The organism is Pseudomonas sp. B21-010 (genome assembly GCF_024749325.1).
Taxonomy (GTDB): Bacteria; Pseudomonadota; Gammaproteobacteria; order Pseudomonadales; family Pseudomonadaceae; genus Aquipseudomonas; species Aquipseudomonas kilonensis.
In genome coordinates, this window is the sequence record NZ_CP087198.1 from 4,354,317 (window position 1) to 4,411,987 (window position 57,671).

23 protein-coding genes and 1 rRNA gene (1 of these 24 only partly in view) are annotated in these 57,671 nt (G+C 63.0%); 14 read left to right on the top strand and 10 right to left on the bottom strand.

The window, feature by feature from the left end; translation table 11 throughout:
- Positions 1-211 precede the first annotated feature (211 nt).
- The 5 genes from pvdM (at position 212) to LOY50_RS19215 (ending at position 9,879) form a co-directional block, all read left to right on the top strand.
- Positions 212-1,582, top strand: a complete 1,371-nt coding sequence (pvdM, locus tag LOY50_RS19195) for a pyoverdine-tailoring dipeptidase-like protein PvdM (protein WP_258688881.1) — start codon at positions 212-214, stop codon at positions 1,580-1,582.
- Positions 1,579-2,859 (top strand): aminotransferase class V-fold PLP-dependent enzyme, encoded by a 1,281-nt coding sequence (locus LOY50_RS19200; protein ID WP_258688882.1) that lies wholly within the window; start codon positions 1,579-1,581, stop codon positions 2,857-2,859. Before pvdM ends, LOY50_RS19200 begins: the two co-directional genes overlap by 4 nt.
- Before the next feature lie 23 nt (positions 2,860-2,882).
- The gene (locus LOY50_RS19205; RefSeq protein ID WP_253476642.1) at positions 2,883-3,758 is read left to right on the top strand and encodes a formylglycine-generating enzyme family protein; all 876 of its coding nucleotides are present in this window, start codon (positions 2,883-2,885) and stop codon (positions 3,756-3,758) included.
- 281 nt (positions 3,759-4,039) lie between these two features.
- Complete coding sequence (locus tag LOY50_RS19210; RefSeq protein ID WP_258688883.1) at positions 4,040-5,698, top strand: cyclic peptide export ABC transporter; 1,659 nt, start codon at positions 4,040-4,042, stop codon at positions 5,696-5,698.
- Positions 5,699-5,733: 35 nt separating this feature from the next.
- A complete protein-coding gene (locus LOY50_RS19215) occupies positions 5,734-9,879 on the top strand; it encodes an amino acid adenylation domain-containing protein (RefSeq protein ID WP_258688884.1) in 4,146 nt (1,381 codons plus the stop codon).
- 1,681 nt (positions 9,880-11,560) lie between these two features.
- Here LOY50_RS19215 and LOY50_RS19220 read toward each other — a convergent pair.
- From LOY50_RS19220 to LOY50_RS19240, 5 genes are all read right to left on the bottom strand, one after another.
- Positions 11,561-14,026, bottom strand: a complete 2,466-nt coding sequence (locus LOY50_RS19220; protein ID WP_258688885.1) for a TonB-dependent receptor — start codon at positions 14,024-14,026, stop codon at positions 11,561-11,563.
- Between the two features lie 332 nt (positions 14,027-14,358).
- Complete coding sequence (locus LOY50_RS19225; protein WP_258688886.1) at positions 14,359-17,583, bottom strand: amino acid adenylation domain-containing protein; 3,225 nt, start codon at positions 17,581-17,583, stop codon at positions 14,359-14,361.
- On the bottom strand, positions 17,580-31,232 hold the full coding sequence (locus LOY50_RS19230) for a non-ribosomal peptide synthase/polyketide synthase (RefSeq protein WP_258688887.1): 13,653 nt from the start codon (positions 31,230-31,232) through the stop codon (positions 17,580-17,582). The genes LOY50_RS19225 and LOY50_RS19230 overlap by 4 nt, the downstream gene beginning before the upstream one ends.
- Positions 31,232-43,825: a non-ribosomal peptide synthetase gene (locus tag LOY50_RS19235; protein ID WP_258688888.1), complete on the bottom strand. Its 12,594-nt coding sequence runs from the start codon at positions 43,823-43,825 to the stop codon at positions 31,232-31,234. The genes LOY50_RS19230 and LOY50_RS19235 overlap by 1 nt, the downstream gene beginning before the upstream one ends.
- Before the next feature lie 279 nt (positions 43,826-44,104).
- Positions 44,105-44,839, bottom strand: a complete 735-nt coding sequence (locus LOY50_RS19240) for a thioesterase II family protein (RefSeq protein ID WP_253476655.1) — start codon at positions 44,837-44,839, stop codon at positions 44,105-44,107.
- Between the two features lie 200 nt (positions 44,840-45,039).
- Here LOY50_RS19240 and tam point away from each other — a divergent pair, with 200 nt between their 5' ends.
- The 4 genes from tam (at position 45,040) to LOY50_RS19260 (ending at position 49,895) form a co-directional block, all read left to right on the top strand.
- On the top strand, positions 45,040-45,810 hold the full coding sequence (tam, locus tag LOY50_RS19245; RefSeq protein WP_258688889.1) for a trans-aconitate 2-methyltransferase: 771 nt from the start codon (positions 45,040-45,042) through the stop codon (positions 45,808-45,810).
- A 91-nt stretch (positions 45,811-45,901) separates the two neighbouring features.
- Positions 45,902-47,035, top strand: a complete 1,134-nt coding sequence (locus LOY50_RS19250; RefSeq protein ID WP_258688890.1) for a cupin-like domain-containing protein — start codon at positions 45,902-45,904, stop codon at positions 47,033-47,035.
- A 243-nt stretch (positions 47,036-47,278) separates the two neighbouring features.
- Positions 47,279-48,079 (top strand): SDR family oxidoreductase, encoded by an 801-nt coding sequence (locus LOY50_RS19255; protein ID WP_258688891.1) that lies wholly within the window; start codon positions 47,279-47,281, stop codon positions 48,077-48,079.
- Entirely contained in the window at positions 48,072-49,895 is a 1,824-nt protein-coding gene (locus LOY50_RS19260) for a glycoside hydrolase family 15 protein (RefSeq protein ID WP_258688892.1), read from the top strand. Before LOY50_RS19255 ends, LOY50_RS19260 begins: the two co-directional genes overlap by 8 nt.
- 170 nt (positions 49,896-50,065) lie before the next feature.
- Here the strand turns inward: LOY50_RS19260 and LOY50_RS19265 are convergent, their stop codons facing one another.
- A complete protein-coding gene (locus tag LOY50_RS19265; RefSeq protein WP_258688893.1) occupies positions 50,066-50,425 on the bottom strand; it encodes a DUF6124 family protein in 360 nt (119 codons plus the stop codon).
- Positions 50,426-50,869: 444 nt separating this feature from the next.
- On the opposite strand from LOY50_RS19265, the gene LOY50_RS19270 reads away from it, so the two are divergent.
- Together LOY50_RS19270 and LOY50_RS19275 are read left to right on the top strand one after the other, a co-directional pair.
- Entirely contained in the window at positions 50,870-51,247 is a 378-nt protein-coding gene (locus LOY50_RS19270; RefSeq protein WP_253476667.1) for a hypothetical protein, read from the top strand.
- A 28-nt stretch (positions 51,248-51,275) separates the two neighbouring features.
- A complete protein-coding gene (locus LOY50_RS19275) occupies positions 51,276-52,178 on the top strand; it encodes an alpha/beta fold hydrolase (protein WP_258688894.1) in 903 nt (300 codons plus the stop codon).
- On the opposite strand, the gene LOY50_RS19280 is transcribed toward LOY50_RS19275, so the two are convergent.
- The gene (locus tag LOY50_RS19280; protein WP_230153680.1) at positions 52,147-53,139 is read right to left on the bottom strand and encodes a GlxA family transcriptional regulator; all 993 of its coding nucleotides are present in this window, start codon (positions 53,137-53,139) and stop codon (positions 52,147-52,149) included. The genes LOY50_RS19275 and LOY50_RS19280 overlap by 32 nt on opposite strands.
- 99 nt (positions 53,140-53,238) lie before the next feature.
- Here LOY50_RS19280 and inhA point away from each other — a divergent pair, with 99 nt between their 5' ends.
- A complete protein-coding gene (inhA, locus tag LOY50_RS19285; RefSeq protein ID WP_024616043.1) occupies positions 53,239-53,925 on the top strand; it encodes an isonitrile hydratase in 687 nt (228 codons plus the stop codon).
- A gap of 214 nt (positions 53,926-54,139) precedes the next feature.
- On the opposite strand, the gene LOY50_RS19290 is transcribed toward inhA, so the two are convergent.
- Entirely contained in the window at positions 54,140-54,877 is a 738-nt protein-coding gene (locus LOY50_RS19290; protein WP_258688896.1) for an SDR family oxidoreductase, read from the bottom strand.
- A 201-nt stretch (positions 54,878-55,078) separates the two neighbouring features.
- Between LOY50_RS19290 and LOY50_RS19295 the strand changes: the two genes are divergently transcribed.
- Positions 55,079-56,026, top strand: coding sequence for an AraC family transcriptional regulator (locus tag LOY50_RS19295; RefSeq protein ID WP_258688897.1), 948 nt, complete (start codon positions 55,079-55,081; stop codon positions 56,024-56,026).
- A gap of 515 nt (positions 56,027-56,541) precedes the next feature.
- Here the strand turns inward: LOY50_RS19295 and LOY50_RS19300 are convergent.
- The gene (locus tag LOY50_RS19300) at positions 56,542-57,000 is read right to left on the bottom strand and encodes an SRPBCC family protein (RefSeq protein ID WP_003204010.1); all 459 of its coding nucleotides are present in this window, start codon (positions 56,998-57,000) and stop codon (positions 56,542-56,544) included.
- 142 nt (positions 57,001-57,142) lie between these two features.
- Here LOY50_RS19300 and LOY50_RS19305 point away from each other — a divergent pair, with 142 nt between their 5' ends.
- On the top strand, positions 57,143-57,544 hold the full coding sequence (locus LOY50_RS19305) for a lysozyme inhibitor LprI family protein (RefSeq protein WP_258688899.1): 402 nt from the start codon (positions 57,143-57,145) through the stop codon (positions 57,542-57,544).
- 119 nt (positions 57,545-57,663) lie between these two features.
- Here the strand turns inward: LOY50_RS19305 and rrf are convergent.
- Positions 57,664-57,671: ribosomal RNA gene (rrf, locus tag LOY50_RS19310) — 5S ribosomal RNA — on the bottom strand; it runs 108 nt beyond the window's last position.

The following is a 57,671-nucleotide window of genomic DNA, read 5'->3' on the forward strand; positions in this document are numbered from 1 at the left end:
GTATATTCAGCAGAAACAGGTCAACTGCAAGGTCGCCTCGCGAGCAAGCTTTGCTCCCACAGTGGAATTGGATGCGGTCCCCTGTGGGAGCGAGCTTGCTCGCGATGGCGGCCCCGAGAACACCTAAATTTCCCCGCCGATCACTCGTTCTCCCCAGATAGCAAAGGCCCCCGCGCCTGTCCTTCCAAGGCGAACCTGACTGAGATCGGCAATGACAACACCACGTTCGAAAAAGGCTCTTTTCATCGGCCTGCCCCTGGCCCTGGCGTTGACCGTGGGTGCGGGCGTCGCGGCTTGGGACCACTGGTGGCGGGATAACCCCGGCTACCCAGTCAAGGTGATGAAAGAGGCCAGGGAACTGCACGAGCGCCTGCTGTCCTTCGACAGCCACATCACCGTGCCACTGGACTTCGGCACCGCCGGCAACGAAGCCGACAAGGACGGCAGCGGCCAGTTCGACCTGGTGAAAGCCAACCGCGGGCAATTGTCCGGCGCGGCCCTGACGATCTTCGGCTGGCCGGAGTTGTGGAACGGACCCAACGCCCCGCACAAGCCCACCGCCGGCTTCGTCGAGGAAGCGCGCAACCAGCAGGAGGTGCGCTACAAAATCATCACCGGCCTGGTCCGGGACTTTCCCAACCAGGTCGCCATCGCCTACACCCCGGATGATTTCCGCCGCCTGCACGGCGAAGGCAAGTTCGCGATCTTCATCAGTATGCTCAACGCCTATCCCCTCGGCCATGACCTGAGCCTGCTGGACCTGTGGACCGCGCGAGGCATGCGCATGTTCGGCTTCAGCTACATCGGCAACAACGACTGGGCCGACTCCTCCCGTCCGCTGCCGTTCTTCAACGATTCGCCCGACGCCCTCGGCGGCCTGTCGGACATCGGCAAGCAAGCGGTGACGCGCCTGAACGACCTGGGCGTGATCATCGACGTGTCGCAAATGTCGACCCCGGCCCTGGAGCAAGTCGCGCAACTGAGCCGCACGCCGCTGGTGGCCTCCCATTCGGCGCCACGGGCGATGGTCGACATTCCACGCAACCTCAGCGACAAGGAAATGCAACTGATCAAGGCCAGCGGCGGCGTAGTGCAGGTCGTCGGTTTCTCCCAATACCTGCGGCCGCTGACGCAAAAGACCCAGGACAAGCTCAACGCCCTGCGCGAACGCTTCGACCTGTCGCCGCTGCCCAACCTGGCGATGGCGCTGATGCCCGGCGACCCGATCATCGCCGCCTGGCCGGAACAGAAATTCGGCGAATACGCCGGCCAGCTCTACGGCATCCTCGAAGAGGAACCCAAGGCCAGCCTCAAGGACCTGGGCGATGCCATCGACTACACCGTGCGCAAGATCGGCATCGACCACGTCGGCATCAGCTCGGACTTCAACGAAGGCGGCGGTGTGAAGGGCTGGGAGAACGTCGGCGACATCCGCAACGTCACCGCCGAACTGCTGACCCGCGGCTACTCCGAAGCCGACATCGCCAAACTGTGGGGCGGCAATTTCCTGCGGGTCTGGGACCAGGTCCAGAAAGCCGCCCGCCCCGCCCTCGCCTCGACCCAGAAGACCGTCCAGCCATGAATGAACGTCGCACTTTCCTGAAGCAGGCCGGGATCCTCGCCGCCGGCCTGCCGCTCGCTGCCAGCCTGCCCGCCACGGCCAGTGCCGCTCCACTGCCACCGCTGCCGAAGGACAAATGGGCGCAACTGCGCTCGTTGTTCAACCAGGACCCGGACTATCTGCACTTCTCCAATTTCCTGGTCACCACCCACCCGCGCCCGGTGCGCGAGGCCATCGACCGGCACCGCGCCGCCCTGGATAAAAACCCGGGGCTGTTGATGGACTGGGACCTGGGCGTAACCGAAGAACGCGAGGAAAACGTCCGCAGCTGGGCCGGCCGCTACCTGCAAGCGAGCCCGAAACAGATCGCCCTCACCGGTAGCACCACCGAAGGCCTGTCGATCATCTACGGCGGCGTCCACGTGGCGGCCGACCAGGAAATCCTCACCACCGTCCACGAACACTACGCCACCCACACCATTCTCGACCTGCGCACCCAACGGACTGGCACACGGGTGCGCAAGATCAAGCTGTTCGAGAAGGCCCACGACGCCAGCCATGAACAGATCCTCACGGCCATCGACCGCAACATCCGCCCCGAAACCCGGGTGCTGGGCATGACCTGGGTGCATTCGGGCAGCGGCGTGAAGCTGCCGATCGACAAGATCGGCGCCCTGGTGGACAAGCACAACCAGGGCCGCAGCGAAGAGCAGCGGATCATTTACGTGGTGGACGGCGTGCACGGTTTCGGCGTCGAAGACCTCAGCTTCCCCGCCATGAATTGCGACTTTTTCATCGCCGGCACCCACAAGTGGATGTTCGGCCCGCGCGGCACCGGCCTGGTGTGCAGCCGCAGCGAAGAGCTCAAGTACGTCACACCGATCATTCCAACGTTCTCTGAGGCCACGGCGTTTTCCACCACCATGACGCCGGGTGGCTACCACGCCTTCGAGCATCGCTGGGCGGCGGACGAGGCGTTCAAGTTGCACCTGCAACTGGGCAAGGCCGAGGTGCAGGCGCGCATCCATGCCCTCAACAGCTATTTGAAAAAACAGCTGGTGGCACAGCCGCAGATCGAACTGGTCACCCCGCTGAGCCCCGACCTGTCCGCCGGTTTCACCTTCTTCCGAGTCAAGGGCCGCGACAGCGACGAGGTCGCCGCCTACCTGATGAAGAACCGCGTAATCGCCGACGCCGTGCACCGCGATGCGGGGCCGGTGGTCCGCACCGCGCCGGGGCTGCTCAACACCGAAGCCGAGATCGATCGCTTCATGGGCTTGCTGGGCAAGACACTCTGAACCTGACTTATCGAGAGAGATGGATGAACAGTTTTTCGCTGAAGCTACTCCCGACACTGGCCGTCGCCGTCCTGCTGCCCTCCGGCGCCCAGGCCTCGCAAGCGGGCCAGGTCTTTCGTGACTGCAAGGACTGCCCGGAAATGGTCGTGCTGCCCACCGGCACCTTCCAGATGGGCACCCCGGAAAACGAAGTAGGCCGCGAGCCCGACGAAGGCCCGATGCACCCGGTGACGTTCGCCAAGCCGCTGGCGATCAGTCGCTTCCAGGTGCTCAAGGGTGAATGGTTCGCCTACCTGCGCGACACCGGCTACACGATGCCCGACGGCGATGAGCGCCCCGGCCGCGCCTGCAAGGCCGGCATTCCGGACTACCAGGGCAGCGACCCACGCAAGCAATACACCGACCGGCACCCGGCGGTGTGCATGGATTTCGCCGAGGCCAATGCCTACGTCGCGTGGCTGTCGAAAAAAACCGGCAAACACTACCGGCTGGTCAGCGAGTCCCTGCGCGAGTACGCGGCACGCGGCGGCAGCACCGGCCCGTTCCCCTTCCCGTTCGATGAAGGCAAGGAGTACAGCATCGCCCAGCACGCCAACACCTACGGCGCGGCCGACGGCTACAACTTCACCGCCCCGGCCGGCAGCTTCGCGCCCAACGCCTTCGGCGTGTATGACATGCACGGCAACATCTACGAATGGACCGCCGATTGCTACAACGAAAACTATGTGGGCGCCCCGAGCGACGGCAGCGCGTGGCTGACCGGCAAGTGCGAATTCAAACGCATCCGTGGCAATGATTGGGGCGAGGCGCCGGTGTTCTCCCGCTCCGGCAACCGCAACGCGCTGGTGCCCGGCGATCGCGGCGACTGGATCGGTTTTCGGGTGGCGCGGGATATGTGAAGACGCCTCGCCGATGCACTTGAAGGCCGGCTTTTGTGGCGAGGGAGCTTGCTCCCGCTCGGTTGCGCAGCGACCGCAAAATCCAGGGGCCGCTGCGCAGCCCAGCGGGAGCAAGCTCCCTCGCCACAATAATGTGTGTCAGGCGGCTCCTCGCTAAATCCCCTTCCCCTCCAATCGTTCTACAGGTGGGCGCGCCCCAACCGGCGTGCCGCCGTCCTCCAGCCCATGCGGTGAACGCCCGCGATGGCCTTCGCCCTTTTTCATCTAGCAGGGAAACCTCCATGAGCCAACCAAAACGCGGGGTGATCACTGAATTGTTCACCCTGCTCAAACCCTTCCGGCTGATTGTCGTGGGCTCCATCCTCTTGGGCATGTTGGGCGGCCTGAGCATCACTGCCCTGCTGGCAACCATCAACGACGCCCTGAACGCCGCCACAACGCCCACGTTCCAGATGCTGGCGACGTTCGCGGGGCTTTGCGCGGCAGCGCTGCTGACCTCGATTCTTTCAGACATCGGCACCAACCATGTCGGCCAGAACATCATCGCCGAGCTGCGTAAATCCCTGGGCAAGAAAGTCTTGCTGGCCCCCATCGAACAGATCGAACGCTATCGCAGCCATCGGCTCATCCCGGTATTGACCCACGACGTCAACACCGTCAGCGACTTCGCGTTTTCCTTCGCGCCACTGGCCATCGCCTTCACGGTCACCCTCGGTTGCCTGGGCTACCTGGCCTACCTGTCAGTGCCGATGTTTTTGCTGTTGCTGGTGGCACTGGTCATCGGCACGGTCGTGCAATACCTGGCTCGCGCCCGTGGCATCAGGGGTTTCGAAGACGCCCGTGAGGCCGAAGACGCGCTGCAGAAACACTACGGCGCTATCGCCGCCGGGGCCAAGGAATTGCGCATTCATCGCCCACGCCGCCAGCGCATGTTCAGCCAGCGCATCGAAGCGACCGCCGATTACATCTGCGACACCAACATCCGCTCGGTCAATACATTCGTGGTGGCCAAGACGTTCGGCTCGATGCTGTTTTTTGTGGTCATCGGCCTGGTCCTGGCCCTGCAATCGCTGTGGCTGGGCACGGACCGGGTGGTGCTCAGCGGTTTCGTGCTGGTGCTGTTGTACATGAAGGGCCCGCTGGAATACCTGGTGATGACGTTGCCGGTGATCAGCCGGGCGAACGTTGCGTTCAAGCGCATTGCCGAACTGGCCGAGCAGTTTTCCTCACCGGAACCGCATCTGCTGCTCAACGACAAGCACCTATGCAAACCAACGATCCAGCACCTTGAGTTGCGCGATGTGCACTACGCCTTCCCGGTGGTCGAAGGCAGCCAACCCTTCGCCCTGGGACCGGTCAACCTGTCCATCGCCCAGGGTGACATCGTGTTCATCGTCGGTGAAAACGGTGGCGGCAAGACCACGCTGATCAAGCTGCTGCTGGGCCTCTACTTCCCCCAGGGCGGCGCAATCCTCCTCGACGGCGCGCCGGTAGGGGCCGCTCAACGGGACGATTATCGCCAGTTGTTCACGACGATTTTTGCCGACTACTACCTGTTCGACGAGCTGGTCCAGGGCGACCAGCAGGTGCCCAAAGACGCCAACCGCTACCTGGAACGCCTGGAAATCGCTCATAAGGTCAGTATTCAGGACGGCGCCTTCAGCACTACCGACCTCTCCACCGGCCAACGCAAACGCCTGGCTTTGCTCAACGCCTGGCTTGAGGAGCGTCCAGTGCTGGTGTTCGACGAATGGGCCGCCGACCAGGATCCGGTGTTCCGGCGCGTGTTCTATACCGAACTGCTGCCGGAACTGAAGGCGCTGGGCAAAACCATCATTGTCATCTCCCATGACGACCGCTATTTCGACATCGCCGATCAACTGGTCCGCATGCAGGCCGGTCAGGTGGTCAGTGAAAAATCTGCGGCGGCTTTTGCCTGAACCCGTCCGACGCAATGCTGTTTATCGAGAACACCATGAACGAACTGCTAGATGATGATCTGCTGATGCTGCTGCTCGACGATGTCGCCGGCGACATGCACGCCAGCGCCAGCCGCCGGCTGGACCGCGCGCCGTTGTCTTTCGCCCAGCAACGCTTGTGGCTGGAGCATCAGCGAGACCCGGCCCGTTCGGCCTACAACTTGCCGCGGGCGCTGCGCCTGACCGGCAGACTCGATGCCGACGCCCTGGAACAGGCGCTGAATCGGGTCATCGACCGACACGACATCCTGCGCACCGCGTTCAATGACCTCGACGGTGCGGCAGTCCAGGTCGTCGAGCGCAACGTCTGCCTCATCCTGCACCGGGAGGACCTCGGCGCGCTCGCCCCCCAGGCACGAGCCATGGCACTCTCACAGCGCATCGAGTTGCACGCCCGGCAACCGTTCGATCTCAGCCACGCGCCGCTGATGCGGGCGACGCTTCTGCGGCTGGGCAGCGACGAACATGTACTGCTGCTCAACATGCATCACATTGTCTCCGATGCCTGGTCCAACACGATCCTCATGCAGGACATGACCCAGGCCTACGCTCAGGCCTTGCTCGGTGATCCGTCACCGCTGCCACCGTTGTCCCTGCAATACGCCGACTACGCCACCCATCAGCGAGGCGAGTATTTGCACGGCACGGCCTGCCAGCGCAGCGGTGAATACTGGCGCCACTACCTGGGTCGCGACCTGCCCACGCTGGAACTGCCCCTGGATTTCCCCCGCACCGCCGGCCAGCAGCATAGGGCCGGACGTGTGCACGTAACACTTGCCCCCGCAGTGACCCGGGCCCTGGACGCGTTCTGCCAACACCAGGGCCTTTCGCCTTTCGTGGTGGCACTGGCTGCCTGGCAGCTGTTGCTGGGCCGGTACAGCAACCAGGACGATTTCACCGTCGGCGTGCCCAACGCCAACCGCAACAGCCATGAATGCCAGGACCTGGTGGGGTTCTTTGTCAGCAGCCAGGTGTATCGGACGCGGATCGACTCGACCCACAGCGTGTCGGATTTCCTGCGCAGTTTGCGCGCCCAGTCCCTCGCCGCGCTGGAACATGCCGACTACCCGCTGGAGCTGATCCTTGATCAACTGCAACGTCCCGGCGCACAGGGCTTGTTCCAGGTCTTGTTCAACTGGCGCACCGGCTCACCGCCCCTGACGATCTCGCCCAACGGCGAACTGGCCCTGGAGTTTCTCGATACAGGCGACAGCCAGGCCAAGTTCGACTTGTCGCTGGATGTCGATTATTCACAGCAGCAGATTCTGGCGACGTTCGAATACAGCCGTGATCTCTACCGCACTGAAACCATCGAGCGCATGGCCGGCCACTGGCAAAACCTGTTGCAGGACCTGATCGAAACCCCTGAACGCGCCCTCGGCGAATTGCAATTGCTGAGCGCTGAGGAACGGCAACACACCCTGCACGACTGGAACCGCCAGCCCACCCGACTGCCTTGCGAACAGTGCCTGCACCAGTTAATCGAGGCCCATGCCGCCGCCACGGGTGACGCCACGGCACTGACCTTTGAAGGGCAGCACATGAGCTATGCCGAGCTCAATCGACAGGCCAATCAACTGGCCCATCGGCTGATCGAGCAAGGCGTCGGGCCCGACGTGCTGGTCGGCATCGCCGCCGAGCGTACGCCGCAAATGATCATTGGCCTGTTGGCGATTCTCAAGGCCGGTGGCGCGTACGTGCCGCTGGACCCGGCCTACCCGGCCGATCGCCTGGCCTACATGATCCAGGACAGTGGCGTGACGCAGATCCTGACCCAGGCTCATCTGCGTGAATCGTTGGCGTTGCCAGCCGACATGAACTGTTTGTCGCTCGACCCCGTCGAGATCGAGGGCGACTATCCCGAACACAATCCGGATGTGCCGATGCACCCGGATAACCTGGCGTATGTGATTTACACCTCCGGCTCGACCGGCCAGCCCAAAGGCGCATTGCTGACGCACCACAACGTCAGCCGATTGTTCCGGGCCACTGACCGCTGGTTCAGCTTCGATCACCAGGACGTCTGGTGCCTGTTCCATTCCTATGCCTTCGACTTTTCCGTGTGGGAAATTTTCGGTGCGTTGCTGCACGGCGGCCGACTGGTCATCGTGCCCCACGCGGTGAGTCGTTCGCCGCAGGAGTTCTACGCCCTGGTTTGCCAAGAACACGTCACCGTGCTCAACCAGACGCCCTCGGCGTTCAGGTCGTTGCTAAAAGTCGCCTGCGAGCCTCATCAGCCGCTTGGTCACCGGCTGCGCCAGGTCATTTTTGGCGGCGAAGCCATCGATGTGCAGAGTTTGCGCCCCTGGTTCGAACGTTTCGGCGACCAGTCGCCTCGATTGATCAACATGTATGGCATCACGGAAACGACCGTCCATGTCACCTGGCGACCGCTGTCGATCGACGACTTGAACAGCGAGACCGCGAGCCCTATCGGCCAGCCCATCGTCGACCTGTCCTGGTATGTGCTCGACGCGCACCTGAACCCGGTCCCCAAGGGCTGCATCGGTGAGCTGCATGTCGGTCGGGCCGGCCTGGCCCGTGGTTACCACCAACGCGCCGACCTGACCGCCAGCCGCTTTATCCCCGACCCGTTCGATCCGCTGCCGGGTGGTCGCCTGTATCGCACCGGCGACCTGGCACGTTATGGCAGCGACGGCAGCATCGAATACATCGGGCGCCTGGATCACCAGGTCAAGATCCGCGGATTCCGCATTGAATTGGGCGAAATCCAGGCACGTTTGCAAGCGCTGCCGGCGGTCCGGGATTGTGTCGTATTGACCCATGAAGGCCCGGCCGGCCTGCAACTGGTCGCTTATGTGATTGCCACGCAAGCGTTCATGAGTGGGTTACGCGAAGGTCTGTTGGCCGCCCTCAAAGCGCAGTTGCCGGACTACATGGTGCCCAGTCACCTGGTGTTCATCGATCACTTGCCGCTCAATGCCAATGGCAAGCTCGACCGCAAGGCCTTGCCGGAACCGGACGCGCGTCTTCGGCAGACCGATTACGTGGCGCCGCGTACTCAATTGGAACAGGCGCTGGCGCAGCTCTGGCAAGAATCCCTCAGGGTTGAGCGCGTGGGGATCAACGACAGCTTCTTTGAACTGGGTGGGCATTCGATCCTGGCGATTGAGCTGATCGCCAACCTCAAGGCACGCCTGAACATCACCGTGCGTCTGCAGGCGCTGCTGGCCAACCCGAGCATCGCGGAGCTGGCACTGTTCATTTCCCAGGAGCATCGGCAGCAGACTCAGTGTCTTGTTCCCTTGAACACCGCTCCCACCAATGCGCCGCAGTTGTTTTGCCTGCATCCCAGCGGTGGCATCGTGTTCTGCTACCAACCCTTGGCGCGCAAACTCAAACACCGGGCAAGCGTCAGCGGCGTCATGCACCGCGGCTTCAGCGAACCCCATGCGAGTCCTGAGGACTGGCGCGAGATGATTGCCGATTACAGCCGGGAAATCGTCAGCGCCCAACCCCAAGGCCCGTATTACCTGATGGGCTGGTCCCTGGGCGGAACCATCGCGCTGGACATCGCCGCGTCGCTGGAAAACCAGGGCCACACCGTCAGCTTCCTCGGCCTGGTGGACGCCACGATTCCTGAACATCTGTACCCGGCAACCTTGTCGCGTCATCGGCATTTGCCAGGCGCGGAGCAAGCCGACCCGGCCTCCCAGGATCTGCTCGAGGCCATCGAATACTTCGACCTGCTGTTTCCAACCCTCACCGAACGCACGGCGGCATACCGGCAAGAACACCCCGCCAGCACGGTCCAGGCCTTCCATGAGTGGGCCGCCAGCCAGATCGAGCCGGGCCGGGGCGACTTGCTGTCGATCGTGCAGAGCGTCAAGGATGAAGTCATGAACGCCCAGGCGTTCTCGGTGCATGACCGGTTGCTCAAAGCCTTTGACGGGTTCACCTTCAAACCAGTCCAGGTACGTCCCAGTTGCTGGTGGACACAGGCGGAAAAAACCCCTGGGGAACTGGCATTCTGCGAAGCCTTGATCAAGGGCTATAGCCTGACGGGTGAGCTGCAATGCTCGATGCATTCCCCGTTGCGTCATCGCAGCATGATTTTTGATGATGTGTTGCTGGATTCACTGGTCGAGGTTTTTCTGGCCAGTACGGTGGAAGGGAAATAGCGCCAATAGACGATACGGTGGCAAGGTCGCTTTTGTGGCGAGGGAGCTTGCTCCCGCTGGGCTGCGCAGCAGACCCAAAGGCGCGAACTCAATTTGCCTGACACACTGGGTTGCCGGATTTCAGGGGTGGTGTGTATATCCGTTTCTTCGGTAACGGCGGCTTAGGGTTCCGCCCTGACGGCGGGTCACTTTTGAGAAGCCCGGGAGCCGGCCCAGTCAAAAGTAACCAAAACGCTCATGCCCCACCACTTGGTGCCTCGCTTAGGCTCGGCATGCCCTCACTCCGGCATTGCTCCGTGGGCCCGCCGCGAAGGGCCATCCATGGCCCAGCGCGGCTAACCCGGCATCCATGCCGGGTTACCCACTCCACAATGCCTGCGTTCGGCCAGCGTGGTTAACGGGGCGCCGAGATCAACGTCCACCGCGAGGCGGCCTAGTAGCCGACCTGGTTCTAGGTGACCGCGTTTCCCCTGTGGGAGCGAGCTTGCTCGCGATGAGGCCAGTACATCCACCATCTTCATCGACTGTAGCCCCGCCTTCGCGAGCAAGCTCGCTCCCACATTGGATCTTCTGCAGACACAATATCCGTGTGCACCCGGGGTCCTTCTGTGGGAGCGAGCCTGCTCGCGATGAGGCCAGCACATCCAACCTCTTCATCGACTGTGACACCGCCTTCGCGAGCAAGCTCGCTCCCACATTGGATCTTCAGCAGCCACAATATCCGTATGCATACAGAGTCCTTCTGTGGGAGCGAGCTTGCTCGCGATGAGGCCAGCCCATTCAACATCTTCATCGACTGTGACACCGCCTTCGCGAGCAAGCTCGCTCCCACATTGGATCTTCAGCAGCCACAACATCCATATGCATACAGAGTCCTTCTGTGGGAGCGAGCTTGCTCGCGATGAGGCCAGCACATCCAACATCTTCATCGACTGTAACGCCGCCTTCGCGAGCAAGCTCGCTCCCACATTGGACTTCAGCAGCCACAATATCCGTATGCACCCGGGGTCCTTCTGTGGGAGCGGGCTTGCTCGCGAAGAGGCCAGTACATCCAACATCTTCATCGACTGGAACGCCGCCTTCGCGAGCAGGCTCGCTCCCACATTGGAGCTTCTGCAGACACAATATCCGTATGCACCCGGGGTCCTTCTGTGGGAGCGAGCTTGCTCGCGATAACGCCGGCACATCCAACATCACCGTAAACTGACCCTCCGCTATCGCGAGCAAGCTCGCTCCCACAGGGGGAATGCGGTCCCACCCAGAACCAGGTCGGCTATCAGGCCGCCTCGTTTCGGACGTTGATCTCGGGCGCCCCGTTAACCACGATGGCCGAACGCAGGCATTGTGGAGTGGGCATCCCGGCATGGATGCCGGGATAGCCGCGCTGGGCCATGGATGGCCCTTCGCGGCGGGCCCACGGAGCAATGCCGGAGTGAGGGCATGCCGAGCCTAGGCGAGGCACCGAGTGGTGGGGCAGAAGCGTTTTGCTTACTTTTGCGCTTTTCAAAAGTGAGCCGCTGTAAGAGCGGAACCATAAGTGGCCGTTACCGCAGCAACGGATATACACACCACCCCATCCAAAAAAAGCCAAAAAAAACGGCGTTTCACATTTCTGAAGAAGCGCCGTTTTTTTAGTGACCAACACTACGCACAAGGCGGGTCTATTTCATTCCCGCGAGAATCAGAACTCCGGGGTGTACTTCACCGAGAACATCAAGTTGCGCGGATCACCGAAGTTGTTGTTGCCATCGAGCTGGTTGTAAGCGGACGTTATGTACGTCTTGTCAAACAGGTTGTTGGCATTGAGCGCCAAAGCGATTTCCGGCGTCAGCTGGTAGCCGATACGGGCATTCCACACGGTATAACCCGGTACGTCGGTCTTTTCTTGGTAAACCAGTGTGTGGCTTTGGGTGGTGAAGCCCAGGCCAGTGCTGACGCGGCTCCAGTCGCCGGTCAGTTGGTAATTGCCCCACACGCGCAGCATGTGTTTCGGCGTCCAGCTACTGTAGACACGCCCTTCATTTTCCGGGTCCTCCAGGTACTTGGTGGTGTTGTAGGTGTAGCCCGCGAACAACTGCAGATTGTCTATCACTTCACCACTGATTTCGGCATCGAAACCCTGGCTGCGCACTTTCCCCGAGGCAGTGGAGCAGTTCACGTCATTACAACCAGGGATGTCGGTGGCACGGTTCTCGTGATCGTAACGGAAGATGGCCAGGGAGGTATTGACCCGACCGTCCATCAGCTCACCCTTGAGGCCAACTTCGTAGTTGGTGCCTACGATAGGCTTGAGCACCGAACCGCTGGGGCTGACCTCGGTCTGGGGCTGGAACACATCGGTGTAGCTGGCGTAGACCGCCCACTCACGGCTCAGGTCATAGATGATGCCGCCGTAGGGCGTGACCACCCCGGTTTCAGTTGCGGTGCTTGGGTCGTTGCGTGTGATACCGGCCGAGTCTTGGGTTTTCGACTTGTAGCTGGACTCATACCAACTGACCCGAGACCCCAACACCAGCGTCAGATCATCGATCGGCTTGACGCGCCAGGTGCCATACACACCCTTCTGGCGGATATCGTATTTACTGAGGGTGCCTCGCCCGCCCGGGCTGTTGATCAGACTCTCATAGCTGATGTCCGGACGGTCATTGTTCAGGTCGAAGATGGAGTCGCTGGTATTGTTGAATGTACGGGCGAATTTATCATCCGTCTCCAACTGCGAGAAGTTGCCACCCAGCATGACTTCCTGTTCCATCGACAAGGCTTCGAACTTGCCGGTCAGGTTCATGTCCAGACCAGACTTCGTGGACTGGAAATCCGTCACGAAGTCGGCATATTGCACGCCACTGCCATCAGCCAAGAGACCACCCCCCCTTTGGACTCGCTGGTTCTTCGCCTGGTTATCTTCAGTCATGTACACAGCACCCACCTTGAACGCCCAGTCCTCGTTGAAGTGATGCTCCAGGTCGGTGTAGTAGGTGGTGACATCGATTTCAGAACGGTTCCAACGCGCACCCGTGTAGGTCGAACGCGACACGTCCGGCATCGAACCGTCGGCATAACGAGGCAGGCCACGGATGTTGCCGCGCGATTCGCCGTTGGATTGGCTGACGGCGAAGCCCAGGGTGGTGTCTTCGCTCAAGTCGACGTCCAACGCACCGTACAGCGAGTGAGTCTTTGTCCACGCATGGTCGACGAACGAATTGCTCTGGTCTTCGTCGACGACGACGCGGCCGCGAATGTTGCCGGCCTGGTTCAGCGGGCCGCCGGCGTCCAATTGCAGACCGTAGTGATCCCAGGAGCCGGCCCTGCCGGTCAGGGTCACGGTCGGTGCGCTCTGGCCACGCTTGCGCACCAGGTTGACGGCACCACCGGGGCTGCCAGTGCCTTGCAGCAGGCCGGCCGCGCCGCGCATGATTTCCAGGCGGTCGAAGAAGATCAGGTCTTGGGTCGCCCAGTTGCCCAGCGAATAGTTGTTACGTAGGATCGGCACACCATCGTATTGCCAATCGTCGATCTGGAAACCGCGGGACGACAGGATCATGCCTTGGCCAACGCCCTGCAGACCGACGATGCCGGTGGTCTGGTTGACGGCGTCCTTGAGGCTGACCAGGTTCTGGTCATCCATCTGCTTGCGCGTCATCACGGTGATCGACTGGGGAATTTCCTTGAGGGTGTGGGTGCCCTTGCCAATGGTCACGGCGTGACTGGTGTAGGTGTTACTGCCTTCGGTTGTCGCGTCCAACGCTTGTGCACTGATGGTGGTCGCACCCAGCTCAAGGCCTCCCGTGGCAGAACCGCGCACCAGCATCAGGGTATTGCCCTCAACGCTGTAACGCACCCCCGTGCCCTTGAGCAACTCGGCAATGGCCGCCTGCGGGCTCATCTTGCCGCTGACGCGGGTGCTCTTCAGGTCGGCCATATCTGCAGCGTTGTAGATCACTTGCTGGTTGGTCTGCTGACCGAACGCTTGCAGTGCCTGCGGCAGCGGTTGCGCAGGAATGTTGATGCTGACGTCTTCTGCCATCACCTGAGCGCTGAGGGGCAGTACGCAGACCAACCCCAGACCGGCCAACACCCGCCGCGAACGCAGGCCGCGGGACATGACGAGTGCCTTGAACAGAGGTTTCAACTCATGAATGGATGACATCGTGCTCTCTATTATTGGTAGAAGTAAAAGTCCATGGGGCCGAAGGGCCCGCCGCTCGCCAGCACACGTGAACCCGCACGGTCGATTGCCCCAAGGCAATGTCAGTGCGTGGCCGACCGGCCCCTCCCCGGGCACGGTCATCTGGCTGGAAGACGGCGAAATTTTTTCTGAACAAGCCCGGTGCCTGGACGTCCTGCCCGACCCGATTTGCCCACATACCTAAGTAAGACGCAGCACCTGCCAAAAACCGGAATGAGTTTATTTATCATTCGCGAAAAAGATTAAAAAAAAGGCCGGCGCTGTTGGGCGACGGCCTTTTGTTTCGTGTGATGTCAGTTGCTTTGCGCAGCCCTGGCGGCTTGCAGCTGCCGAGCCTGTTCGGTCAGGCGGAGCTTTTCCTCGGGGCTCATCGCTTCCATGCGCAAGCGGACCTGGGCCATTTTTTCCAGTTGCCCCGGACTGCTCTCTAGCGCCCGCAAGGCCAGTGCCAGCGACGCCACGGTCGGATGATCGAAGACCAGGCCCGGGTGAATTTCGCACTGCAACAACTTGCGAATACCGGCCACCAACTTGATCACCAGCAGCGAATGACCTCCGGCGGCGAAGAAGTCACGATCGATGCCCAATCGCTCCAGCCCCAGCAATTGCGCCATGCGTGTGGCGAGCAATTGCTCCAGCGCATCGCGCGGCGCGGCGTCTTTGTCATCCGTTGCCGCACCCGCCAACTGCTGCAATGCCTTGCGATCGATCTTGCCGTTGACCAGTCGCGGGAACGCTTCGATCAGCTGCATGTGCTGGGGCACCATCACGCTGGGCAGGCGGGCGCTCAACCCGGCACGGGCGGCGTCCAACACGCCCGTGGCGCTACCCGGCTGCGCCACGATAAAGGCCAACAGTCCCTGCTCGACCGATGCCGCCGGCAGCACCAGGGCTTCGGCCACCTGCGGCATGCGCAGAAGCACCGCCTCGATCTCCGCCAGTTCAATACGGAACCCGCGCACCTTGACCTGCTGATCACGCCGACCGTACAGCTGGATCGCCCCATCCGTGCGATAACGCGCCAGGTCGCCGGTGCGATACAAACGCTGCGCCGGATCAAACGGACTCTGGATGAACGTCTGCTCATCGGCCTCGGCATTCAGATAGCCCCGGCACAACTGCGCGCCGCCCAGGTACACCTCACCCAGCACGCCCACCGGCGCCAAGCGCAGATCGGCGTCCAGCACGTAAACCTGGTTGTTGCCCAGCACCTGAGTCAGCGCCGAACAATCGCCGACCGCGCCGTGCAGCGACAACGGATGAATCATTACTCCCACCGTGGCTTCGGTCGGCCCATAGTGGTTGAACACGCGGCAATCGCTGCGCAACCGGGCGATGCGCTCGATCAACGTCGCGGGGATCGGCTCGCCGCCCAGAATCAGCGTAAGCGGCAGTGTCGCCTGCTCACTGTCGAGCAGCGCCGCAAGGTGCGACGGCACGATTTTCAGGCAGTCGATCCGTTGCTGCTGCAGGTACCCGGCAAACAACGCGCCGTCCTGCATCTGCTCATCGCTGGCCACATGCAGGGTGGCGCCATTGAACAACGCGCCAAACAACGCCGTGTTGCCCAGGTCCGCCGCCACGGTGGAGCTGAAACCGACGTTTTTGCACTGTGCCAGCCCCAGGGCCTGGCTGGCCTGGGCGGTGTAGTTGAGCAATTGCCGATGCTCGATCACCACGCCTTTGGGCACCCCGGTGGAGCCGGATGTAAACAACACGTAGGCGATGTCGTTGCCCTGGGTGGCGAGCACCGGTAATGGCGCTGCCGACTGACTGAGTTCAGCCAATGTCAGCGCCTTGTACGGCTGCCCGTGCCAGGCCGGCAGATGCGTCGCATCGGTGAGCAACACGGCCGCGTCGGCCTGTTCCAGCATCAACGCCTGGCGCGCCTGGGGCCACTGCACATCCAAGGGCAGGTACGCCGCCCCTATGCGCCAGCTCGCCAGCATCGCAATCACCAGCTCCGCCGAGCGCGGCAACGCCAGCGCGACAATCGAACCCTGGCCCAGACCTTGGTCCTTGAGGCCCTGCGCTGCACGGTCGACACGGGTTTGCAACTGGCCATAGCTCAAGTGCTGATGGGCGTCGGTCAGGGCGATGGCGTCCGGCGTACGAATCGCCAGCTCAGCGATGCGCTGCGGTAGATAACGGCCATCCGCCAATGCCTGCATCGGCGGATTGATCGCCCGCAAGCGCTGCTCCTCGCTGCGACTGAGCACATTGAGCTGCGCCAGTGCGGTTTGCGGGGCGGCAAGGATCGACGCCAACAGCACGCCGTACTGTTCCAGCACGACGCCGGCCGATGCGGGCGAATAACGCGAACCGGCGTAAGACAGATTGACCGCGGCAAGCCGCTGGGCATCGTCCAATTGAACCTGTAGCAGCAACTCGAACGCATCGGCCTGCACAAGCGTTGGCTCCGGCGCCCAGTTCAGGTCGCCACTGCTCCAGGCACCGCTCGCCTGCCCCAGGGTAAAGCCATAGACCGGGCGTGCGTCAGGCGCCAGGTCCGGGGTCCAGTATTCCTGCCAGGTACGATGGGCTTCGAGGCCCGCCGCCAGTTCGCTCAACCACTCACTGAACGCCACGCTGGCGGGCAACGAAACGCAAAGCGGCAGGGTTTTCTCGAACACGCCCACGGCATTGGCGAAGTATTCATAGTCACCACGGCTGTCATGGCGCACGCCGACCAGCGCCTGCTCAAGCCCGCTCAAACGTCCCAGCAACACCCACCACGCGCCTTGCAGCAGCGTGGCAAGCGGCTGGCCGAGCTGCTCGGCCAGACGTTGCAAAGCGTCACGCTGGGCAGATTCCAGCGTCAACGACACGCACCTGTCGCCTGCACCGGTCTCACTGCCGGCGCTGCGTGCGGCCAACCACGGCGTGGCGATGTCCGTCTGCACACCGTGCAGGTGTTGCTGCCAGTAGCTGCGTCCGGTGGCGGCATCTTCATCCAGCACCACCTCGCTGCGCCATTCCAGATATTGGGTGAACTCGCCCGGCGCGTCGTCTTCCGTTCCCTGGATCCCGGCGTAGGCTTGCTGCACCTGCTCAAGCAGCAGATTCAGGGATTGCCCATCGGCACAGCAGCGGGCGATGCCCAGCACCAGTTGCCATTGCCGTGGCGCCAGACGATAAAGCCCGGCCTGGAGGCTTTCCGATTCGCCGAGCACAAAAGCGCGACCCATCGAATCCTTGATCTGCGCCTGGATGTCCTCGGCCTGTTGCTCGCTGGCCTGTACTGTCAGCGGGAAGCGAGCGGCGCTGGCGGCGGCCTGGCGCCAACCGTGGAAACCGGCGACTTTGACCAGCCGCGCCAACAGCATCGGCTGTTGCGCCAGCAGCGTATCGAACGCGACCTGCAAGCGCTGCGGATCGAAATCGCCGTCGATCACCACGTTCAGCCAGCGCAACGCCTCGCCACAGGTCGCCGTGGGCGACAGTTGTTCGAGCAGCGTTTGTTGCTCGGGCGTCAGGGGGAAACTTGGGGCCTGTTGATCCATCCTTGCTTCGCTCATGCTCCGGTTTCCTCCAGATTGCGCCGGCCCTGAATCGCGTGCCCGGCACTGGCCGGGTTGTCCAGCGCGCTACGGTCGTACATATCGCCCATGGCTACCACGATCTTGCGCGGGCCCTCGAACGGGTCACGGGCGTGGGCCACCAGCATGTTGTCCAGCAGGATCACATCACCTTTTTGCCAGTCGAAACGCACCGCGCAGGCTTCATACAGCTCACCGATACGCGCCATCACCTCGTCTTCAATCGGTGTGCCGTCGCCGTAATACACATGCCGAGGCATGCGCTCCAGGCCGAACATCGACAACAGGTCCTCCCGCACGTCCGGGTCCAACCAATAGATGTGATGCAATTGCACCTGGTTGAAGAACGACTTCTCTCCAGTGATCGGGTGCGTGATGATCGCGGGCCCCGGTGTGCGGGTCTGCAACTCGTCGTTATCGAGCCAGCGCCATTGGATGCCGCCCGCCCGACAGCGGGCCTCCACTTCAAGGCGGTCTTCGGTCTTGAAGAAGTGCTGCCACGACACGTCGAGTTTGTCGGTGAAGGTGCGTACGTACAGCAACCCTTTGTCTTCGAACTTCTCGCGAAGGTCCGCCGGCAGTCGTTCATACATCAACCGGCAATCCACCACCGGGGTCGCGCCGCCTACGGGCGCGGCTTGCTCGCAATAGAACATCTGCTTGCGCGGCCAGCGGTCTTGATGGGAGCTTTCGTTGTGGAACAGGATCATCTTGCGCTCGGGGTACGGCGTGGAACGGTAGGTGTTCTTGCCGCCTTCTTTCTTCGGCAGGTCGCCGTACTGACCATAAAGCCCTTGCTGTACCGCTTCGGCGAACGCTTCGAAACCCTGGATACCGTCCAGCTCGAAACCGCGGAACAGAATGCCCGCATGTTCCGCCAGCTTTTGCTCGAGCAGCGGCCGGTTCTGGTGGATCCACTCGATGACATCCAGATGGGGCTCGCCCGGCTCCAGCATCAAGGGAAAGCGCTGCGGTGCAGCCACCAGTGATTCACGCACCCGCGCCGCACGAGGCTTGGCGAGCGGTGTCACGGAACGCTTGAGAAACTTGCCCAATTTGTCGGCCTTGGGCCCCGGGACGGTGGCAGGCGTGACGGCCGCCGCCATGTTGTCGACTGGCATGCTGATAGCTCCCAACTGAATGTCCTGATCAGCGACGATCTGTTCCAACAGGGCTGTCCAGGCCTGAATCAGGTGCTGAATGCGCTCATGTCCGAACAAGGTTGTGGCGAATTGCCAATTACCGCGCAATTGCCCTTCTTCTTCGTCAACGAACAACGCCATATCGAATTTAGAATGGGTCTCGAGCGCCGGCAGCAATTCCACGCTCAACCCCGTCATGGAGCGGGTGCGCACCGGCACGTTGTTCATCACGAACAACACCTGGAGCAACGGGTTCATGCCCTTGTGTCGTGGTACGCCCGCGGCTTCGACAATCTGGTCGAACGGCAAATCCTGATGCTCCAGGGCGCCGAGCAGATTGTCCTGGGTCTGCCCCAGGAAGCGCGAGAACGTGGCCCCGGCGTCGAAACGCGAACGCAGGGGCAGTACGTTGACGAAGAAACCGATCAGCCGCTCCAGCTCAGGCTGTTCACGACCCGCCACGTCGGCCCCGACCACCAGGTCTTGCGCGTCGCAGAGCCGATGCAACAACACCTGGAAGGACGCCAGCAGCGTGCTGTACAGCGTGACACCGGCGTCGCTGGCTAACCGGCGCAAGGCCCCGCTCAGCGCGGTGGAAAGCTGGAACTGCAACGCATCACCGTCGTAGGACGCCGTCTGGCCCCGGGGGCTGCTCAGCGGCAAGTCCAGGCGCCCTTCGTAGCCGCCGAGCCGGTGTTTCCAGTACTCGGCCTGTCGCGCCAGTACGCCCTGCTCCTCCAGCGCCTGTTGCCACAGCGCGAAGTCATGGTACTGAACCTCCAGGGGCGGCAGCGGCATCGGTTCCCCCTTGAGGGATGCCTCGTAGACCTGCACCAGTTCGTTGATCAACAGCCCCATCGACCAGCCATCGGAGATGATGTGGTGCATGGCATACAACAACACGTGCTCGGTCGGCCCCAGGCGCAGGATCCGCCCGCGCAACAGCGGTGCCTGTTCCAGGTCGATGGGGATGCGCGCGTTTTCCAGCGTCGCCCGGGCCACTTGTTCCTGCTGGGCACTGGGCGACAGGCCAGAGAGGTCGATCACCGGGAAGTCCAGTTGCACCTCATCGGCAATCAGCGCCAGCGGATCGCCTTCTTCGTCCTGGACATACGCGGTGCGCAGTACGTCATGACGGCGAGCCACATCGGCAAAGCTGCTCATCAGGTGCGCCAGCGACAACTCGCCGCACAGGCGCAGCGCCATGGGCATGCCATAGGCCGACGTGCCGCCGGACAATTGTTCGGCGATCCACAAACGTCGCTGCACCAACGACAGCGGTGCCGAACGTCGCGGCCCATGGGCCTTGAGCCGGACCTCATGGGAATCGCCCGCCCGGACCGGCCCATCGGCAGTGCCGGCCATCAGGACCGCCAGCGCCTTGAGCTGCGGATGATTGAACAAGTCACGCAGGCTCAGCGGATAACCCGTCAGCTTGCGCAAACGCGAGACCGCCTGGGTTGCCAGCAAGGAGTGGCCACCGCGCTCGAAGAAATGGTCATTGCGACCGACCTGTTCCACTTCCAGCACCTCTTGCCAGATACCGGCGATCTGTTGCTCCAGTTCGCTGACGGGCGCCTCGTAACCGCTTTGCGACAACCCGGTCTCCACGGCCGGCAGGGCCTTGCGGTCGAGCTTGCCGTTGGGCGTCAGCGGCAATTGTTCGAGGAACAACAGGTGCGCCGGGATCATGTAGTCCGGCAGGTATTCCTTGAGGCCTGCCTTGAGCTGGGCGCGCAGCTTGCTTTCGTCCATTTGCAACGCCGGAGCAACCACGTAGGCCACCAGTTGCTGACCGCCCGGGGCGTCCTGGGCCAGGACCGCCACGTCACGCACCTCAGGCTGTTGCAACAGCCGCGCTTCGATTTCCCCCAGCTCGATACGGAAGCCACGGATCTTCACTTGATGGTCGATGCGGCCCTGGTATTCGAGCACGCCATCAACGCGGTAACGGCTCAGGTCGCCCGTGCGGTACAGGCGTTCGCCGGTGGTGGAGAACGGGTTGGGCACGTATTTTTCGGCGGTCATCGCCGCGTGGCCAAGGTAGCCACGGGTGATGCCCGCGCCACTCAGGTACAGCTCTGCGGAGACGCCTTGGGGGACTGGTTGCAGGTCGGCGTCGAGCAGGTAGCTGGCGGTGTGTTTGAGGCGCCGGCCGATGTTCGCGGTGCCGCCGGGGGTGCGGCGGGTCCAGGTTGAGTAAGTCGTGTCTTCCGAAGGGCCATAAAGGTCGTACACATGCTCAACCCCTTGTGGGAGTGAGCCTGTGGGAGCAAAGCTTGCTCGCGATGGCGGTGGATCAGTCACACATGGGCCAGCCGATAGGATGCTATCGCGAGCAAGCTTTGCTCCCACAGGCTTTGCTCCCACAGATTCTGATTCTAGAGGCTTAGCTTGCACCGGCCCAATCCCACAGAGGGGGTGCTGATAAAGCGCGTCCACCAGGCTTTGTTTCAGTGGCTCACCGGCCAGGTTGATGATGCGCACACTGGCCGGGATCTCGTCGCTGCGCTGCAACGCGGCAATCGCCGAGGGCACGGTGTTGATCAGGCGTACCTGATCGCGGGCCGGCAGTTGCGGCAATTCCAGGGCATTGCGGGCGATGATCAGCGAGCCGCCGTTGGCCAGGGTCACGAACAGCTCCCACACCGACAGATCGAAACACACCGACGTGGAGGCCAATACCCCCTGGATGTCGTCGCGGCTGTAGACCGATTTGGACCAGTCGATCAGCGCCAGCACGTTGCGATGGGCAATCGCCACGCCCTTGGGCTTACCGGTGGAACCGGAGGTGTAGATCACGTAGGCGAGGTTGTCTGGCGTGACGTTGCTGTGCGGTGCACTCAGTGGGTATTGCGTCAAATCGAGCTGATCGAGCATCAGTACTTCGGTTTCAGCCGGCACGCTCAGCGTCGCCGCCACCGCGTCTTCGGTCAGCAACACCCGGGCACGGCTGTCGTCGAGCATGTAGGCCACCCGCTCGGCCGGGTAATCCGGGTCCAGCGGCACGTAGGCGCCACCGGCCTTGAGCACTGCCAGCAAGGCGATCAACAGGTGCTCGGAGCGTGGCATTGCCACGCCCACTCGCACTTCCGGGCCCACCCCCAACTCGATGAGTTTATGGGCCAGGCGATTGGCGCGACCGTCGAGTTCGCTGTAGCTCAGGCGCGTGTTGGCGAAGGTCACCGCCAGAGCATCCGGCGAGGCTTGGGCCTGACGAGCAATCATCTGGTGAATGCACAACGCTTGCTCGAACGGGGCGTCCACCGGGTTCCAGTCATGGGTCAGGCGCTGATGCTCATCGAACTCCAGCATCGACAGTTCACCCAGGCAGCGCTCGCTGCCATCGGTCATCTGTCCCAGCAACTGAGCCAGATGGGCCGCCAGCCGTTGCACCGTGGCCGCCGAAAAACTCGCTTGCTGGTAGCTCATGTGCACCGACAGTTGCCGATCCAATCCCACCAACAGCGTCAACGGGTAGCTGGTCTGTTCCTGGGTGAGCGGCGGACCAAAGCGCAAACCGTCCGGCGCGCCCTGCTCCAGGGCCTGGGCAATCGGGTAGTTCTCGAACACCAACAGGCTGTCGAACAGCGCTTCACCGCCCTGCCCGGCCCAGCGCTGGATGTCCAGCAACGCGGTGTGCTCGAACTCGCGCAGCGCCAGGTTTTGCGCCTGCACCGCTTGCAGCCAGCTGTCCAACGATTGCTCGGCCCGTGGGCTGGCGATCACCGGCAAGGTGTTGATGAACAGACCGATCTGCTGCTCGATGCCCGGCAGGTCCGCCGGACGACCGGCCACGGTTGCGCCGAAAGCCACCGTGTCTTTGCCGGTGTAACGCTGCAACAGCAGCAGCCACGCGGCCTGCACCAAGGTGTTGACGGTGACTTTCGAGGTGCGGGCGAAGGCTTCCAGGCGCCGGGTCAGCGCTTCGTCCAGGACCTGCATATGGTCGCCATAACCGGCGCTGGCCTGCGCCGGCTTCGCCATGACGTCGGCCAGTCGGGTCGGGGCCTCCAAGCGTTGCAGCGCAGGCGTCCAGAACGCTTCGCTGGCCGCCGCATCCTGGCGTTGCAACCAGGCGATGTAGTCCCGGTAGCGGCTGCCCGATGCGGCGACGGGTTGGCCGCTGTAGCGTTGCAGCACTTCGCCGAGCAATTGCGAGTTGCTCCAGCCGTCCATCAGGATGTGATGGCAGGTGTAGATCAAGTGGTAGCGGTCCTCTGCCACGCGTGTCACCACCAGGCGCAGCAAGGGCGCCGCCTCCAGCTCGAAACCCTGTTGGCGCTGCGCCAGGGCAAGAGTGTCGAGGTCCTGGGACAGCTGCGCACTGGCGCGCCAGTCATGGCACAGGAAGGCAACGTCCAGCTGTTTGTGCACGACCTGCAGTGCACGCTTGAATTCACCTTCCCAGACGAAACTGCTGCGCAGCACTTCATGGGCGTCCAGGGCCGCCTGCCAGGCCTGGCGGAAGCGCTCGACGTCCAACCCTCCGACATCCACCCGCAACTGATTGATGTAGCTGCCGGCCTGTTGCTCATACAACGTATGGAACAGCATGCCTTGCTGCATGGGCGACAACGGATAAATGTCTTCGACTTGCCGGGGCGCCAGTGGCAACGCGTCCAGCTCAGCCTGGGTCAACCCGGCCAGCGGGAAGTCCGACGGCGTGAAGCCTTGGTGCGGTGCCTGGCAGCAGTGTTCGATCAGGGCCTGCAACTCTCGGCCGTAGTCCAGGGCCAGCGCCTGGATCGTCGATTCGTTGAACATCTGCGTGCTGAACGTCCAGTCGATGCTCAGTTCGCCGGCGTAGACACTGCCATTGAGGGTCAACCAGTTATCCAGCGGCGCCAGCGGGCTCTGTGGTGCGCCCGCCGATTCAATGGCCGGGATAAACAAGCCGTCGGCATCATCGGCGAATCCGCTGTCGAACTGGCCCAGGTAGTTGAAGGTGATGCGTGGCAGCGGCAACGCCTGGAGGGTACGCCGGGTCAGCTCATCCCCCAGGTAGCGCAGCACACCGAATCCGAGCCCTTTGTCGGGTATCGCCCGCAATTGCTCCTTGATGGCCTTGAGCGAATCCCCGGCGGTCGCGGCCGGCGTCAAGCGCACCGGGAACAGGCTGGTGAACCAGCCGACGCTACGACTCAGGTCCAGGTCATCGAACAGCGCCTCACGGCCGTGACCCTCCAGCTGAATCAAGGTCGAGGCGTCGCCGGTCCAGCGGCCAATCACCCGGGCCAGGGCCGTCAACAACAGATCGTTGACCTGGGTGCGGTAGGCCGCCGGCGCCTGCTGCAAGAGTTGTCGGGTCTGGTTTTTATCCAGCCGCGTCTGAACCTGCGCCCCATGGCACCTGCGCAGTTCGCCCTCGGGCCGATCGCAAGGCAAATCGGCGCGAGCGCCCTGCAGTTGCCCTTGCCAATAGGCCATTTGGGCCTGTAAAGCCGCACTGCCGGCATGCCCCTGCAACCGTTGCGCCCAAGCCTGGGTGGCACTGGTCTTGGCGGGCAGTTTCAGGGCCTGGCCGGCCTGCAGTTGTTGATAAGCCTGTTGCAGGTCTTCCAGCAGAATGCGCCAGGACACCCCGTCCACCACCAGGTGATGGATCACCAGCAACAGCCGCTGGCTGCCATCGGCCAGGCTCGCCAAGACCCCGCGCAACAGCGCACCGCTCTGCAGTTCGAGACTGCGCTGGGCCTGTTCGGCCAACCGTTCAAGCGCCGCAGCATCTGCCACCTCGGCGGTCCACAACAGCGGTGAGCGTTGCCAAAGCGCCTGCTGCTCGGCGAGGCTTTGATGGCGAGCGGTCCAGGCGTCGTTCTCACGGGTGAAGGCCAGGCGCAAGGCATCGTGGTGGGCAACCAACGCCTGCAACGCCTGCTCCAGATGAGCGGCGTCCACTGGCCGCAGCCCCTTGAGCAGCACCGATTGGTTCCAGTGATGCGGCTCGGCCATGTCCTGTTCGAAAAACAGTTGCTGGAACGGCAGCAACACCGCGTCGCCCATCACCGGGCCCTGGTCGATACCCGGGCCGCTGTCCCCCTGGGTCGCCACACTGGCAAGGCCCTGGATGGTCTGGTGGACGAACAGATCCTTGGGACTGAAATGAATCCCGGCCTGCCGCGCCCGGCTGACCATCTGGATCGAGATAATCGAATCGCCCCCCAGCTCGAAGAAGTTGTCACCCACCCCCACTTGCTCGCGCCCGAGCACGCTTTGCCAGATCGCGGCCAGGGTCTGTTCGAGGGCGGTGATCGGTGCGATGTAAGCCTTGGGGCTGGCACTGATATCGGCTTTTGGCAGCGCCTTGCGCTCCAGTTTGCCGTTGGGGCTGACGGGCATTTTTTCCAGCCACACCCAGTGCTGCGGCACCATGTAATCCGGCAGGGACTGGCTCAAATGGTCCTTGAGGCGACCTTGCAGCGCCTGGCGGACGGTGTCTTCGGCGCTCAGCAGTTCTGCGCGGGCTGGCACCAGGTAGGCCACCAGCAAGGTGCCGTCCTGGGCGATGACGACGGTTTCGCGCACCTCGGCGTGCTCGGCCAGGCGCGCTTCGATTTCCCCCAGTTCAATGCGCAAGCCACGGATTTTCACCTGATGGTCCATGCGCCCGGCGTATTCGATCACGCCATCGGTGCGGTAGCGCGCCAGGTCACCGGTGCGATACAGCCGCTGACCGTGACCGAAGGGGCCGGTCACGAACCGCTCGGCCGTCAGCGCTGCACGTCGATGGTAACCACGGGCCAAGCCCTCCCCCGCAAGGTACAACTCTCCAATCACCCCCATCGGTACCGGCGCTAATTCATCATCCAGAATGTAGGTGCCCAGGTTGGCAATCGGCTGGCCGATCGGCACGCTGTCGCGCCCCTCCTCGACACAGGTCCAGTGGGTGACGTCGATGGCGGCCTCGGTCGGGCCGTAGAGGTTGTACAGGCCGGCACTTGGCAGTTTGGCGAACACCTGCTGCTGCGCATCCACCGGCAGGGCTTCGCCGCTGCACACGATCCGCTTCAGGCTGGTGCATTGGGCCACGTGTGGGTCTTGCACAAACGCCTGCAACATCGACGGCACGAAGTGCAACGTGGTGATGCGCCGCGCGGTGATCAGCTCAATCAACTGCGTCGGGTCGCGATGAGCGCCCGGCGCGGCCACCACCAGCGTCGCGCCGGTCAACAATGGCCAGAAGAATTCCCACACCGACACGTCGAAACTGAACGGCGTTTTTTGCAGCACGCTGTCCGTGGCATCAAGCCCATAGGCCTGCTGCATCCAGCACAGCCGATTGACCAGGGCCGAGTGCCGATTGCCCGCGCCCTTGGGCTTGCCGGTGGAACCGGAGGTGTAGATCACATACGCCAGGTTTTCAGCGTGAACCTCGACGTCCGGATTCGTCTCGCGAGCTGCGTACACCCCGTCGCCAGGCAGGTCCAGCACCAGGCTGCGCAACCCGTCCGGGATCGGCAACTGCTCCAACAGATGCTGCTGGGTCAACAGCAAACCGATGCCGCTGTCTTCGAACATATAGGCCAGGCGATCCCGTGGGTATTCTGGGTCCAGCGGCACATAGGCACCGCCGGCCTTGAGAATCGCCAACAGCCCCAGGACCATTTCCACCGAACGTTCCACGGCGATGCCCACCAGCACATCCGGGCCCACGCCATGCTCGATCAATGTGTGCGCCAAGCGATTGGCCCGGGCGTTGAGCTCGTCGTAGCTCAGGCGTTGCTCACCGAACACCAGGGCCGCAGCATCCGGGGTCCTGCGCACCTGCTCTTCGATCAGCCCCTGGACACTGCGCTCAAGCGGGTATGAAACCGCCGTCGCATTCCAGTCGACGAGCATCTGCCGACGTTCGTCATCGTCCAGTAACGTCCACTGCACAACGGGCCGGTGCAGGTCCTGCACCATGCCTTGCAACAGGTTGAGCCAATGCTGGCCCATGCGTTCGAGGGTGGCCGGCTTGAACAGGTCGGTCGCGTAGATCAGCGCGGCGTGCAGACCTTGCGGACTATCGGTGGTCTCCAGGCTCAGGTCGAATTGTGCGGTGCGCTGCTCCCAGCCAAGGGGTTCGACCGCCAGGCCCGGCAATGCGTCTTCAAAGGCCGAAGCGGTTTCGTTGCGATGGTTGAACATGGCCTGGAACAGCGGGCTGTGGCTCAGGTTACGCTGCGGCTGCAAGGCATCGACCAATTGCTCGAACGGCAGGTCCTGATGCATCTGCGCGGCCATGGCCGTCTGCTTGAGCTGTTGCAGCAATCCGGCGCCGGTCAGATCGCTGTGGAATTCGGTCCGCAGCACCTGGGTATTGACGAAGAACCCGATCAAGCGCTCGGTTTCCAGGCGCTGGCGGTTGGCAATCGGCACCCCGACCCGGATGTCGGCCTGGCCACTGTAGCGGTGCAGCAACGCTTGGAAAGAGCCGAGCAGCAGCACAAACAGCGTGACGTTTTCCCGTCGAGCCAGCGCTTTGAGGGCATCGCTCAACGCGCGATCCAGCACAATCGGCAAACGCGCGCCACGCATGCTCTGCTGCGCCGGGCGCGGATGGTCGGTGGGCAGTTCCAGCAGCGGCTGCTCACCGCCCAGTTGCTCGGTCCAGTAGCCCAGTTGGCGATCCCGTTCACCGGCAGCCATCCATTGGCGCTGCCAGACGGCATAGTCGGCGTATTGCACCGCCAACGCTGGCAACTGCGCGGGCTGCCCCTGGGCGAAGGCCGAATACAGGCTCATCAGGTCGTCGACCATCACCTGCAACGACCAGCCGTCAGACACGATGTGATGCAGGGTCAGCACCAAAATGTGCTCCTGCTCACCCAACGCCAGCAACGCCACGCGCAATAGGGCATCGTTCAAGAGGTCGAACGGGGCTTGCGTCTGCTGCTCGATGAAGGCCTGGATACTGGCCTCGTCATCGCCGGCCAGACGCTGTTCGACGAAATCGACCTGCCCTTGCGCACGGATCACCTGGCAGGTCACCCCATCGTCCTCCACGAACAGGGTGCGCAGGCTTTCGTGACGCGCCACCAGTGCTTCAAAGCTGCGACGCAGGGCCATTTTGTCCAGCACGCCACGCAGCCGCAGCGCTGTGGGAATGTTGTAGGCGGCGCTGTCGGGGTCCATTTTCCACAGGAACCATTGGCGCTCCTGGGCAAACGACAGCGGCAGCGGCTTGTCGCGGGGCACCGGCACCATCGCCAACGCTTGTTCACCGTGGCCCTGCTCGAAGGCACTGACAAAATCGCGCAACGTGCTGTGCTCGAACAGGCTGCGCAGCGGCACCTCGATACCCAGCGTGCGCCGGACCCGCGAGACCACTTGGGTGACCAACAGCGAATGCCCGCCCAATTCGAAGAAGTTGTCCTCCAGCCCTACCCGCTCGAGCTTGAGCACCTCCTGCCAGATCGCCGCCACCTGTTGCTCAGGTTGACTGCGCGGTGCCACGTATTCCTGCTGCAAATCGCCGGCATCGGGGGCCGGCAGTGCCTTGCGATCGACCTTGCCGTTGGGCGTCAACGGCAGTTGCGCCAGGAACACCAGGTGCGCCGGGACCATGTACTCGGGCAATTGCGCCTTGAGCGCGGCTTTGAGCGAAGCGCGTAACGAAGACTCGTCCGCTACTTCACCGTTCGCGGGCACCACGTAAGCCACCAGTTGCGCGCCGGTCGGGCCTTCATGGGCCACCACCACGGTTTCACGCACGTTCTCCTGGGCCAACAGTGCGGCTTCGATTTCCCCCAGTTCGATGCGCAAGCCGCGGATTTTGACCTGATGGTCGATGCGGCCGATGTACTCGACCACGCCTTCGGCCCGATAGCGGGTCAGATCGCCCGTGCGGTACAGCCGTTCGCCGGTGGCGGAGAACGGGTCCGGCACAAAACGTTCGGCGGTCAGGGCCGGGCGCTGGAAGTAGCCGCGAGCCAGGCCGTCACCACCGATCAGCAGTTCCCCCGGCGCGCCGGGCGGGTTGAGCGTCAGGTCGCTGCCGACCACGTACAGCGCGGTGTTGTCCAGGGGTTTGCCAAGGAACGGACGGCTGTTTTCAGGGCTCAACGGATGCAGCGCCGACCAGATCGTGGTTTCGGTCGGGCCGTAGAGGTTCCAGACCTTCGGCGAAAGCGCCAGCAGCCGTTGCGCCAACTCCAGGGGCAACGCCTCGCCACCGCACAGGAAGGTGCGACCGGCCAGCAGCGCAGATTGTTCATGATCGAGCAACATGCGCCAGCTCGAAGGGGTGGCTTGCAGCACCGTCACATCGTGCCGTTCGATCAGCGCCAGCACCGCTTGCGGATCCTGGTGGACGTTCTGGCCGGTCAGCAGGATGCTGGCTCCAGCCGACAACGGCCCGTAGATCTCCAAGCCAAAAATATCGAAGGAAAACGTCGTCAGCGACAGCATGCGATCGCTGGCCGTGAGGCCCGGTTGGGCGATCATGCTGGTGACGAAATTGCTCAGCGCGCCATGGCGCACCATCACGCCCTTGGGCCTGCCGGTGGAACCTGAGGTGTAGATCACGTAGGCCAGGTGTTCGCCAGTCAGCGACACGGCCGGGCAGGTTTGCGGGGCTGCTTGCAATGCAGCGTCGGGCTGGTCCAGCAGCAGGGTCCGCAGGGTCGCCGGGATCGGCAAGCGCGCCTGCAAACGGGCCTGGGTCAGCAGCAGTTCGATGCCGCTGTCGTGAATCATGTAGGCCAGGCGATCCTCGGGGTACGCCGGGTCGAGTGGCACGTAGGCACCGCCGGCCTTGAGGATCGCCAGCAGGCCGACAATCATCTCGACGCTGCGCTCCACGGCGATGCCCACGCGCTGGTCCGGCATCACGCCCAAGGCCAGCAAACGGTGGGCGAGCTGGTTGGCGCGCGCGTCCAGTTGCTCGTAGGTCAGGGCCTGTCCATCGATGGTCAGCGCCAGTGCGTCCGGGGTCATGCGGACCTGTTCGGCGATGCGCTGGTGCACACACGCCGCGGGGCCATGCTCAACCATGCGGCGCCAGTCGTGCTGTGTCAGACGCTGCTGGTCGGTGTCGAGCAACGGCAACTCGCCGATACGTTGCTGCGGCGCATCGACGATGCCTTGCAGCAGGTTCTGCCAGTGGCGGGCAAGGCGTTCGATGGTCTGCGCCTCGAACAGGTCGGTGGCATAGGTCAGTTCCGCGGCGACGCCCTGCTCGGTTTCATAAGTGCCCAGGGTCAAATCGAACTGGGCCGTGCGCCCTTCCCATACCAGGTCCTCGATGCCCAGCTGCGGCAAGTGCATTTGCCGGGCCTGGGCATCACCCGAGGTCTGATGGTTGAACATGACCTGGAAGATCGGGCTGTGGCTCAGGCTGCGCTCCGGTTGCAGGGCTTGGATCAACTGCTCGAACGGCAAGTCCAGATGAGCCTGGGCCGCCATCGCCGATTGCTTGACCTGATCGAGCAAGCGCTCGAACGGCAACTGTCCATCGACATGGGCGTTGAGCACCTGGGTGTTGACGAAAAAGCCGATCAGGCCCTCGGTCTCGACCCGGTTGCGGTTGGCCACCGGCACCCCGACGCGGATCTGCGGCTGGCCGCTGTAGCGGTGCAACAAGGCTTGGAACGAGGCCAGCAACACCATGAACAGGCTGGCGCCTTGGCGCTGGGCCAACTGCTTGAGCGCTGCCCCCAGTTGCGGCGGCAGGTTCAGGTCCAGCCGCGCACCGCGAAAGCTTTGCACGGGCGGGCGCGGATGGTCGAACGGCAACTCCAGCACCGGCTGTTCGCCGCCCAGGGTCTTGACCCAATAGGCCAACTGGCGCTCGCGCTCACCGGCCTCGAGCCAGTGACGCTGCCAGATCGCGTAGTCGGCGTATTGCACGGTCAATTCCGGCAACACCAGTGACTCGCCGGCCGTATCGGCGGCGTAGTGGCGGACCAGCTCATCCACCAGCACCTGCATCGACCAGCCATCGGCAACGATGTGGTGCTGGATCAGCACCAGCACATGATCGCCCTCGGCGATTTTCAACAGCGAAACCCGCAACAACGGCCCTTGACGCAAATCGAACGGGCGGGCGATTTCGCGCTCGACGAAAGCCTTGATGCTGTCGTCCTGGCTGGCCGGTGAACCGGCGGGCAGCGCCTGGACCGCAACACACAATGGCATCTGCGGGTGGATGACCTGCACAGCTTGCTCACCGCGCTCGATGAAGGTGGTGCGCAAGCTTTCGTGGCGCTCGACCAGTGCGTTGAAGCTGCGCTCCAGGGCCGGCACGTCCAGTGGCCCTTTGAGGCGCAAGGCACTGGGAATGTGATAAGCCGAGCTGTGAGGGTCCATCTGCCACAGGAACCACTGACGTTCCTGGGCGTAGGACAGCGCGATGTTTTCGAACCCGCAACGGACCTCGGGAATCGGCAGGTTGGCCGGCGAGACGCCCTCTTCGAGCATCTTTTCCAGGTACAGCTTACGTTTGTCCAGCGGCAGAGTGATAAAGCGCTTGGCGATCCTCAAAGCAACACTCTTGTCCATCAGACTTCCTCCATTTCATCAAGCAGGGCTTCCAGCTTGTTCAGTTTCTGTTCATTGATTGGCCCATCCCCGGTGTCGAGTTGCGCGACAAAATCCCCCAGGACGGGGTGCTGGAAAATCAGTTGCGGGGTCAGCGTCAGCCCCAGTTCGAGCGCCATGCGCGAGACGGCATTGACCGCCAGCAGCGAATGGCCGCCCAGCTCGAAGAAGTGATCGTTCAAGCCCACGCGATTCAACGTGAGCACTTCGGCCCAGATCGCCGCGACCTGCTGTTCCAGGTCACTGACCGGCGCGACATAACCAACTTGTAAAAGGCCGGTGTCCACGTCCGGCAGCGCCTTGCGGTCGAGCTTGCCGTTGGGGGTCAGGGGCAATTGTTCGAGGAACAACAGGTACGCGGGGATCATGTAGTCGGGCAGGTGTTCCTTGAGCCCGGCCTTGAGTTGCTCACGCAGTGCACGTTGGGCTTCGCTGGCATCCAGGTTCAGCGCCGCAGCGACCACGTAGGCCACCAGTTGCTGACCGCCCGGGGCGTCCTGGGCCAGGACCGCCACGTCACGCACCTCAGGCTGTTGCAGCAGCCGCGCTTCGATTTCCCCCAGCTCGATACGGAAGCCACGGATCTTCACCTGATGGTCGATGCGGCCCTGGTATTCGAGCACGCCATCGACGCGGTAACGGCTCAGGTCGCCCGTGCGGTACAGGCGTTCGCCGGCTGTAGAGAACGGGTTGGGCACGTATTTTTCAGCGGTCATCGCCGCGCGGCCAAGGTAGCCTCGGGTGATGCCCGCACCGCTCAGGTACAGCTCTGCCGAAACGCCTTGGGGGACTGGTTGCAGGTCGGCGTCGAGCAGGTAGCTGGCAGTGTGCTTGAGGGGCCGGCCGATGTTCGCCGTGCCGCCGGGGGTGCGGCGGGTCCAGGTTGAGTAAGTCGTGTCTTCCGAAGGGCCATAAAGGTCGTACACATGCTCAACCCCTTGTGGGAGTGAGCCTGTGGGAGCAAAGCTTGCTCGCGATGGCGGTGGATCAGTCACACATGGGCCAGCCGATAGGATGCTATCGCGAGCAAGCTTTGCTCCCACAGATTCTGATTCTAGAGGCTTAGCTTGCACCGGCCCGATCCCACAGAGGGGGTGCTGATAAAGCGCGTCCACCAGGCTTTGCTTCAGTGGCTCACCGGCCAGGTTGATGATGCGCACGCTGGCCGGGATCTCGTCGCTGCGCTGCAACGCAGCAATCGCCGAGGGCACGGTGTTGATCAGGTGTACCTGATCGCGGGCCGGCAGTTGCGGCAATTCCAGGGCATTGCGGGCGATGATCAGCGAGCCGCCGTTGGCCAGGGTCACGAACAGCTCCCACACCGACAGATCGAAACACACCGACGTCGAGGCCAATACCCCCTGGATGTCGTCGCGGCTGTAGACCGATTTGGACCAGTCGATCAGCGCCAGCACGTTGCGATGGGCAATCGCCACGCCCTTGGGCTTACCGGTGGAACCGGAGGTGTAGATGACGTAAGCGAGGTTGTCTGGCGTGACGCTGCTGTGCGGTGCGCTCAATGGATAGCGTGAAAGATCGAGCTGGTCGAGCATCAGCACGGCGGTTTCAGCCGGCACGCTCAGCGTCGCCGCCACCGCGTCTTCGGTCAGCAGCACCCGAGCACGGCTGTCGTCGAGCATGTAGGCCACCCGCTCGACCGGATAATCCGGGTCCAGCGGCACGTAGGCGCCACCGGCCTTGAGCACTGCCAGCAAGGCGATCAGCAGGTGCTCGGAACGTGGCATTGCCACGCCGACGCGGACTTCCGGGCCCACCCCCAGTTCGATGAGTTTATGGGCCAGGCGATTGGCGCGGCCGTCCAGTTCGCTGTAGCTCAGTTGGGTGTTGGCGAAGGTCACCGCCAGAGCATCCGGCGAGGCTTGGGCCTGACGAGCAATCATCTGGTGAATGCACAACGCTTGCTCGAACGGTGCGTCCACCGGGTTCCAGTCATGGGTCAGGCGCTGATGCTCATCAAACTCCAGCATCGACAGTTCACCCAGGCAGCGCTCGCCATGGGCGGTCATCTGGCCCAGCAACTGAGCCAGATGGGCTGCCAGTCGCGCCACGGTGGCGGGCGTAAAACTGGCCCGCTGGTAGCTCATGTGCACCGACAGTTGCCGATCCAATCCCACCAACAGCGTCAATGGGTAGTTGGTCTGCTCCTGAGTGGCCACCGCGCCGAAACGCAGGCCATCCGGCGCGCCCTGCTCCAGGGCCTGGGCAATCGGGTAGTTCTCGAACACCAACAGGCTGTCGAACAGTGTTTCACCGCCCTGCCCGGCCCAGCGCTGGATGTCCAGCAACGCGGTGTGCTCGAACTCGCGCAACGCCAGGTTTTGCGCCTGCACCGCTTGCAACCAACTGTGCAGGGATTGCTCGGCCCGTGGGCTGGCGATCACCGGCAAGGTGTTGATGAACAGGCCGATCTGCTGCTCGATGCCCGGCAGATCCGCCGGACGACCGGCCACGGTTGCGCCGAAAGCCACCGTGTCTTTGCCGGTGTAACGCTGCAACAGCAGCAGCCACGCGGCCTGCACCAAGGTGTTGACGGTGACTTTCGAGGTGCGGGCGAAGGCTTCCAGGCGTCGGGTCAGTGCTTCGTCCACCACCTGGACATGATCGCCATAACCGGGCTGGGCCTGCGCCGGCTTCGCCATGACGTCGGCCAGGCGCGTCGGTGTCCCCAGGCGTTGCAGCGCAGGGGTCCAGAACGCTTCACTGATGGCCGCGTCCTGGCGTTGCAGCCAGGCGATGTAATCGCGGTAGCGACCCGCCGGACGGGCCACGCTGTCACCGCGGTAATGCTGCAACACTTCGCCGAGCAACTGCGCACTGCTCCAGCCATCCATCAGGATGTGATGGTTGGTGTAGAGCAGGTGATGCCGATCAGGGCCAATGCGTACCAGCACCAGGCGCATCAGCGGTGCCTGGGTCAGGTCCACGCCTTGGGCCCGTTCTTCATCGGCGAGGGTTTGCAGGGCGCCCTCAATATCAGCCCGCCCGTTCCAGTCGAGCATACGGAACGGCACCTCGACCTGACGCTGGACGATTTGCACCGGCTGCTCCAGGTCACCCTGCCAGAAGAAGCCGCTGCGCAGGATGTCATGGGCATCGACCACTGCTTGCCAAGCCGCACGGAAACGCTGCGGATCGACGCCTTCGACGTCGAGGCGCATCTGGTTGATGTAGTCGCCGCCGCCCTGCCCGAGCAGGGAGTGAAACAGCATGCCCTGCTGCATCGGCGACAGCGGGTAGATGTCGTCGATGGCCTGAGGTACTTGGACCAGGGTGTCCAGTTGTGCTTGGGTCAGCCGCGCCAGGGGGAAGTCCGACGGCGTCACGCCACCGCTGTGGCTGTCGCAGCAATGGCCGATGAGCACAGTGAGCTCTTGCACGTAGTCATCGGCCAGGCGCTGGATGGTCGCGGTATTGAACAGGTCGCCGCTGAAGGTCCAGCTCAAGTCCAGCTCGCCGCCGAACACTTGGCCGTCAAGGGCCAGCGGGCTGCCCAGCGGACCTTGCAGGTTCACTTCCTCGCCACCGCGCTCTGTGGTCGGCACGAACAAGGCATCGGCGGCCGCATCGAAACTGCCGTCGAACTGACCAAGGTAATTGAAGGTCAGTTGCGGTTTCGCCAAGGCCTGCAGGGTTTCACGCGCAAGGTCATCGCCCAGGTGCGCCAAGGCCCCGAAGCCAATGCCCTTGTTGGGGATGGCGCGCAGTTGCTCCTTGATCTGCTTCAGCGAGGCGCCCATCTCGGCGACCGGCGTCAAGCGAGCCGGGAACAGGCTGGTGAACCAGCCTACGGTACGGCTCAGGTCGACATGGGCGAACAGATCCTCACGGCCGTGGCCTTCGAGTTGCACCCACACACTGTCATCGCCGGTCCAGCGCACCATCACCCGCGCCAGCGCCGTCAGCAGCAGGTCGTTGACCTGGGTGCGATAGGCCGCCGGGGCTTGCTGCAGCAGTTGCCGGGTGAGGTTTTTGTCCAGTGCCGTGCGAATCGTCACGGCTTGGCCCTGTTGCTGTCCGCCCTGGGGGTTGTCCCACGGCAAGCCCGCCGGGGCGCCGTGCAACTGCTGCTGCCAGAAGCCCAGTTCGGCCTGCACGGGTGCGCTGGCGGCATAGTCCTGCAACGCTGCCGTCCAGGCGTTGACCGCGCTGGTCTTGGCCGGCAGTTGCACCGCCGCGCCGGCCAGGGTCTGTCGATAAGCGCTTTGCAGGTCTTCAAACAGAATCCGCCAGGACACACCGTCCACCACCAGGTGATGGACAATCAGCAACAGCCGCAGCGTGCCATCGGCGAGGTTCGCCAGCAGCGCGCGGATCAGCGGCCCGCCCGCCAGTCGCAGGCTGCGCTGGGCCTGGTTGCCCAGCACTTGCAGTGCGACGAGATCGGCGACGTCGGCTTGCCAGAGCAGCGTGTCGGAGGCCTGCGCCTCGACGTCACGGTAACGCGCGGTCCAGCGTTCGCCCTGCTCGATGAAGTCCAGGCGCAAGCTGTCGTGGTGCACGACCAGTGCGCCCAAGGCCTGTTCCAGCGCCTGCGGATCCAGCGCCTGGGTCGGTTTGAGCATCACCGACTGGTTCCAGTGATGGCGGTCGGGGATCGGCAGGGTGAAGAACCATTGATGAATCGGCAGCAGTGCGGTTTCGCCGGTCGCGGGTTGCTGGTCGATCAATTGCAATGGCGCGCCCGTCTGTACCACGGCGGCCAGGGCCTCGATGGTCTGGTGCTGGAACAGGTCCTTCGGCGTGAAGTGCATACCGACCAACCGAGCACGACTGACTACCTGGATCGAGACGATGGAGTCACCGCCCAGTTCGAAGAAGTTGTCCCGAAGGCCCACTTGTTCGAGCTTGAGCACGTCCTGCCAGATCGACACCAGTTGCTGTTCCAGCGCGCTGCGCGGTGCCACGTAGGTTTGCTGCAATTGGCTGACGTCGGGCTTGGGCAGGTTCTTGCGGTCGAGCTTGCCGTTGGGGGTCAGCGGCAGGCGTTCGAGCAGCAGCAGATAAGCCGGGACCATGTGTGCCGGCAGGGTCGCCTTGAGCTGGTCACGCAAGTGCTCGGCGAACGCATCACCCACGGACTCATCGGCCACCACGTAGGCGACCAGGCGCTTGCCACTGCCAGCGGCACCTTCCTGGGCCACGACTACCGCTTCGCGCACGCCTTCAAGGGCTTGCAGGCTGGCTTCGACTTCACCCAGTTCGATGCGGAAGCCGCGGATTTTCACCTGGTTGTCGATGCGGTCCAGGTAATCGAAGGTGCCATCGGCGCGTTGGCGCACCAGGTCGCCGGTGCGGTAGAGCAAGCCGCCGCGGCTGAATGGGTCAGCGATAAATCGCTCGGCCGTCAGGCCCGGACGGTTCAGGTACCCCCGCGCCAGGCCGCTGCCGCCCAGGTACAGTTCGCCGGCCATGCCCTGGGGCAGCATGTTCAAGTCAGCGTCGAGCACGTAGGCGCTGCGGTCGCCGATGCGGCTGCCGATGGGCGCATAGGCGGCGCCACACGCCACGTCGCGACCGGCCTTCCAGATCAGCGGCGTGACCACGGTTTCGGTCGGGCCGTAGCCGTTGATGATGTAGTCCGGGTCGAGGGCGCGCTTGACCCGTTCGAAGCTGGCATTGGGCACCGCATCGCCGCCGAAGCAGTAGATGCGCACCTTCGGCGGGTTGCCCTCGCGCTCGGCGTGTTCGGCCAGTTGTTGCAGGTACACCGGCGGGAACGCCACCACCGTCACGCCGTGCTCGCCCATGGCGTCATAGGTCTGTTCCGGGGTCCACAGGCTGTCATCGCGAATCAGCAGCGAGGCGCCGTGGGTCAGGCTGGTGAGCCAGCGCTCATGGGCACCGTCGAAGGCGAACGACATGAAATGGAATTCGCAATCGCTGTCGCGCATCTCGTAGCGTTCGCCGATGGCCTGGCAGTGCATCGCCAGCGGACCGTGGGCCACGCTCACGCCTTTCGGGTTGCCGGTGGAACCGGAGGTGTAGATCACGTAGACGAGGTTCTGCGGATCGACGGTGACCAAAGGTGCATCCGCCGATTGCAGGCTCAGGTCCAGGTGATCGAGCTCCAGCACCTGGTTGGCGCCTTCCAGCGGCAGTTGCGCCGACACCCGGGAGTCGGTGAGCAACAGCGCCAGACCGGAATCCTCGATCAGGTAGGCCAGGCGTTCCCGTGGGTAGCTGGTGTCCAGCGGCACATAGGCCGCGCCGGCCTTGAGCACCGCCAGCAGTGCGACGATCACCCCTTCGCTGCGCGGCAGGGCTACGCCAATGCGGGTTTCCGGACCCACGCCACGGGCAATCAAGGCGTGGGCCAACTGGTTGGCCCGCCGGTCGATCTCGCCATAGCTGAAGCGCTGGCCGTCGAAGATCACCGCCGTCGCGTCGGGCTTATGCTTCGCCAGATGGGCGATGCGTTGGTGTACGGCAATGTCGGTCGGGTACGGCTGCGGGTGGTTGGCCGCCTGTTGCGCCCTGTGCTCCTCGTCATCGGCCAGGGCGATCTCGCCGAGGCGACGCTCAGCGGACTCGGCAAACCGCTCCAGCAGGAGCAGCAGTTGCGCACTCAAGCGCTCAATGGTTGCAACGCTGAAATGCGCCTGGTCGAAACTCATGTGCAGCGCCAGCGTCTCGCCCAAGGTCACGCCCAGGGTCAGCGGATAGTGAGTCTGATCCTGGTTGGCGACTTCGCCGAATACCACGCCTTGGGCGGTGCCGTGTTGCAACGCCGCGGAAATCGGGAAGTTCTCGAACACCAGCAGGCTGTCGAACAGCGCTCCCCCGCCCTGCCCGGCCCAACGTTGGATGCTCGCCAGCGGCGTATGCTCGAACTCGCGCAGGCTCAGGTTCTGCGCCTGTACGGCGGCCAGCCAGGCCGCGACGGTCTGGTCCGGACGCGAGCCGGCGATCACCGGCAAGGTGTTGATGAACAGGCCGACCTGTTGTTCGATGCCAACCAGCTCCGCCGGCCGCCCGGCCACGGTGGTGCCAAATGCCACGCAGTCGCTGCCTGTGTAGCGCTGCAACAGCAGCAGCCAAGCCGCTTGCACCAGCGTATTGACGGTGACTTTCTGCTGGCGGGCGAACGCGTTGAGACGGCCAGTGCCCGGCGCATCCAGGTGGTAATGCCTGAGCGCATGAGCGCTTTCGCTGCGCATTTCGCCACTCGCCGCAGCGGCGTTCGCCAGTACAGTCGGCTCCTGGAGATCGGCCAGTTGCCCCCGCCAGAACGCTTCACTGAGGGCGGCGTCCTGGCGCTGCAACCATTGGATGTAATCGGCATAGCGGCTGACCGGGCGCGGCGGCTGTTGACCGGCATAGCGTTGCAGCACTTCACCGAGCATCTGCGCGCTGCTCCAGCCATCCATCAGGATATGGTGGTTGGTGAAGATCAGGTGATGACGCTCATCGCTCAGTTGAATCAGCGTGACCCGCAGCAGCCCGGCCTGGGTCAGGTCGAACCCCATGGCCAGGTCAGCGGCAATGAAATCCTTGAGGGCCAGGGCGACATCCTGGCGTTCGCGCCAATCGAGCACGGTGTAGGGCAGCGCCAGACGGCGGTGGATGATCTGCAACTGTTGCTGCAACTCGCCCTGCCAGATGAAGCCGCTGCGCAGGATCTCATGGGCGTCCAGGGTCGCCTGCCACGCCGCGCGGAAACGCTCGGGGTCCAGGCCATCGACATCCACGCACAATTGGTTGATGTAGGCACCGGTGCCCTGCTCGTACAGGGTATGAAACAGCATGCCTTGTTGCATCGGCGACAGTGGATAAATGTCTTCGATGGCGGCAGCCGGCACGGGGATCGCGTCCAACTGCGCCTGGGTGATGCGCGCCAGCGGGAAGTCCGACGGCGTGGTGCCCATGGAATGGGCCTGGCAACAATGGCCGATCAGCGCTTCCAGTTCGCGGGCATAGTCATCGGCCAGACAGGCGATGGTCGCCTCGTTGAATTGCTCAAGGCTGAACGTCCAACGCAAGTCGAGCTCGCCGTCGTAGACCTGGCCTTCGACACTCAGCCAGTTATCCAATGGCGCATCAAGGCTCTGCTCGCGCCCGGCGCTTTCCCCCGCCGGGCTGAACAGCGCACCCTCCCGGGCATCGAAACTGCCGTCGAACTGGCCGAGGTAATTGAAGGTGATGCATGGCAATGGCAAGGCCTTGAGACAGGCTTGCGCCGCATCGTCGCCGAGGTAGCGCAGCACACCGAAACCGATGCCCTTGTTCGGGATCGCCCGCAGTTGCTCCTTGATCTGCTTGATCGCGGCGGCCACGCTATCGGCCGGGGTCAGGCGCACGGGGAACAGGCTGGTGAACCAGCCGACCGTACGGGTCAGATCGACGCCTTTGAACAACTCTTCGCGGCCATGGCCTTCGAGCTGGATCAAGGTGTCGGCGTGGCCGGTCCAGCGACAGATTACCCGCGCCAGGGCGGTCAGCAGCAGGTCGTTGACCTGGGTGCGATACGCCGCGGGAGCCTCTTGCAGCAGTTGCCGGGTGAGGGTTTTGTCGAGACGGCTGTGCAGCACTTTGGCGTAACGGCTTTGCCGGCTGCCTTGGGGGTTATCCCACGGCAGATCCACTCCCGCGCCTTGCAGTTGTTGCTGCCAGAACGTCAGTTCGGCCTGAACGTTTTCAGTGCTGGCGTAGGCCTGCAGATGTTCGCCCCAGGCCTTGTAGGCGCTGGTCTTGGCCGGCAGCTTGATGGCGGCGCCGGCGCTGGCCTGTTGATAAGCCCGTTGCAGATCTTCCAGCAGGATGCGCCACGACACACCGTCCACGGCCAGGTGGTGCACGGCCAATAACAGCCGCTGGCTGCCATCGGCCATGCTCGCCAGCACCGCACGCAGCAGCGGGCCATTGTGCAGGTCGAGGCTGCACTGAGCCTTGGCACACAGGTCTTGCAGCTCAGCGGCGCTCAGGTTGTCCGCCGTCCACAACAACTCAGGGTCGACCACCATCGGCGCCACCTCGGCCCGCCAGCCGGCAGGGGTTTCGACGAAGCGCGAACGCAAGGCATCGTGATGCGCCAACACGGCGTTGAGGGCCTGCCGCAGCACCGGGGCCTGCAACGGTAGATGGCTGCGCAACAAGACGGCCTGGTTCCAGTGGTGACGCTGGGCAATGGCGTCCTCGAAAAACAGCTGCTGGATGGGCAGCAACGGCAGCTCGCCGCTGACCGGCCCCTGATCGATCTGCAGCCCGCTGCCACCCTGTTGCGCGACGCTCGCCAGGCCTTGCACGGTTTGATGCTGGAACAGGTCACGGGGGGTGAAATGGATCCCGGCCTGCCGCGAGCGGCTGACCACCTGGATCGAGATGATCGAGTCGCCACCCAGCTCGAAAAAGTTGTCGGTCAAGCCGACCTGTTCAAGCTTGAGCACGTCCTGCCAGACGGCTGCGATGCCTCGCTCCAGTTCGCTGCGGGGGGCGATATAGGCCTGCTGCAGTTGGCTGGCATCCGCTGAAGGCAAGGCCTTGCGGTCGAGCTTGCCGTTGGGGCTCAACGGCATTTGCGCAAGGAACACCAGCTGGGTCGGCACCATGTAATCCGGCAGGTGCTCCTTGAGTTGCGCCTTGAGAGTTTCCCGCGCAGCGCCCTGCTCATCAGCCGAGGCCGACACCAGCGAAGTGTCGTTGGGCACCACATAACCCACCAGTTGCAAGCTGCTGCCACCCTGCACCGCCAGTACGACGGCTTCACTGACCGCCGCCAGTTCCAACAGGCGTGCTTCGACCTCGCCCAGCTCGATGCGCAAGCCGCGGATCTTCACTTGATGGTCAACGCGGCCCACGTATTCGATTTCGCCCAAGGCATTGAAGCGCGCCAAGTCGCCGGTGCGATACAGGCGCGCACCGCTGGTGGAAAACGGATCGGGGATGAAACGTTCGGCGGTCAAGGCCGGGCGTTGAAAGTAACCACGCGCCAGCAGCTCGCCGCCAATCAGCAACTCCCCGGTCACCCCCACCGGCGTGGGCGCCAGATGCGCATCGAGCAGATAGGTATGCCGGCCTGGAAGCGGTTGACCAATGGGCAAGGTCAGCGGCAGCGGCCGGCGATTAAACACGTAATCGCTGCAATCAAGGGTGGTGGCCGTGACCGTGGCCTCGGTCGGGCCGTAGGTGTTGAGCAGCTTGACCTGCTCCAGCCCGGCCCGGCGCCAGGCCTGCACGCCTTCGGGCGGCATGGCTTCACCCCCACTGTGCACCTGGCGCAGCGCTGCATAGTCACGCGGCCCGACAGCGGCGAACTCCTTGGCGATCATGTTCCAGTAGGCGGTGGTCAAGTCCATGACCGTGATGCCCTGCTCGACGATCTGGCGGTACAGGGTTTCGCTGTCCCAGACCTCGTTGCCGCGCAGCACCACCGAGGCGCCGCAGGTCAGCGGGCCGAACAGTTGCTCGCCAAAGGCATCGAAGTTGAACGTCGCGAATTGCAGCACGCAGTCGGCGCTGTTCAAGCCGTAATAGTACTGCGAGGCAAACGCATGCTTGCTCAGCGCGCCATGACTGATACCGACGCCTTTCGGCCGCCCGGTCGAGCCGGAGGTGAACATGACGTAGGCCAGGCTGTCGGCCCACACCGTGCGTTGCAGGTTGCCTGGCTCGGCGCTTTCCCAGGACTCGGCCTGATCCAGGCACAGGCAACGCACGCCGTCAGGCACAGGCAGTCGTTCAAGCAAATGGCTTTGGCTCAGGAGCAAACGGCTGGCGCTGTCTTCGATCATGAATCGAAGGCGATCCACCGGGTACTGGGGGTCCAGCGGCACGTAGGCACCGCCGGCCTTGAGCACGGCAAGAATGGCCACCACCAGGTCCAGGCTCCGGTCAACAGCGATGCCCACCAGCACGTCAGGACCGACCCCCGCCGCCACCAATGTGCGCGCCAGGCGGTTGGATCGGGCATTGAGCTGGCCATAGCTCAATCGTTGTCCATCGCAGATCAAGGCGACGGCGTCCGGGCTACGTTGAGCTTGGGCCTCGAACAGTTCATGCACCGGTCGCTCACTCGGCCAGCTCGTGTCGTGGCGCGCCCACTCTGTCACCACCTGCCGATAGTCGGCCGGCGCCAACAACGCCAGCTCGCCGACGCGCTGCTGCGGGTCGTTGACGATGTTGCGCAATAGCAGCGTCCAGTGCCGAGCCATGCGCTCGATGGTGTCGGGGTTGAACAAGTCACTGGCGTAGGTGAACGCCGCATGCAAGTGCCCGCCCTTTTCGTAGGTGTCCAGGCTCAAGTCGAACTGGGTGCTGCGGGTTTCCCACTCGATGACGCCCAACTCCAGACCGCTGCCGACTTTCAGCGTGGTGACGTCGGCCACTTCCGGCTGGTGGTTGTACATCACCTGGAACAATGGGTTGTAGCTCAGGCTGCGCTCAAGCTTCAGCGCCTCGACCAACCGTTCGAAGGGCAGATCCTGGTGGGCCTGGGCGCCGAGGGCGATTTCCTTGATGTCACGCAACAGGTCGCCGAGGCGAGTCTGGCCGTCCAGTTGCACCCGCAATACCTGGGTGTTGACGAAGAAACCGATCAGCCCTTCGATTTCCCGGCGGTTGCGGTTGGCGATCGGGACGCCGACCCGCAAGTCGTCTTGTCCGGTATAGCGGTGCAGCAGGATATTGAAAGTCCCCAGCAGCAGCATGAACAACGTGACCCCATGCTGGCGGGCAACGCCGCGCAGTTGCTCGACCAGCGCGGCGTCCACCACATGCTCCAGGCGGCGACCGCGATAGCTCGGCAGCACCGGGCGCGGATAGTCGATCGGCAGCTCCAGCACCGGATGCTCATCGCCCAGCTGCGCTTGCCAGTAATCGAGTTGACGCTGCAGCTCGCCCGCTTCCAGCCAGCGCCGCTGCCACAGGGCATAGTCGCTGTACTGGATCGGCAAGTCGGCCAATTGCGGCGCAACGCCCGCCTCATGGGCGTCGTAGCAGCGGATGAATTCATCGATCAGCACGTTCATCGACCAGCCGTCGGAGACGATGTGGTGCAAGGTCAGCAGCAGCACGTGCTCCTGATCATCGAGTTTGAGCAGTTCGACCCGCAGCAAGGGGCCGCTGGACAGGTCGAAGGGCCGCAGTGATTGTTCCTCGGCGGCCCGACGCACCGCTTGCTCGCGCTCGGCTGCCGGCATGGCGCTGAAGTCCCTGTGCTCGATCACCAACGGCGCGTCGGTCGGCACTTGCAGGAGGCTGTCGTCGGCCTGGCGCCGGAACACCGTACGCAGGGTTTCATGACGGGCCACCAGGCTGGCGAAAGCTTGCTCCAGCGCCGGCAGGCTCAACGCGCCCTTTAGCCGCACCGCTCCCGGCAAGTTGTAGGCGCCGCTGTCCGGCTCCAGCTGCCAGAGAAACCACATGCGCTGCTGGGCATAAGACAAGGCCTGGCGATCCTCGGCCTCGACGCCCCGAGGGATAGGGAAACCGCTGAACTCCACGCCCTCCTTGTCCAGCGCGGCCAGGAACATCCGGCGCTTTTCCAGGGGCAACCCGATAAACCGGCGAGCAAGTTTCAAGGCGTCTTCAGCATTCATTTCTGGGGTATCCGGAATCAGTGGGCACAAGGCACAAAGGCAAGTCGTCCCTATAAAACGAATGCAGACCGGAAAAATTAGCGTTTGAGAATTTGTGTCAGGAAGGGAGGCAGAACAGGGATTTTCAGAAGGATGCAGCCCCCTAAATGTGGGAGCGAGCTTGCTCGCGATGGCGGTGGGTCAGCTTGCTGTTCGTTGACTGACACGACGCCATCGCGAGCAAGCTCGCTCCCACAAGGGGGTATATCACCCCCATCCACTGTGGGGGCTGCATTTGGATCAGGCGCTGATGGCCAACCCATGCCGCCGATGATGCACGCTCAACTGATCCTTGATCAGCCGCAGCACCTTGGCCTCGTGCTCATGAATGAAGAAGTGCCCACCGGCCAGCATGTCCACCGAGAAGCTGCCCGTGGTTTCCTGGCGCCAGCCAATCAGTTGCTCCGTGGTGGCCTTGTCGGTGGTGCCGCCGAACACGTGCACCGGACAGTTGAGCAGCGGCCGCTGCCGCGGTTGGAAGCGTCCACACAGCAGGAAGTCGGCCCGCAGGACCGGCAACGTCAGGGCCATCAGCTCTTCATTGGCCAATATCTCTTCGCTGGTGCCGTTGAGGGTGCGCAGTTGCTCGATCAGTTCAGCGTCGGTTCTCGGCTCGGCGAAACCGCGGTCATAGTCGGCGCGCATTGTCGGCGCCGCGGTGCCGGACGCAAACAGCGCTACTGGTTCCGGGCAGCCGAGCTCACGCAGGGCATGGCCGATCTCGCAAGCCAGCAGCGCGCCCAGGCTGTGGCCGAACAAGGCGTAAGGGGCCTGGAGTGTCGCGGACAGCTCCCGCGCCAGTTGCATCGCCAACGGGCCCATGTCGGTATGCAGCGGCTCGTCGAAGCGCGCCCCGCGCCCCGGCAGTTCCACCGGTTGCACGTGCAGCCATTGCGGCAACGTGCGCCGCCAGCGGCTGTACACCATCGCGCTGGCGCCGGAATAAGGCAGGCACAGCAGGGTCAGTTGGGTCACTGCGGTTTTCTCCGATCGGTCGTGTAGAAAAGATAACGAAATCGTAACCCATGGAATTAGTCAAAACCGTGACGTTCGCTACGCGATGACGGCACCTTGTGGGAGCAAGGCTTGCCCGCGATGAACGATAACGCGGTTCATCTTCCCACCCGACCTTATACTGGCGATACCTTGATCACTGCACCACACGGGAGAACGCCATGAGCTGGTCCGCCAAGCAATACGTCACCTTCGAACAGGAACGCACCCGTCCGTCCCGGGACCTGCTCGCCGCCATCCCCCCCACACAGGCCCGCTCGGTGATCGACCTGGGGTGCGGCCCGGGCAATTCCACCGAACTGTTGGTGGAACATTTCAACAGCGCCACGGTGCGCGGCCTGGACAGTTCCAGCGACATGGTCGACGCCGCACGCAAACGCTTGCCCGCCGTGACGTTCGACACCGCCGACATCGGCCAATGGGATGAACCCGGGCCGTTCGACGTGATCTTCGCCAACGCCGTGCTGCAATGGCTGCCCGACCACGCCAGCCTGCTGCCCTCGCTGGTGGGCAAGCTCGCTCCCGGCGGCAGCCTGGCGATCCAGATGCCCGACAACCTGCACCAGCCCTCCCACCGCTTGATGCGGGAAATCGCCGCCAACGGGCCTTGGGCCAGCCAACTGGCCGCGGCGGCTGATTCGCGTACCGAGATGGCGGATGCCAGCACCTATTACTCGATCCTCAAGCCCCACTGCAGCCGCGTCGATGTGTGGCGCACCACCTACCATCACCCCTTGGCCGGCGGTGCCGCAGGCGTGGTGGAATGGTTCAAGGGCAGCGCCTTGCGGCCGTTTCTCGAGCCGCTGGACGAGGCGCAACGCGAGCAGTACCTGGCGCAGTACCTCAAGGCGATCGAACAGGCTTATCCAGCCCAGGACGATGGGACGGTGCTGCTGCCGTTTCCCCGGTTGTTCATGGTCGCGACGCGCTAGGGCGACGGTCGATAACGCAGCGACGGGGCCTAAATTTCTGATCCGGGCCCTCGTTACCTGCTAAGACCAAAAACCCGCAAGAGTGACCGCCGTGGACCTGCACACCATCCTGGGCAAGCTGTTCGCCAATGCCGGCGCCGTTGGTATCGAAGGCGTCTTCCAATTCGTGTTCGGCCCGCACCAGGCGTACTGGTCCGAGGTCAAGGCCAGCAGCCGCACCGAGGCCGGCCGTCACACCAGCCCTGACGTGACCATCGAGGTGGCGGAAAAGGACTTCCTCGGGATCATGGCCGGCCTGGCCAATGTCGAGGAACTGTTCGCCAGCGGGCGCCTGAAGATCGGCGGCAACATGGGCCTGGCGACGTTGCTGCCGCAGATCATCGACCATGCCCGGCATGGCAGTGGCGTGGTGGAAAAGGTCGACATGAACAAGCGCTACCCCACCCCGTCGCGCTTCAGCGAAAAACTCACCGCCAGCCTGCCGCCCCAACGCAGCGTGGAGCGTCGGCCTCGCAGCGGGCTGTCGGTGCAGGAGTTTCAAGCACGCTATTTACCCCACGGCATTCCACTGGTCATCAGCGATGCCTTGCAGGACTGGCCGTTGTTCAAGCTCAGCCGCGAAGAATCCCTGGTGCATTTTGCCGAGCTGCAAGGCATCACCCGCCACGGCGACTACGTGAAGAAGACCTTCTCCACCGAGCGGGATTTCCGCTCCACGTCCATGGCCGACTTCATCGCCTCCCTCGACAGCCCGGCGACCAGGGGCGCCGACGGCGAACCACCGGCCTACATGGGCAACAACATCCTGCCGGCGCAACTGATGGAGCAGATCAAGTACCCGCCCTACTTCGACGCCTCGCTGTTCATCCCGCCGCGCATCTGGATCGGCCCCAAGGGCACCCTGACGCCGCTGCACCGCGACGACACCGACAACCTGTTCGCCCAGGTCTGGGGCCAGAAAACCTTCACCCTCGCCGCGCCTCACCACCGCGAAGCCCTGGGCACTTGGTCCACGGCGCCCCAAGGCGGGCTGGACGGCTGTGATTTCAACCCGGACGCGCCGGACTACCAACGCTTCCCCCACGCCCGCGACGTGACCTTCATGCGCGTGACATTGGAAGCTGGGGATTTGCTGTTTTTGCCTGAGGGCTGGTTCCATCAGGTGGAGTCGGTGTCTACGTCGTTGTCGGTGAATTTCTGGGTGAATTCGGGGCGGGGTTGGTAACAACCGACCTGAAGCAACATTCTTTGTGGCTGGAGGATTGTGGGAGCAAGGCTTGCCCGCGATGAAGGCAATGCGGTCTTTCAGAAATCGAGTCGCCTGTTTCGCGAGCAAGCTATGCTCCCACAGTCCCCTTGCCACAGGTTTGTGTTTGGACCTGGAATATGAAGACCGCTTCACCCAACTGAACTCTGCCCCCCTCACACCAGTCAGCAGGTAAGGCCCCTCCGTTCAAGGTGCTAGACCATGCAGATATCCCTCGCCCGACAGGTTGCCCTGGTCACCGGCGCCAGCTCCGGCATTGGCGCAGGCGCGGCCAGGGCGTTGGCAGACGCGGGTGCCGCGGTGGTACTCAACTACCACTCCAGCGCCGGCCCGGCCGAAGCACTGGCCCGTGAAATCAACGCCACCGGCGGCCGCGCCATCGCCGTCGGGGCCGATGTGTCGAAGGAGCCGGACGTCGAGCGGCTGTTCGCCCAGACCCTCGAAGCGTTTGGCGCGCTGGACATCCTGGTCGCCAACTCCGGCCTGCAAAAAGACGCCGCCACCGTCGACATGCGCCTGGAAGACTGGAACACCGTGATCGGCACCAACCTCACCGGCCAGTTCCTCTGTGCTCGCGCCGCCCTGCGGATTTTCACCCGCCAGGGTATTCGCCAGGGCGTGTCCCGGGCCGCAGGCAAGATCATTCACATGAGTTCGGTGCACCAGCGCATTCCCTGGGCGGGCCACGCCAATTACGCCGCGTCCAAGGGCGGAGTCGATCTGCTGATGCAGAGCCTGGCCCAGGAAACCAGCCACCAACGCATCCGCATCAACAGCATCGCCCCCGGCGCCATCCGCACCGCCATCAACCAGGACGCCACCGAGGGCGAGCAGGAACAGAAACTGCTGGAGCTGATTCCTTACGGTCGCGTCGGCGATGTGGAGGACGTCGCCAACGCGGTGGTCTGGCTGGCCTCGGACTTGTCCGATTATGTGGTGGGCACCACGCTGTTCATCGATGGCGGGATGAGCCTTTATCCGGGGTTTCGCGGCAATGGCTGATCATGACGAACCACAAAGCCCCATCGAGAACCACGGCATCATTGGCGACATGCGCAGCGCCGCGCTGGTCAATGACCAAGGCAGCATAGATTTTTTCTGCTGGCCGGAATTCGACAGCCCGTCGATCTTCTGTTCGCTGCTGGATACGCCCGAAGCGGGCATTTTCCAACTCGCGCCAGACCTGCCGAATGCCCGCCGCCAGCAGATCTACCTGCCCGACACCAACGTGCTGCAAACCCGCTGGCTGAGCGACGGTGCCGTGGTGGAAGTCACCGACCTGCTGCCCATTGGCGACAGCGAGGATGATTTGCCGGTGCTGATGCGCAAGGTGCACATGACCGTCGGCAGCGCGACGTTTCGCATGCGCTGCGCCGTGCGGCATGACTACGCCCGGGCCGCCACCACTGCGCGCCAGGACGCTGCCCACATCTGTTTCGAGGCGCCGGGACAACCGAGCCTACGCTTATGCTCCGATCAGCCCATGACGCTGGACGGCAATGCGGCGGTGGCCGAGTTCACCCTGGCGCAGGGCCAGAGCGCCGAATTCTTGCTGGGTGGCATCGACGACCCGCGCCTTCAGGACGATGTCAGCGCGATTTGCCTGGAACGCACCCTGGCGTTCTGGCGCGGCTGGATCGGCCAGTCCACCTACCGGGGCCGCTGGCGGGAAGTGGTCAACCGCTCGGCCCTGGCGCTGAAGCTGCTGACCTCGCGCAAGCACGGCGCCATCCTCGCCGCCGCCACCTTCGGCCTGCCGGAAACCCGCGGCGGCGAACGCAACTGGGATTATCGCTACACCTGGATCCGCGACTCTTCCTTTACCGTCTATGCGTTCATGCGCCTGGGCTTCGTCGAAGAAGCCAACGCCTACATGCGCTGGCTGCGCGGCCGGGTCAGCGACTGCTGCGATCAGCCGACCAAACTCAATATTCTCTACGGTCTGGACGGCAGGCTGGAACTGCCGGAAACCGAACTGCCGCACCTGAGTGGCTTCGGCAACGCCCGACCGGTGCGCATCGGCAACCTGGCCTACAAACAGGTGCAGTTGGACATTTTCGGCGAGCTGATGGACGCGGTGTACCTGGTCAACAAATACGGCGAAGCCATCTCCCATCAAGGCTGGAAACACACCGTCGAGGTGGTCGACCAAGTGTGCAAGGTCTGGCAGGACAAGGATGTGGGTATCTGGGAAATGCGCGGCGACAAACAGCATTTCCTGCATTCGCGGCTCATGTGTTGGGTCGCCGTGGATCGCGCCATCCGCCTGGCCGAAAAACGCTCCCTGCCCGCCCCGTTCGCCCGCTGGGACGAGACGCGCCAGGCCATCTACCAGGACATCTGGACGAACTTCTGGAACGACGAACACCAGCACTTCATCCAGCGCCTGGGCAGCAGCGCCCTGGACGGCTCGATGCTGTTGATGCCGCTGGTGCGCTTCGTCAGCGCCCGCGACCCGCGCTGGCTCTCGACACTCGATGCCATCGAAAAAAACCTGGTGCGCGACGGCATGGTCTATCGCTACCGCAACGACGACAGCCCCATCGACGGCCTCAGCGGCATCGAAGGCTCATTCGCGGCCTGCTCATTCTGGTACGTCGAATGCCTGGCCCGCGCCGGCCGCGTGGAAAAAGCCCAGCTGGAGTTCGAACAACTGCTGCGCTACGCCAACCCGCTGGGGCTGTACGCCGAAGAATTCGACAGCCACGGCTACCACCTGGGCAACACTCCCCAAGCCCTGACCCATCTTGCGCTGATCAGCGCGGCGAGCTTCCTGGATCGCAAGTTGAGCGGGGAGAAAACTCATTGGCAGCCGTGAACTGAGTTGCCCTTCAGACTGGGCACAGTCCCTGTGGCGAGGGAGCTTGCTCCCGCTCGACTGTGTAGGAGCTGGCGAAGCCTGCGATCTTTTGATCTTTCGCTTGGGATTCAAGTGTCTGGGGAAAGATCGCAGCCTCGTTGCACTCGACAGCTCCTACACAGCTCCTACTACCGCGCTGAGTCGGCCAATTCGAGGTCATCCAACGCACGGTTGGCCAACAACCTGGCCAGCTCGATCAACTGCTGAATCCCCAGCGCAACATGCCGCCGGGAACCTTCCAGATCGAACCCCAGGTCACTGACCAGCGCATCGGCCGAGGCCAGGGTTTCGCTGAGGGTGGTCAGCACCGATTCGGTGTTGAGGCCGGGGACCACGGTGAAAACCTGGCCGTCCTGGGTGTCAGGTTTAGGCGGCGTGGGCGACAAATGGATATTCAGCGCCCGGTCGGCGGCTTCGCGGAGCTTTTTTGTATCGAGGGTGGTGTAGGCAGAGAGGTCTTCGGCTCTATGGTGATTGATCTTATCCATTGTGAAACTCCTAGCTTGAAAAATGAGTTCACCGACCTCGCTACGAAAAAGGCTGAGGTTGGCGCGTGTGCGCCTGACATTGGACGGGTGACCAAACCCGGTCGCTGATTTTGCAGCGACGGGCAAAGCCTATCCCCGCTATTTCCTAACCGGCAACCGCCGCGACTCGTCAGAAAATTCCGGTTCACCTATTTTTTTGTAGGAACACAACCCCGTGGCGAGGGAGCTTGCTCCCGCTCGACTGCGCAGCAGGCGCAAAAATCTTGGGGTCGCTTCGCAACCCAGCGGGAGCAAGCTCCCTCGCCACAAGAGCATTGCAGTACCCGCTTCCCATTTATCGTTACGTCCCGTTTCGAGTTGCCAGCCCCCCAAACCCCTCCTAAGATCGATGCTCTCACGGGTGCAGCGGAGCTGCCCGATAAAAACCCGACTCAAGGACCTGACATGACCCATATCAAACGCCCCATCACCACCCCACCCCGAAGAGGCCTTACCCGCGAAGACCTCTGGGAGGGCCAGGACCGGGGCCTGATCAAATGCTGGGAAATCGGCCGCGACCGCGCGGTGAAGTTTCCCGAACTGGCGCAGCGCTGCCTGGCCGGTGAGTTGCCGGTACTGGGCTGGAAAGGTGGCGTCAGCCGCAGCCTGAAGAAAAGCGAAAAATTCGGCTGTCTCAAGTACCTCGCCCAATGGCAGGGCCTGCGCGGTGAAGACCTGGACATCGACTTGACCCAGGAGCGCACCCTCACCTGCTCCAGCACGAACATGATCGTGACGTTCACGCCGGATCGGGCCAAATACGTGAACCAGGAACCCGCCTGACCGCAACCGAGCAATGCCGGAGGCCAACATGAACCTCGATCCCAAGGTCAACTTCGCCGTGACGCCGCTGTTGCGCATCGCCTACGAAGAACACGGTCCCGCCAGCGGCGAGCCCGTCATCCTGCTGCACGGCTTTCCTTACGACCCCAGGGCTTTCGATGAAGTCGCACCAGCCCTGGCCGAGCGTGGATATTGGGTCATCGTGCCCTACCTGCGCGGCTACGGCCCGACCCGGTTCAACAACCCGGCCATCCTGCGCTCCGGCCAGCAAGCGGCACTGGCGCAGGACCTGCTGGACCTGATGCACGCACTCTCCATCCCCCAGGCCGCGCTGTGCGGCTACGACTGGGGCGGTCGGGCGGCGTGTATCGTCGCGGCGCTGTGGCCCGAGCGCGTTCGCTGCCTGGTGACTGGCGACGGCTACAACCTGCAGGACATTCCCCGTTCCACGCAGCCGCTGGACTCGGAAACCGAACATCGCCTGTGGTACCAGTACTATTTCCACACGGCGCGGGGCGTCGAGGGCCTGACCCGGAACCGACGTGAACTGTGTGAGTTGCTCTGGCGCCTGTGGTCACCGACCTGGAAACGTGGCGCCGAACGGTATCCCCTCAGTGCTGCGTCGTTCGACAACCCGGACTTCGTCGACGTGGTGATCCACTCCTACCGCCATCGCTTCATGTACGCACCGGGCGACCCGACGCTGGAGTGGATGGAGGAACGGCTGGCGGCACAACCGGCCATCAGCGTGCCGAGCATTTCCCTGTGCGGCGCCGACGACGGCGTGGGGCCAGCGCCGGAACATGATGAAGACGCCGAACATTTCACAGGTTTTTACGAGCGCCGCGTGCTGGCCGGTGTCGGCCACAACATCCCACAGGAAGCCCCCGAGGCCACGCTCAAGGCATTGCTGGATCTGCTTGAGGGCTGACGGCGAACCGCTCGCGATAGGCCTGTGGCGTTACCCCCATGGCCCGCAAAAAGCTGCGGCGCAAGGTTTCCTCACTGCCGAAGCCACATTGCACCGCCACCCGCTTGATCGACACAGCGGTGTCGGACAACAGGCGGCGAGCGGTTTCCACGCGAATCAACTCCACCGCCCGCGCCGGGGTCTGGCCGGTGTCGGCGCGGTAGTGCCGCACAAAGCTGCGTTCGCTCATGCCGACCTCGGCGGCCAGGCTCGACAGGCCCAGGTCACGGGTGAGGTTTTCAGCGATCCAGGCATGCAGGTCATCAAACCGACTGCCCTGCTTTTGCAGCGACAACGTCACGCTGAACTGCGATTGCCCGCCAGGCCGCTTGAGGAACACCACCAGGTGCCGGGCGACTTCCAGCGCCACCGCGCGGCCCAGGTCTTCCTCCACTAGCGCCAAGGCCAGGTCGATGCCGGCCGTGACCCCGGCCGAGGTCCAGACCGGACCGTCGTTGATGAAAATCGGGTTGGGTTCGACCCGCAACTGCGGATGCTGCTCGGCCAGTTGTTCGCAGCGGGTCCAGTGCGTCACCACGCGTCGCCCGTCCAGCCAACCGCTGGCGGCCAGCAGGAACGCCCCGGTGCACACCGACGCCACCCTTCGCGAACGCAGGCCGTGCTCCTTGACCCAGGCCACCAGCGCCGGATCCTTCGCCGCTTCGTACACGCCCCAGCCACCAGCGATCAACAGCGTGTCGCTGCCTTCGCTCGGCAGCGGCTCGGCTAACAGCGCCAACCCTGCCGAGGACATCACCGCCCCGCCCCCCACAGCGATGACTGTCGGCGTGTAGGGCAACGGCAGGCCTTGCTGGCGGGCCAGGTCGTTGGCTGAGGCAAACACCTGCAGGGGCCCGGTGACATCCAGCACTTGCACGTTGGCGAAGGCCAGTACATGAACGGTTTTCGGTGGGTTGGGCATATTGGCGTGATTCGTGGGTTTATTGGCGTATACGCCAGAACCTACGGATCTAAAGTAAAACCGTCCACCCCTCGGGCATCATCCAAAGGAGCACGCGACATGACGCTGCAGATCGGTTTGCTGTTATTCCCCCAAGTCCAGCAGTTGGACCTGACCGGCCCTTATGACGTACTGGCCTCGTTGCCAGACGTGAAGGTCCACCTGATCTGGAAGGACCTGGCGCCGGTCACTGCCAGCACTGGGCTGGTGTTGCTACCCACCACCACGTTCGAGGACTGCCCGAAGCTCGACGTGATCTGCGTTCCCGGCGGGACCGGCGTCGGGCCCCTGATGGAAGACGAGCAGACGTTGGCCTTCATCAAGCGGCAGGCCGCCGAGGCGAAATACATCACGTCCGTGTGCACCGGTTCGCTGGTGCTCGGTGCGGCGGGCCTGTTGCAAGGCAAGCGCGCCACCACCCATTGGGCCTATCACAGCCTGCTGCAAACCTTGGGCGCGACACCGGTCAAGGATCGCGTGGTCCGCGATGGCAACCTGCTCACCGGTGGCGGCATCACGGCCGGGATCGATTTTGCCTTGACCCTGGCGGCCGAACTGTTCGACCAGGACACCGCCGAACTGGTCCAGCTGCAGCTCGAATACGCCCCTGCCCCGCCGTTCAACGCCGGCAGCCCCGACACCGCGCCGACGCGCGTCCTGGAAGAAGCCCACCGGCGTACCGCAGAGTCGTTCCGGGTGCGCTCGCAGATCGCTCAGCGAGCTGCGGCGCGGTTGGAGCGGGCGTAACGATAAGCCCCAGCCAGGCACTGCTGTGCTGTGCTGTGTTGTGCTGTGGGAGCAAAGCTTGCTCGCGAAACAGGCGCCTCTATTTCTGGAAAGACCGCATCGCCTCTATCGCGGGCAAGCCTTGCTCCCACACAGCTGGGCCTGCCACAGAGCTCAGGTTTCCCTCATGCGATACCACTCGCTCATGAGCGGTCTCCTGTCGGGTCAACTCGATTCAAAACGGGCTGGCAGTGGGGCGCACGATCAGTTCGCTGACGTCCACATCCGCTGGTTGTTCGATGGCGTAGGCGATCGCCCGGGCGATGGCTTCGGCCGGAATGGAGATCCTGCGGAACTCGCGCATTTCGGCACGACCACCTTCATCGGAAATGCTCTCGGCCAGTTCCGATTCGGTCACGCCGGGGGAAATCACCGTCACCCGAACATCACCCCCGACTTCCTGGCGCAAGCCCTCGGAAATCGCCCGCACAGCGTACTTGGTCGCGCAATACACGGCGGCAGTCGGGCTGACGGCGTAGGCACCGATGGACGCGATGTTGATGAACTGGCCGCTGCGCTGGCGCTGCATCAGCGGCAGGCCGGCGGCGATGCCGTGGAGCACGCCACGGATGTTGACGTCGATCATGCGGTCCCACTCCTCGACTTTCAGCGCCTCGAGCTTGGAGAGCGGCATGACCCCGGCATTGTTGATGATCACGTCGAGCCGACCGAATCGCTCGACAGCAAAGTCGATCAACTGCTGGACATCCTCGCGGCGGGTCACTTCCACCGCTTTGCAGACCGCCTGCTGGCCGGCGGTTTCGAGCTCCTGCACCAGTGTTTGCAGACGATCGATGCGCCGGGCGCCAAGCACGACACGGGCACCGCGAGCCGCGAGCAACCGCGCCGCCGCTTCACCAATCCCGCTGCTGGCGCCAGTGATGACCACTACTTTGTTTTGAATATCGGACATGATGGTTCCCTCGTCTGGATGTGTTGCCCCGGTGGGAGCGTTTTGACAGGTCCAGATTAGGGAACCGACCACGGCCTGGGTTAGCCGGATCCTCCTGCGCACTTGCACGATCCTGTGGCGATAAAACCGACTCTGGCCGACAGCCGCGCAATCGGCTTTACTAGCTCGGTCCACTCAATTTGGCCTGGGAGATTGATCGGCATGTCGGTATCCACGTCCATCCACATTGCGCCAGACGACGGCGTCAGCCAGCGCCGTGCCGAACTGGCGAGCCTGATGAAGCGCTTTGCACCGGAATACGGCGTTCACCCTACGGCCATCGAGGCCTTGCACCTGATCCGTAGCGACCAGCCGACCGAAGCCCTGCACACCGTGCACAAACCTGGTTTATGCGTGATTATCGAGGGGCGCAAGGAAGTGCGCCTGGCGGACGAATGCTACGTGTATGACCCGCTCAATTACCTGGTCGTCTCGGTGACCCTGCCGCTGGCCGGCCAGGTGATTGAAGCCAGCCCCGAGCGCCCCTACTTGTGCATCCGCCTCGACATCGACCCGGCACAGATCTGCCGCCTGATTGCCGACGCCAGCCCTATCGGCGTGCCGGCCGAAAGAAGCGGGCGCGGGCTGTTCCTGGATCGCATTGATGCGCCATTGCTCGACGCGCTGTTGCGCTTGCTGCGGCTGTTGGACAGCCCGGACGATATCGCCACCCTCGCGCCGTTGGCCCAACAGGAGATTTTCTACCGGCTGCTGCGTGGCGCCCAAGGCCAGCGCTTGCACGAAATCGCCATTCCCGACACCCAGACCCATCGCATCAGCCGTGCCATCGAATGGCTCAATACCCATTACGCCGAACCGCTGAGCATCGACAGCCTGGCACAAATGATCAATCTCAGCCCTTCGGCGCTGCACCACCGCTTCAAAGCCGTGACCGCCATGAGCCCGCTGCAATACCAGAAACAACTGCGCTTGCAGGAAGCCCGACGGTTACTATTGGCGGAGAACAGCGACGTTTCGTCAATTGGCTACAAGATGGGGTATGAAAGCCCTTCGCAGTTCAGCCGTGAATACAGCCGTCTATTTGGCGCCTCCCCGAGCAAGGACATCGCTCGTTTGCGGGCCCAGGCGCTGCAAGCCAGTAGCGCCTGATCCTAGACTCTCGCTGCCGATGGTTCCGACCGCACCATGACCCGGCGCCTGGTATGATCAGGCCACTTTTTCGCAGACGAAAAAAAACCCGCCTAGGCGGGTTTTTTGAGGACCAATTTGACTCCCTGTCCGGCATTCCATGCCTGGTCCAATCATCCATGACCCCGAGCACTCCCTGTACCCAGTGGATGAACATAGATTAGGCCCATCGGTATCTGGGAAAAAGACGAGAAAGCAGCAACGACGTGTAAGCGTTTCGCTATAGGACCCTTTCAGATTTTTGCGGGCGAAAAAAAACCCGCCGAAGCGGGTTTTTCCAAGACCATTACGACTCCCTGTCGATAGCTTTCCTTGCAAGGTCGATCGTCCCTGATCCTGAGCACTTCCTGTGCTTCAGTGGATGAGTCCAGATTACGCCTCGGATCCAAAACGAAATAGACGACATAGCTACCATCTCGTGTAAGACATTCGCTATACCGCCCTTCCGAAAACCCTTAGCCCCTCAGCAGTCCCCGTCAAGACTTGCTCAGGAAGGCTTCAATATTGGCCATCTGCTCGTCCCAGCCACGACTGTCCATGCGAAAAGCCTTGAGCCGGCGAGCCTCGGGAATGTTGTTGAAACCCGACTCCACGACTTTGAGCAAGGTACCGCCATCCATGTCTTCAAGTTCGAATAGCACCCGGGTTTCGGACTCTTGAGAGTAATCCACCTGCGGCTCGACAGCGTAAGGATGCCAGCGAAACGAGAACACCCGCTCAGGCTCCACCCGCTCCACCGCTACGTCCCAGATGAGATGCTCGTAACCTGGATAAGTGATTTGCCCCTGGGTACGCTCCCCTGCCACAAACCGTTTCCCCTCAAGGGCGACACCGAACCATTGGCCGAAAGCTTCGGCATTGGCCAGGGCTCGCCAGACATGAGAGCGCGGAGCCTTGAGCAGGATCTTTCTTTCAATGCGGTCGGATGAATGCATGGGTCACCTCCTGTGTTTCAACAGTAGGCTTGTAAGACCACAAGGCCAACCAGAAAGTTGTATCAGGATCGCCTTCTTTAAAACTGCATGGAGCGATGTAAACTCACCCGGCGTTTTCAACCCCCTCGAGGAGAGACCGAACATGTCCCTGCGCTTGCTTCTGACCCTGATGCCGCTGCTTTTCGTCACTGTTGCCCAGACCGACGACTGCGCCGACGCCACCACTCAAGGCGAAATGAACCAATGCGCAGCCAAAGAAAACAAGGCGGCCGACAACGAACTGAACAGCTTGTACAAGCAGATCACAGCACGCCTGAAGGACAACCCGGAGGCTAAGCAGATGCTGGTCAAGGCGCAGCGTGCCTGGATAGGTTTCCGTGATGCCGAATGCAATTTCTCCGCCTCCGGGGTCGAGGGCGGTAGCGTCTACCCGCTGATCTACAGCAACTGCATCACCGCCCAGACTAAAGCCCGGGTCGAGGCATTCAAGACCTATCTCAAGTGCAAGGAAGGGGATCTGAGCTGCCCAGTACCCGAGGCTTAAGGGCCCGGATGCAAAAAAGGATGACCTCTACAGGTCATCCTTTTTTTGGCCAAAGCTTTTTATTGCGGACAAAAACAAAACCCCTACCTGCATCAGCAGATAGGGGTTTCGGAATTTAATCTTGACG

Excerpts from the sequence above, each read along its gene's own strand:
- pvdM (WP_258688881.1), top strand. The coding sequence starts at position 212 with ATGACAACACCACGTTCGAAAAAGGCTCTTTTCATCGGCCTGCCCCTG.
- LOY50_RS19200 (WP_258688882.1), top strand. The coding sequence starts at position 1,579 with ATGAATGAACGTCGCACTTTCCTGAAGCAGGCCGGGATCCTCGCCGCC.
- LOY50_RS19205 (WP_253476642.1), top strand. The coding sequence starts at position 2,883 with ATGAACAGTTTTTCGCTGAAGCTACTCCCGACACTGGCCGTCGCCGTC.
- LOY50_RS19210 (WP_258688883.1), top strand. The coding sequence starts at position 4,040 with ATGAGCCAACCAAAACGCGGGGTGATCACTGAATTGTTCACCCTGCTC.
- LOY50_RS19215 (WP_258688884.1), top strand. The coding sequence starts at position 5,734 with ATGAACGAACTGCTAGATGATGATCTGCTGATGCTGCTGCTCGACGAT.
- LOY50_RS19220 (WP_258688885.1), bottom strand. The coding sequence starts at position 14,026 with ATGTCATCCATTCATGAGTTGAAACCTCTGTTCAAGGCACTCGTCATG.
- LOY50_RS19225 (WP_258688886.1), bottom strand. The coding sequence starts at position 17,583 with ATGAGCGAAGCAAGGATGGATCAACAGGCCCCAAGTTTCCCCCTGACG.
- LOY50_RS19230 (WP_258688887.1), bottom strand. The coding sequence starts at position 31,232 with ATGGACAAGAGTGTTGCTTTGAGGATCGCCAAGCGCTTTATCACTCTG.
- LOY50_RS19235 (WP_258688888.1), bottom strand. The coding sequence starts at position 43,825 with ATGAATGCTGAAGACGCCTTGAAACTTGCTCGCCGGTTTATCGGGTTG.
- tam (WP_258688889.1), top strand. The coding sequence starts at position 45,040 with ATGAGCTGGTCCGCCAAGCAATACGTCACCTTCGAACAGGAACGCACC.
- LOY50_RS19255 (WP_258688891.1), top strand. The coding sequence starts at position 47,279 with ATGCAGATATCCCTCGCCCGACAGGTTGCCCTGGTCACCGGCGCCAGC.
- LOY50_RS19260 (WP_258688892.1), top strand. The coding sequence starts at position 48,072 with ATGGCTGATCATGACGAACCACAAAGCCCCATCGAGAACCACGGCATC.
- LOY50_RS19265 (WP_258688893.1), bottom strand. The coding sequence starts at position 50,425 with ATGGATAAGATCAATCACCATAGAGCCGAAGACCTCTCTGCCTACACC.
- LOY50_RS19270 (WP_253476667.1), top strand. The coding sequence starts at position 50,870 with ATGACCCATATCAAACGCCCCATCACCACCCCACCCCGAAGAGGCCTT.
- LOY50_RS19275 (WP_258688894.1), top strand. The coding sequence starts at position 51,276 with ATGAACCTCGATCCCAAGGTCAACTTCGCCGTGACGCCGCTGTTGCGC.
- LOY50_RS19280 (WP_230153680.1), bottom strand. The coding sequence starts at position 53,139 with ATGCCCAACCCACCGAAAACCGTTCATGTACTGGCCTTCGCCAACGTG.
- inhA (WP_024616043.1), top strand. The coding sequence starts at position 53,239 with ATGACGCTGCAGATCGGTTTGCTGTTATTCCCCCAAGTCCAGCAGTTG.
- LOY50_RS19290 (WP_258688896.1), bottom strand. The coding sequence starts at position 54,877 with ATGTCCGATATTCAAAACAAAGTAGTGGTCATCACTGGCGCCAGCAGC.
- LOY50_RS19295 (WP_258688897.1), top strand. The coding sequence starts at position 55,079 with ATGTCGGTATCCACGTCCATCCACATTGCGCCAGACGACGGCGTCAGC.
- LOY50_RS19300 (WP_003204010.1), bottom strand. The coding sequence starts at position 57,000 with ATGCATTCATCCGACCGCATTGAAAGAAAGATCCTGCTCAAGGCTCCG.
- LOY50_RS19305 (WP_258688899.1), top strand. The coding sequence starts at position 57,143 with ATGTCCCTGCGCTTGCTTCTGACCCTGATGCCGCTGCTTTTCGTCACT.